The organism is Sphingobacterium sp. UBA2480, assembly GCF_002341965.1.
Lineage (GTDB): Bacteria > Bacteroidota > Bacteroidia > Sphingobacteriales > Sphingobacteriaceae > Sphingobacterium > Sphingobacterium multivorum.
This window is the reverse complement of the sequence record NZ_DDPA01000007.1, coordinates 1-57,671: the sequence shown is the minus strand read 5'-3', so window position 1 is coordinate 57,671 and position 57,671 is coordinate 1. Positions and strand designations below refer to the sequence as shown.

The following is a 57,671-nucleotide window of genomic DNA, read 5'->3' as shown; positions in this document are numbered from 1 at the left end:
TTCGCTGAGATCAGTCTTAAAACAAAAAGCTGCGTATGCAGCTTTTTGTTTTTATTTAATTATTTCTTCAATTTCGCTGATAATCCGCTGCGCGATCTGCTCAGCAGCTTCAGGCGTAGGTCCCTCCGAGTAAATCCGAATAATCGGTTCGGTATTCGATTTACGCAAATGCACCCATTCATTTTCAAAGTCTATTTTCAAGCCATCGATTGTCGAATGGTCTTCATGCTTATATTTTTCCTCCATTTTGGCCAATAGGTTGTCAATGTCCAATTCCGGAGTCAGCGTGATCTTGTTTTTTGACATAAAGTATTGCGGCAAAGAAGCACGATATTCGGAGGCTTTTTTACCAAGCTTAGCCAAATGTGTCAAGAAGATGGCCACGCCTACCAGCGCATCACGGCCATAATGAGATGCCGGGTAGATAACACCACCGTTTCCTTCTCCGCCAATGACAGCATCGACTTCTTTCATCTTTGTAACCACGTTGACTTCGCCCACAGCCGCCGCATAGTACTCGCCACCATGTGCTTTAGTCACATCACGTAGTGCGCGTGTAGAAGATAAATTGGAAACGGTATTTCCTTTTTTATGCTGCAATAAATAGTCCGCTACGGCAACTAGGGTATATTCTTCACCAAATAGCTCGCCATCCTCCATCATAAAGACCAATCGATCTACATCCGGATCTACGGCAATCCCTAAATCAGCTTTGTGTTCAATAACCGCAGCCGATAAATCCGTCAAATTCTCTTTCAATGGTTCTGGATTATGCGGGAATTGACCATTTGGCTCACAATGGATTTTATAGATTGTCTGTACACCAAGTGCATCCAATAACGCTGGAATAAATGTACCACCGGTACTGTTGACTGCATCCAAAGCAACTTTAAAATTAGCCGCTTTGATGGCTTCTTTATCCACATATTCCAGTGCCAACACAGCGTCTACATGTTTCTGTAAGTATGAATAATCTTTATGAACTTGTCCCAGTTCTTCCACTTCGGAAAAATCAAAGTCTAAGGATTCACCAAGGGCCAATACTTCTTGCCCTTCAGCATCTGAAATGAATTCACCCTTTGCATTTAATAACTTTAGTGCGTTCCATTGACCGGGGTTGTGTGAAGCAGTCAAAATAATACCACCCGCTGCTTTTTCCATCGGTACGGCAATCTCTACCGTTGGCGTTGTTGAAAGACCCAGGTCAACCACATCAACACCGATGCTTTGTAGGGTTCCAATCACCAAATTACTTACCATCTCACCAGAAACACGCGCATCTCTTCCGACAACAATTTTTTTGATACCACTCTGCTTAACAATTATTTTGCCATAAGCAGCTGTAAACTTAACGATATCTATTGGGGTAAGTGCCTCTCCAGCACGTCCGCCGATCGTACCTCGTATTCCTGATATTGATTTAATTAAAGTCATTTCTTTTGAATTGATTAACGTGTAAATTTAGCACAATGGCAATAAAATATCGAATTAAAATTATAATTAATGAATATTTAACGTATATTTGTTGCAACAAAGTTGTTTTTAAAAGAAACAACCGTTTGCAATGAAATTATTTTTACTTTTGAAAAGTGAGTTTTTAAAGTTTGGGAATTTCATTGTCATCAGCAACATTTATGATTCAACAATTAGTACACATCGATCAAGAGATTTTTCTGGCCATTAATCAAGGCTTGAGTAACCCCGTATTTGATTGGTTATTGCCGATATTACGCAATCCATACACTTGGGCACCTTTGTATTTATTTCTGATCATATTTTTCATTAAGACCTATGGAAAAACAGGTATCCTAATTGTTGCCATGACCTTGGTTACTTTCGGAATTTCCGATGGTATATCCTCTCATTTGATCAAAAAGACTGTAAAAAGGATTAGACCATGTAACGACGTGGAGTTTAAAGAAAATGTCAACATCCGAGTGCGATGCGGCTCGGGCTTCAGCTTTACATCCTCTCACGCGGCCAATCATTTTTCCCTAGCTTTTTTCTGGATTGTACTTTTCCGGAGAAGATGGAAACATGCGCTTTGGCTTTGTATTACCTGGGCAACCCTAATCTCAGTCTCTCAAATTTATGTTGGTGTCCATTACCCGTTTGATGTCCTGTGTGGTTCAGCCTTAGGTATTCTGGTTGGATTGGCAACAGGCTACTTATTTAAACGGTTTGTGCCTAGCTTTTTTAAAACTGAACACGTATAATGAATTCAATTTTATTGATTTTAATTTTATTCATACCTGCATTTGCAAGTGGAATTGCTGTATTTTTTGTACAAAAGAAAGGAACCAGCTTCCTTAAACTCATCCTTTCTTTTAGTGGAGCCTATTTATTCTCTATTACTGTGCTTCACCTCATTCCGCATGTCTATCAGTCCAACAATACTTCACCTGAAGTATTGGGTATTTATGTACTTGCTGGATTTCTTTTCCAGCTATTTCTTGAACAGTTCTCCCAAGGGATCGAACATGGCCATATCCATACCGAAAATGATCATGACCACCATAGCCATCGTTTTCCAATCGGTATTATGTTCAGCCTATGTCTTCATGCTTTCCTCGAGGGAATGCCACTTGCGGCTACACATCAGACAGAACTTGCACTAGGCATATCCATCCACCACATTCCGGCCGCATTTGCGTTGGGAAGTATTCTAATAAGCACACATTTAAAGAAAAATACCATCCTCATTACACTGGCTTTATTTGCGGCAATGACCCCTTTTGGCTTTTTATTGAGCAAAGCCATCAGTGCAGGTGAAGTAGGGAATATCCAGCAATATTTTGATAAAATCATGGCCGTCGTTATTGGTATCTTCTTACACATATCGACGACGATACTTTTTGAATCGGGCTCCATTGACCATCATAAATTCAATAAAAAGAAAATGATCGCTGTGATTGCAGGTGTTGCGATTGCACTCGGAAGTTTCTTATTTGTCGGAGAACATGATCATGGGCACGATCAACACCAACAACCGCATGATCATGAACATCATGACCATGCGCATTAATTTCTTTAGCCGCGAAGTTTATCCAACAGTGTACTTAACGTCATTGCCTCTTCTTCACTAATTCGATTGGGTAAAAGATCCTTCATCAGCATGTCCTCATCTAGATTCTTAAGAATCTCCAAGCCCTTCTCGGTGATAACCAAATCCACAGCCCTTTTATCTCCACCCGATTGACAACGTGAAACCAATTCTTTGGAAACCATGCGATCAATCATACGCGAGATGTCAGGGGTGGTACTCAACATTCTTGATTTAATCAGATTATTGGTTGCAGGCTTAGGATATTGGCCCCTCAATATGCGCAAGACATTAAACTGTTTCAAAGTGATCCCTTCTTTGGCAGCTCGCTGTTCAAGCTCATTGTTAATCCAATTGTACGTATATAGAATATTTACCGTACAACGATGCCATTCATTGCTGAATTTACTTACTTTGATTTCGTCCTCAATCTTCATTCTGGTTGATAATTAATCGTTCTGAATAGTAAAGATAGCTGTTTTTTACTAAATACATAACTATGACATTAGAATCATTCTAAATGGTAGAAATTCTGTATATTTGAAGAATTCAAAAAAACAGGCAGATGCGTAATAGAACTAGCTTAGATAAGCTAAAAAAAGGGGAAAAAGCGGTAATTATTGATTTTGATTCACACGAAATTCCAGCTAAATTTTTCGAATTAGGGTTTATACCTGGTACTGAAGTAGAAGTGAAACATATCGCACCTTTGGACGGTCCCATATGTCTAAATATTAGTGCTAATAACGCCTTAATTGCTATCCGCAAATCAGAAGCTAAAGTCATCCTTATTGATCAGAAATAATGAATAACCCGATTATTGCACTTTTGGGTAATCCAAATGTGGGTAAAACATCTCTATTTAACCGGATTACAAAATTAAATCAGAAAGTAGGAAATTATCCCGGTATTACGGTCGAAAAACGTGAGGGGCAAGTAAAAGCCAACAACAAAATTTATCGTATTATTGATTTACCGGGAACATATACCCTGTTCCCAAGTTCGCTGGACGAAGAAGTTGTTTTCAACACTTTAGTCAATAAAGAAAGTAGTTTCAGACCTAACCTTGTCGTTGTCGTCGCTGAACCTACGAACTTAAAGCGGTCTATTATTCTTTATCAGCAGGCCCGGGAGCTCGGTCTGCCGGCCATCTTTGTCATCAATATGATAGATGAAGCCAAAGAAAAAGGAATTACAATAGATGTTCAGAAGCTTGAGCAGCTATTAAATACAAAAGTCTACGAAACCAATGCACGTACGGGACAAGGTATCGATCAGCTGATCAAAAACTTTGATGCTGTTCCGCCCATGTATATCAGCAAATTCAGCCTACCCAAGGAAGCTGATGCCGCATTAGAAGAAACCAAACGTCTTTTTCCATTAGATACGGAATACCATACCTGGCAATACCTGGCCAAAGGCGAGGTATCCTTTTTATCGAAAGAAAAAAATCAGGCGATTCAACAAATCCGTGAAAAACACCAATTACGCGCCGAGAGACTGCAAAAAGACGAAGCCATTTTGCGTAGTAAATCCCTGGATAGCAGCCTTGCTGAAATCTATGCAAAGGATGAATCCTCCAATAAAAACAAAACCAATACGATTGATAGCATCCTGCTTCATCCCATCTTTGGCTATGTCATCTTCTTTGGAATCCTCTTTTTAATCTTCCAGGCAATTTATACCTGGTCTGGACCAGCCATGGATTTTATCGATGGTTTATTTGGTGATCTTGCAGCCTATATACAAACAGCATTGCCGGCAGGGCCATTGACCGACTTGCTCAGCAATGGTATTATCAAAGGTATTGGCGGAATTGTGATCTTCATTCCACAGATCGTTATTTTATACATCTTTATCTCGATCATGGAAGAAACGGGCTATATGAGCCGTATTGTTTTCCTGATGGACCGCTGGCTTCGCCCTTTCGGGCTGAATGGAAAATCAGTGATTCCATTGATTTCGGGCGTAGCCTGTGCTGTTCCTGCGGTTATGTCGGCACGTAACATCGAAAATAGCAAAGAAAGACTGGTCACTATTCTGGTAACGCCTTTTATGACCTGCTCAGCACGTCTACCTATTTATATCGTTCTGATCGGACTGGTGATACCGGACACGAAATTAGGGGGCTTTCAAATACAAGGTATTGTATTGTTTGTGATGTACCTACTTGGAATATTCGCAGCTTTGCTATCGGCGATTATCCTGACCAAAGTCATCAAATCAAAACACAAATCATTTCTAATCTTTGAACTCCCCACCTATAAGACTCCAGATTGGAAAAACGTAGCCTTAAATGTATGGGAAAAAGCATCAAGCTTTGTTTTCGGCGCAGGTAAAATCATTTTAGCCATTTCCGTTATCCTATGGGCATTGGGTAGTTTTGGTCCGAACGATAAATTTAGCCGGGCGGAGGAATATGTGACAAAAAATAACCCCAACCTGTCCGAAGCCGATTTGGACCATGAAGTTTCATCTTATCGTCTGGAACACTCTTTCCTTGGCTATCTTGGCATGGCTATTGAACCTGTTGTTGAACCATTAGGCTACGACTGGAAGATGGGCATAGGTCTTATTTCTTCGTTTGCTGCCCGTGAAGTTTTTGTAGGCACAATGGCCACAGTATATAGCCTTGGTGACGAAGTGGATATCGAAGATGAAGCATCTAAAACAACGGTATTAGGCAAAATGAAAAGCGAAATTAACAGGAATACCGGTTTACCGGCTTATAATTTAGCTTCTGGTGTATCCTTATTACTTTTCTATGCTTTTGCTATGCAATGTATGAGTACAATTGCAGCAGTAAAGAGGGAAACAGGCTCGTGGAAATGGACTTTGATACAGCTTGGTTTTATGACAGGCTTGGCGTATTTCAGTGCCTTGATTGCTTATCAACTTTTAAAATAAAAAGCTATGGATAATTTAACAGTACAATATCTCATCGTAGGAATGCTCGTTTTGGCGGCTGTATGGTATGTCGTTAAAAATGTCCGAAAATCACTAAAGGGCAAGTCGAGCTGCTCGAAAGGCTGCGGATGCGACTGCGGCGTAGAAAAAACACAAAAAGCAAATTAATTTATCTTTTTGAGTAGCATTTACAAATAAGATTTCGTTATTAGTTAGAGTGGCCAAAAATCACACTAGCTGCTAATTCATAAAGCGCCGTATTTCCAAATTACGGCGCTTTCTATTTCTGAGTCAAACAGGCCCCTCGCTATTGTTTATAAAAAAACAACGAAATACATTAAAACCACAACAGAATGTGCACAAATACCTAAGTGTTTTATTAACTTTATGCGCTTAGGGCAAATCGTTCGCTGGGAAGCTTTACGATAAACAGGTAATTCTTCTGGCGTCATTGATTTTGCTCAAACGATCCTTGGTGGGAGCAAATAGCCTCATGGGTTTTTCCGTATTTAAGGACCAGATTAAAACAGACTAGTAACCGTATTAACCATACACATGGAGAAACAGAACAATAAGGAGGAGTTAAAAAGAGGACTTCAAAACAGACATATTCAATTAATTGCCCTGGGTGGTGCAATCGGAACGGGCTTATTTCTAGGTATTGGGAAGGCTGCCACATTGGCTGGGCCAGCTGTTATCCTCGGCTATGCTTTCGCCGGAATTATTGCTTTTTTTATTATGCGCCAGTTGGGTGAGATGGTTGTTGAGGAACCTGTTTCAGGAAGTTTTAGCTACTTCGCCAATAAATACTGGGGTTCTTTTGCGGGTTATGCTTCGGGCTGGAACTATTGGGTGCTGTATATCTTAGTCAGCATGGCCGAACTCACAGCGATAGGCGTTTATGTACAATTCTGGTGGCCGGAAATACCTTTATGGGCATCAAGTTTATTTTTCTTCTTTGCAATCAACGCCCTTAATCTTGCCTCAGTCAAAATTTATGGCGAGACGGAATTTTGGTTTTCCATTATCAAGGTTGTTGCAATCATTGCCATGATTGTTTTTGGTGCATATTTATTGGTAAGCGGTACTGGAGGGGAGCAGGCAAGTCTCAGCAACCTGACTTCACATGGTGGTTTTTTCCCAAAAGGTTGGTTTAGCCAAACAGCGGATGGAAGTTTTGAAGGCCTTCTTTCCGCCATAGCATTGATCATGTTTTCTTTCGGTGGCCTGGAGTTGGTTGGTATCACTGCTGCCGAGGCCGAGCATCCCGAAAAGAACATCCCCAAAGCGACCAACCAGGTTATCTATCGAATCTTAATCTTTTACGTAGGTGCATTGATTATTCTTTTCTCTTTGACACCGTGGACAAATATCACCGCCGATACAAGTCCCTTTGTGCTGGTGTTTGACAAACTCAATGGGTTTGAATTTACGATCTTTGGAAAGACCTTCTATTTCACAAAAATTATCGCAAATGCGCTAAATCTTATTGTCCTTACCGCTGCATTATCTGTTTATAATAGCAGCGTGTACAGCAATAGCAGAATGTTATATGGATTGGCAGAGCAGGGAAATGCACCCCGTTTCCTTTCGAAACTCAACAAGAATCATGCGCCTATTAACGCGATTTTAGTTTCGGCACTGTTCGCGGCGATTTGTGTATTTATCAACTATGTAGCACCTAAAAATGCCTTGGAGATCCTGATGTCGCTGGTGGTATCTTCACTGATTATAAACTGGGTCATGATTTCCATTACACACTTGTATTTCAGAAAGAATAAACTCGATGCCCACTTACGCACCAAGTTTCCATCCTTTCTGTATCCTTTAAGTAATTATATCTGTCTGATCTTTTTGATCGCTGTACTTGGCATCATGTGGATAACAGGGATGAAACTTCCGGTAGAATTGATCCCTGCTTGGCTTATATTACTCTATGTGAGTTATGTATTGATCAAAAGAAAGAAATCTTAGTTCACAGAACCTTGATCTTGTCCATAAAAAAGCCTGATTCATTGCATGAATCAGGCTTTCTTGCTAAAATTTAATGCAGGTATTCCTCCTCGAGAATAGCAAATTCATCATTGTCGCTCCAACCATCTAAAATAAGCCCAGCTGCATTCCTGCATCGGGTAAGCGGAAAAGATCCCTTCTCAAGGATGGAAGCGTCCCATTATTCATATATTTCTTGACGGAAAGCTTGAATAAATGCTGTAAGCTCTCGGCCATATGGCCATCCCCCTTTATCCTCCGTCCAAAATCGGTATCGTTAATTTTTCCACCATGACAGGCTTCGATCCAATGTAACACCTTTTCAGCACGATCAGGATAGTTCTGATAGAGCCAATCTTTAAAGATACCACCAATCTGTCCATTGAGCCGCACGATGGTATAGGAGGCCGTAATGGCTCCCGCATCTGCTCCTGAACGGATCAAATCTGAAATCTCATCACTATTGATCCCCGGAACGATGGGAGCCATCATCAGCATGACGGGTACACCTATCCCAGTCAATCCCTCAATCAGTTTCAACCGGGCAGATGCTGTAGCAGTCCGAGGTTCCATTTTCTGACGAACCTCTTCGCGCAGCGAATTGATGGTCACGGCAACGGAAACCAGCTCGTGCGCTGCAAGCTCGCGCAAAAGATCAAAATCCCGTCGCATTAGTACATTTTTGCTGATGATGGAGACCGGATGCTGGTATTTGACCATCAATTCTAAAAGTGAGCGTGTGATACCCAGCTTCCGTTCAATCGGTTGATAACAGTCTGTATTGCCTGAAAGCATAATCAAATCGGGTTGATAGCTCGATTTTCTAAACTCCTGTTCTAGAAGCTGAGCCGCATTGTGTTTGACTAAGATCTTACGCTCGAAATCCAACCCAGCACTAAAACCCCAGTATTCATGCGAATTGCGCGCGTAACAATAAATACAACCATGCTCACAGCCCTGATAGGGATTAATGGATCTTTCAAAACGTAGATCCGGGCTATTTGATTTGGATATAATGGATTTTGGATGTGTCGGAATAAATTGTGTTTTCTCGGCACCCAAAAATTCTTCATCCAGTCCCTCCACATGTTCCTGCACGTATTGATTAGAAAAAAATTTGTTATTGGGATTGATCTGCGCCCCTCTACCCTTCAAATATTCCGATGAATTCATAGGCTAAAATTACTAATTTTATTAGTAAAAGCAAATTAAAATTTCCCATTTTCCACAAAGCGGGAAAGCGAATATCTTCTAGTTTGAAGTCCCAATAAAGCGTATTTTAAACCAAATAAAAATCCCTATACCGCATCGACAGTATAGGGATTAAAATTCTTATTTTAGATCTCAGTCCAGCTTCTATTTATTTCATTAAGAAACCACCACCGAGTAAATCATTGCCTTCATAAAAAACAGCCGATTGCCCTGGAGCAATACCTTTCACATTGTGCACAAAGTCTATACGCACTTTATCGCCTTCTTGGGAGATGGTCGACAAAGCACCGGAATCTTTATAACGTACCTTTGAAATTGCTTCCATCGGTTGATCTAGTCCTGCATATTTCACAAAGTTCACATTACGAACGTAAGCATGTGACTTTTCAAGTTCATGTTCTTCACCCAATACGACCGTATTACTTTCCGGAAGGATCTCAATCACAAACATCGGTTTCCCCAAGGCAATACCTAAGCCTTTACGTTGACCGATGGTGAAATAAGGGTAACCAATATGTTTACCGACGACAGTACCATCAGAAAGAATAAAGTTACCAGGACCAATTTGTTGATCCAACGTTGGCACCTTATGTCTCAAAAACGCACGGTAGTCGTTGTCAGGAACGAAACAGATTTCATAACTCTCAGACTTATTGGCCAATTCCTTCTGTCCCATATCCAAAGCCATCTGACGAATCTCCTTTTTCGTGAAAGATCCCAACGGAAACTGTGTCCGGGCAAGATTTTCTTGTGACACGCCCCATAAAACGTACGATTGATCTTTATTTTCATCCTTACCTTTTGATATCACATAGCGACCATTGTCGTGCATACGGATATTTGCATAGTGTCCGGTAGCGATAAACTCACAATCCAATTTGTCAGCACGTTTCATCAAAGCCTCCCACTTAATGTGGGTATTACACAACACGCATGGGTTAGGCGTGCGCCCAGCAATATATTCTTCTACAAAATTGTCAATCACAAAATCTCCAAACTCATCACGTATATCTAATATATAATGAGGGAAACCATAGTTTACGGCTAATGTACGAGCGTCATTGATACTATCAAGGCTACAACATCCGGTTTCTTTCGACGAACCACCTGCGGATGCATAATCCCATGTCTTCATCGTGATACCGATAACCTCATATCCTTGTTCGTGGAGCATGACAGAAGCAACGGAGCTATCTACCCCTCCACTCATTGCAACTAAAACTCTTCCTCTTTTACTCATCTCTAATTATTGAAATGCAAAGATACAGCTTATTCCTTTTCTTATATGTTAGTTTCTTGTAATTTTATCTCGATCAAAATCAACACGTTCGAAAAAAGTACAAAAATAATCTGCATAAAAGTTTTAGAATTCAAATTATCGGACTATATTTGCATCGCAATAGGGGAACAAACCCATAGCAAAAAAGCGGTGCCATAGCTCAGCTGGTAGAGCAAAGGACTGAAAATCCTTGTGTCCCTGGTTCGAACCCAGGTGGCACCACGCTTCAATCTGATGATCACAGATTTAAATAAAAGGTCAACTGGTGCCATAGCTCAGCTGGTAGAGCAAAGGACTGAAAATCCTTGTGTCCCTGGTTCGAACCCAGGTGGCACCACAAAAAAAGCTTGTTCATTGAACAAGCTTTTTTTGTTTTATCCCCCTACTACATTGCACCTTTTCCGCCCCATACATCCTATTGAATTTTCCATGAAAGATATAGCAGCGATATCTACTCTATCCGCTTCGCTTGATTATCATAGAAATGAATAGCATAATAAAACATAGTTAACTAAATTCAAAGGTTCTAAAATAACTGCTACTATTTTTTTTGTAACCGGATTTAACTATCTTAATGATTAAATTATAACTCTTGCGAATAAACCCTTTTTATGAAAAAAATAATAACAGTAGCTCTGCTACTATTCGTAGTATTATCTAAAATATACCCGCAAAAAATTACGCAACAAGAATACCTCGATGATCTCTCCTTTATCTATAAGAATTTGCAGAAAACACCCTCGTTTAAGACCCAAAAGGAGAATCAGAAAAAAGTTAGGTCACAATTTGAACGACTTCAAGAAGCGCAAAAGAATGATATCTACCTTATTGAAGCGTTAGTAAATTATTATAGCCTGCTGGATTGTTTAAAGGATTACCATAATGTAATTAATACTAATTCTTCCAGTTATACCTATCAAGACCTGCAGAACAAAGATACCTTGAAAAAAATCATCAACGAAACTGACGGCTATTATAGAAAATCCACCCTGAATTTAGACAGTTTAGAGCGCGAGCTAGCAAATAAAACTCCCCAAGAATATGAAGGGATCTATTTTTACCATAATCTCTTTAAGGTAGCAGTTGTCCAATCGGAAAGCAAATTGGTGGGTATTATCTTAGATACTAAAATTCCGTCCTGGTCCCGAGGAGAAGAAATGTTCTACCTTATCCCTAAAGAGGATAATAATTTTAGAATAGTGACCGGTGGCTTTATTGACAAGAAAATCCTATCTACACTTAATCGTATTCAAGAGGGAGAATTCTTAAGTTTCGGCTGGAGCAAAAAAAATAATAAACCTATTACAAATTTACAAAACCCTATCACAAGCAGATACCAGCTAAAGCAGCTTCAACCAGAGATAGATTACCTTAAAATCTCGACTTTTGGCTCTTCAACTGCAGTACTTAAAGAAGCTACGACTTTCTATAATGATTTAAAAGAAAAGAACCTGGCTCAAAATCTTATTGTCGACCTCCAGAACAATGGCGGTGGTGCAGACAAAAACTCAGATATGTTACGAAATATACTTACTAAATACAGCGGAAAAATCTATATACTAATGAACTATTATACCGCCAGCAATGCCGAAGAATTTGTGGTGAGAATAAAAGGGATGAAAAATGTAACGGTGCTTGGCCAAAAAACCAAAGGTGTACTGACCTATGGCCGAAATTACGATACAACATTGCTATGCCCTTCGAAAAAAATTAAGATTAGCTTTACAGATCTGAAGGACAATTGGCAGCAGTATCTACCATTTGAAGGAATAGGTGTAGAACCCGATATTTCCTTAACTTCAGATCGCGACTGGATCGAGCAAACATTAGCGAAGATAAAAGGCAACAGCGCTTCTTAAAAAAGAGGAAAACAAGCTGTCTACTCTCTGAGTTTCGTAATAGCTGATTCAACAATTAATACAAAAAAGATCATGGATTTTGGAAATCAACCGGAGTTGTCATTTTAAAAACCACTCAAGTCTAATTTCCAAAATCCAATCGCTGTTCTGCTACGATTCAGCAATAATCGACCGATCCAAATGCACATAACCACCGTCCACATGAATCAATTGGCCAGTTGTATGACTGGATTTGTTAGACAGTAAAAAGACGGTTGTATCGGCGATTTCCGCTGCTGTGGTCATGCGATGCTCCAATGGAATGCGGTCCGTAATTTTTTTCAATGTCTCCTCCGGATTTGATAAGGTTTGAATCCAGGTATCGTATTGGGGAGTTGCACATTCTGCCACAATAATGGCATTGACACGAATCGAGTAAGGCAACAATTCTACAGCCCACTCTCGCGTAAGTGCATTACGTCCACCATTGGATGCCGCATAAGCCGAGGTATTGCCCTGCCCTGTTTCACCAGTTTTGGACGAAATATTCACGATACTGCCCTTAGATGCTTTCAACGCATCCAAAGCGTGATGTGCCATCAGATAGTAGTGAATTAAGTTCTTATGCAGCGAAGCAACAAATCTTTCATAGTTACCCGATGCCAATCCAACACCATCATTTTGTCCGGCATTATTCACCAAACCATCGATCCGCCCGTACACTTCCAATGTCTTTTGAACGGCTCTTTCACAATCTTCGGGTTTAGATAATTCTGCTTCAATACAGAGTGCATCCACACCAAATTGCTTTATTTCTTCTTTGACTTTTTCATTATCAGCTTGTTTACGGCCAACAATGACAGGAATAGCCTGTTCTTGAGCCAACGCGTGGACTACAGCCCGCCCGATTCCTTTTGCTCCGCCGGTAACAATAACAACTTTATCTTTTAAATGAAGATCCATAATACTTTTATTGAATGGTTTGTTTCATTGATTGTGGTTAACATTCGCAACAATGAATTCGTTCTCTGGTTATTGATTAATTTATATTGACGTCATTAAGCCCATTATCCAGCTTCATGACCAATAAAAAGCTTCAGCATGCTATTTTTCCCTTTCATAGCATGCTGAAGTTTTTCCTTTTAAAGATTATACACGCGTATTGCGTTCTCTGCCCAAAATGCGTTCTTCTCTTCAGCCGTAAATTGCCCTAATTTATCCTCAACGATGGCAATACTTTCTTCGTAGGATGCCGCCAATAGACATACCGGCCAATCTGACCCGTACATAATGCGCTCCTTTCCAAAACGCGCAAAGATATGCTCCAGATATTGCTTAAAATCATCAAGTTTCCATCCTTCCCAATCGGCCTCTGTTGCAAGTCCCGAAACTTTACATACGACATTTGGAAAGGCAGATAGCGCATCGATAAACGCCGCCCACTCATCAAATGCTTTCGACTTGATCGGCGGTTTGGCAATATGATCCAATACAAATTGAAGATTTGGATTTTGCTGCACACAATCCAACGTTGCCGCATAATGTCGTGGACGGATGAGCAGATCATACGTATAACCATAATCTGCTAAGGCCTTCAGCCCGTTTAATACCGCAGGGCGAATGAGAAAATCAGGGTCAGCTTCTCCTTCAACAATATGACGAAATCCTTTGATGACCGTAGCTGATTGATAGCCATCCAACTGTTGTCGAATATCCGCTGCTTGAAGATCAATCCAGCCCACTACGCCTTTAATAAAAGGATAATCACTAGCCAGCTGAACCAAATAAGCAGTCTCTTCGTTGGATTGATCCGCCTGAACAGCAACACTCCCTCCAAATCCATTTCGTTCAAGCACAAATTGAATATCCAAAGGGGTGAAATCACGTCTGATGACTTGCATTTCTTCGGTAATCCAACTATCTCTAATTGGATCGAATTTCCAGAAATGCTGATGGGTATCTATACGCATAATGAAAAGAAAACCTAATGAGCAATTAATTTTTTGAATACGCTACCACAGTCTGACGGGACTCTCCAAGACCATCTGCTCCTAACTCGATCACATCGCCAGGCTTCAAATAAATCGGTGGATTAAATCCTAAGCCAACACCTGCCGGAGTACCTGTTGATATCACGTCTCCTGGCAACAAAGTCATAAATTTAGACACATAGGATACCACATGCGCCACCGAAAAGATTAAATCCTTGGTATTACCGTCTTGGTAGGTTTTTCCGTTTACCTTCAACCATAGACGCACATTGTTGATATCTTTGATTTCTTCTTTTGTCGCCATGAAAGGTCCCATCGGTGCAAACGTATCACATCCTTTTCCTTTATCCCAAGTACCGCCACGTTCCAGCTGATACTCACGTTCGGAAACATCGTTGTGCAATACATAACCGACCACATAATCTAAGGCTTCATGCTCTTCTACATAAGAAGCTTTTTTACCGATCACAATACAGAATTCCACCTCCCAATCTGTTTTTACAGAATCTTTCGGAATCATCACATTATCGTATGGACCTACCAACGAAGTGGTCGATTTCATAAAGATGATCGGTTCAGCAGGAATTGGTGCATTTGTTTCCTTGGCATGGTCTAAATAGTTCAATCCAATACAAACAATTTTGGATGGGCGGGCAAAAGGTGCTCCGATACGTTCGCCTTGAGGAACTTCAATCAACTTACCTTCATTTGCCTTCACAAATTCTTCTAAACGGGCTACACCATTCTCGGCAAAGAATTGTTCATTGTAATCACCACCAAATGCGCTTACATCGTAATTTACACCATCGATCTGAACACCGATTTTCTCCTTGCCTTGAGCTCCAAAACGTATTAATTTCATTTTTATAGTATTGAGATAATAGATATTTTATTTTTAGCTTTTTAATTATTCAATTTAATAAAACCACCGTCAATAGGGTAGTCATTTCCAGTAATAAATCCAGCATCGTCACTACACAAGAAAAGTGCTAATTTGGCAATTTCTTCCGGTTGCGCCATGCGGCCTATTGGTTGGCTTGCTGATAGTTTTTCAAACATTTCTTCCTCTTTTCCAGGATAGTTTTTTGCGATAAATCCATCCACAAATGGGGTATGTACACGTGCAGGCGAAATGCTATTGCAACGAATACCGTAGGCCATGTAATCCCGTGCTACAGACATTGACATCGCGTAAATAGCCCCCTTGCTCATCGAATACGCAAAACGATCCGTGATACCAACCCATGCAGCTATGGATGCTAAATTAAGGATTGCTCCCGAACCCTGCGCCTTCATCATCGGCACAATAGCATGCAATGCATTATAAGCTCCCTTAACATTCACATTAAAAACACGCTCAAAATCTTCTGATTGACAATTTTCCAAATTACCAACATGAGCGATACCAGCATTATTTACTAAAATATCAATTTTTCCGATATTTTGTGCTATAGCAGTAATTTCTTGTTGATCAGTTACATTACAACGATTAAATGCAGCCTGACCACCCAAAGCCAAGATCTCATCAACTACAGCCTTACCGCCATCTTCATTCAAATCCAGAATATGAACTTTTGCTCCTTCTGCAGCAAATTGCAGACTGATCGCACGGCCTATCCCACTACCACCACCGGTAATTACAGCTACTTTTTGTTCTAATTTTCCCATTGTTATTTAATTGTTAATGTCAATACCAAATCTGCTTCATCTGTCGATGTTGGCAAATCCAAGCGTAGACTATTGTTCTTATAACTAAACTTAATCTCTTTCTTTCCGATAAATGTGCTTACTTTTTTCACCTGATAAGGAAGGTTATTAATCAACAATTCCTTTTTATCCGTTTTAAACACATGTAGATACACTTGGTTTCCTTTTTTTGTCAACGCATAATCGTCTGTTGGTGACACCGCCCCACCCGCTGTTCCATAGATTGTTTCACCATACACCGATAGCCATTTTCCAAGTTCTTTCAAGCGCTCCTGTTGATAGTCCTGAATCTCACCGTTTGGCATCGGGCCAACATTGAGCAATAAATTGGAACCATGACTAGCTGCCTTGACCAGGTATTTCAGCACTTCCTGAAAGGATTTTCGTGTCCGATCTTTCAGCTCAAATCCCCAAGATCCTGCAATTGTTCCACATACTTCCTTCGGTAGTTTCCCAACATCATGCGCTTTCGTGCCGAACCCAGTAGTATTCTCTCCAGGTAAATCACGTTCGAACATCTGAAAATCTTCCCCTTCAAATGGCGCCAGATGGTGGTTGTTACCCACCAAGCACTGTGGCTGTAACTTATGAATCAATTCATAGATTTCTTTGAAATGCCAATCTTCATTGGGCTTGTCCCAATGACCATCAAACCAGATCCCATCGATCTCACCGTAGTTGCTCAACAGCTCCGTTAATTGGCTTTTCATAAACTGGACATAATGATTCCAATCCCCTTTCGTTGAATCGCGCCCCGCAATGCCACCACCCGTTTTACCAACAGGCAGATAATCATCCCGGTGCCAGTCTAAAAGCGAATAGTAGAACATCACTTTTATCCCTTCGGCACGGCAAGCTTCCACCAACTCTTTCACAATATCGCGTTTGAAGGGAGATTTCTTCACCACATTATAGTCCGAAACCTGGCTGTTCCACATCGAAAATCCATCATGATGTCTGGTCGTAAAGGTGATATACTTTGCCCCTGCCTGTTTAAATAACTTCGCCCATTCTTTCGCATTAAAGGAAATTGGATTGAAAAATTTAGGCAGCAATGCATATTCATCCAAACTGATATTCTGGTTGTTCATGACCCACTCACCATCCCCCAGCACACTATATACCCCCCAATGGATAAAAACACCAAACCGAGATTGTTCAAACCACTCCCTATTTTTCAGATTTTCGGGACTCGGTTGATAATATTGCTGGCTATAGCTCGCGGATACTGATCCCATCAGCAAGGCTAAACCACAGATTACATGTTTAAGTTTCATATGTAAATGATTAGTTGTCATGGATTTTCAATAAACTCATTATACCCAACTACAAAGAAACACCTCTACGCCATGGTATGAAATCGTCTTGCCCCAACAACACCGCCTTCGGTTTCACTTCACCAGAAGCAACCTCTATTACATAATCCAAAATACGGTGTGCGGCTTCCTCAATAGTCTCTGTACCTTCGATAATGGTACCACAGTTCAAATCCAGGATATCGGGCATTTTCTCAAAAGTCTTGGTATTTGTTGATAGTTTCACAACAGGTGCAATCGGGTTACCTGTAGGGGTACCCAGCCCCGTAGTAAACAAGACAATATTAGCACCTGCTGCCACTTCTGCAGTTGTACTTTCCACATCATTACCAGGCGTACATAATAAGTTTAACCCCGGACCGTTGGCCAATTCAGGATAATCAATCACTGCTGCAACAGGTGATGTTCCTCCTTTTTTGGCAGCCCCAGCAGACTTAATTGCGTCAGTAATTAAACCATCACGAATATTGCCCGGAGAAGGATTCATATAGAATCCCGAACCATCAGCTTCAGCTTTTGCGTTGTAAGTACGCATCAGCGACATAAAACGCTCCGCCGTGGGCTCATCGATACAACGATCACTCAATTCCTGTTCCACGCCGCATAATTCAGGAAACTCCGCCAGAATCACCGATCCGCCTAAAGTCACCAAAATATCTGATACAAATCCGAGCGCCGGATTGGCCGAGATGCCCGAAAATCCGTCTGAACCACCACATTCCAGACCTATACACAATTTGTCCAATGAGGCTGGTTTGCGCTCATTTTTATCCGCTTGCATCATCCCTGCAAAAGTTGCTTTAATCGCCTTTTGCATAAGCTCTTTTTCAGTTCCTTCTTTCTGTTGTTCGAAAATATACAGTGGGCGATCAAAACCTGGACTTCGCTTTTCAATTTCAGCTTTCAGAATGGAAGCCTGCGCATGCTGACATCCTAAACTCAATACCGTTGCCCCCGCCACATTCGGATGGGTGATATAACCAGCCAAAAGGCCACATAAGGCATCCGAATCCATGCGGGTTCCGCCGCAGCCCATTTCATGGTTTAAAAACTTGATTCCATCGACATTTTTGAACAGGCGTTCCTGCTCACTGGAAGTCGAATTAGCAAGTAGATCCTGACTAAGAATCGCATTTACATCAGCACCAGACTTATATAAGCTAATGAGATCTTCTACCTCAGACACGTAATTATTGGCTTTTACTTTATAGCCCAACTTTTCTTCAAAAGCAGCCTTCAGGGTCAATACATTTCTATTTTCGCAAAAAACCAATGGAATAACCAACCAGTAATTGGCCGTTCCAACAGTCCCATTTGAACGGTGGAATCCATTGAACGTTTTATCTTTAAATGCAGAAACATCAGGTTTTGTCCAGGCTGTCTTGCGATTGCCCATTTTAAAATCTTCCGACGCATGGCGCAAGTTTTCAGTGGTAATGAGTTCCCCTTCAGCTAGGGGAGTATTCAATTTTCCTACCAGAACACCATACATCAATATCTCCGTATCTTGTTCCATTGGCTGGATGGTGAATTTATGTTTGGCAGCAACAGCTTGCTTTAATGTAAATTCCTTACCTTCAAAAACAATCGTTGTTCCCGCAGCCAAGTCCTGTAATGCAACAAGGACATTATCCATTGGATGGATCTGTAAATAGCGCTGTATAGCCATAATTATACTAATTCAAATATTTTTGTCATCATTACCCATTTCTCTCCCGGCTTTGCCCCCGGAATGGCCGCCTGGTATTTCCACATCAGCTGTTCCCATTCCTGTACTTTTTCATTGGCAGCATCCATAGCCGATTTTTTCTCAAATGAAAAGTCTTCACCCACCTCCATGTTCATAAACAATCTATTTTCAAAACGATAGATCTCCATCTGCAGAATACCTGCATCCAGAATCGAACGTTTTATTTCCGGCCAAACCTCACGGTGGTAATCCTCATATTCCTTGATCAATTGTGGATCGTCCACAAGATCTAAAGCCATGACATATCTTTTCATTACTAACTAATTAATGTGATTTAAGATTTTCGGTTTCCGCAATACTGACATTTCTATTTTGGAAAGCAAACAATAAGACAACAATAAAACAAACCAATGGCACAAAATAGCCATACTGGAAATGTCCTGTTTTATCCGAGATAAAGCCCAAAATTGGAGGTAACAAAGCACCACCAACAATAGACATTACGATCAAACTGGAAGCAGATTTGGTATCGGCACCGATACCTTGTACACCAAACGCGAATATCGTCGGAAACATAATAGACATAAAGAATGCAATACCGATCAATGCATACAAGGTCTGAATACCTGATCCGAAGATGACAAATAGGGATAGAACGATCGCTATAGCGGAATAGATGATCAGAAGCTGGGATGCTGATACAAAACGCATAAAAAATGTACCGATAAACCGGCCCAACATAAAAGCCAATCCCGCAAACCCAGCATAATCGGCCCCATCCTTACCCGATATGCCCGCAGCTTCTGTTGCATACAATACCAGGAAGCTTAAAATACAGACTTGCGCTCCCACATAGAAAAATTGAGCCACCACGGCCCAACGCACATTTTTATGACGCAACGCGTGGAAAAAACCAGCTCTACCTTCTTCCTCGGCATCTTTGATATCAGGTAATTTGGTAAAGAAAAACAAGGCAGCGATCAATAAAATCAATATTCCCAATACTACATAAGGCAATTTCACAGCAGCTGTTTCCGACTGAATATACGCCATCTTTGCCTGCTCAGCCATTTGCGCCAGTTCTTCCTGTGATTTGGGTTCATGGGATAAAATAAATTTTCCACCAAAAATCGGAGCAACAAAGGCTGCTAGTCCATTAAAGGACTGCGCAAAATTAAGCCGTTGCGCCGAAGAAGCTGGATCTCCCAAAATCGCTACATACGGATTTGCAGCGGTTTCCAGAATGGTAAGACCACAGGCTACAACGAACAATGCCCCCAAAAAGAAAACATAACTTATCGTATTGGCCGCAGGTACAAAAAGAAAACAGCCAATGGCAAAAAAGATCAATCCAATCAAAATACCCGCTTTATAGCCATATTTTTTCATGATAATTCCAGCAGGAATCGCCATCACAAAATAAGCGATAAATACAGCCGAATCGACTAAGGAAGCCTGGAAATGGGATAAACTAAACGCATTCCTCAAATGCGGAATTAAGATCGGATCAAGGTTGTGAATAAATCCCCAGAAAAAGAACAAGGATGTCACCAAAATCAAGGCAAATGCGTAACTCTTTTTATTCGTCATATTTTTCAAATGGTTATAAGTAGTTATTTAATGTAAAATAAGCTTAAAAATGCTAGACAATATTCAAGTATATTATCAAATTATTAAGCTATATTACCATAGCTAAACTGAATTATGTAACTTTACTGCATATATTTCATAATTATGAAAGCACAGCTGCTTCATTTAAACAGCAATCTTGAGCATTCGTTCAACGCGCGTAGAGACAATACACCTCAGTACCATAATCTTTGGCATTACCACGAAGAACTGGAATTAATTTATTTCGCCAAAGGCTCAGGCACCCAATTTATTGGCGATAGTGTCCGGCGCTTTGAATCGGGCGATATCACCCTTGTGGGTTCAAACCTACCTCATTATTGGTTATTTGACGAAATTTATCTTCAAGAGGAAGAAGCAGAAAGCGCAGATATTCGTGTGCTTCATTTTAAAGAGAACTTTTGGGGAAATGATTTTATTAATTTACCTGAAAATAAATCCATCAAAGACCTTATTCGCGTCTCCAAAAGAGGCATTTCATTATTGGAGTGCAGCCGACTAAAAACTGCGCAATTAATTGACGCTATCTTGGCAGCAACAGGTACCCCACGTATTATTCATTTATTAGAAATATTACAGTATATTTCGGCCGAAGAACAACATGATCTGTTAACGAGCCCCACTTTTACCATCCAGCTGCAAGATCAGGATGCCAACCGTATGCAGATTGCCATGCAATATATCGGTGAAAATTATCGCGACCAGATACGCCTGCAAGAACTTGCCTCTCTCACGGGAATGACCCCAAATTCCTTCTGCCGTTATTTCAAATCACAGATAGGAAAAACGCTCTTTCAATTTCTGATCGAAATGCGCGTGAAAACCGCTTGCAATTTATTAATAGAAAACAAACAGACGGTGAAGCAGATCTGCTTTGAATCAGGTTTTCAAAACTTTTCAAGCTTCCATAAATACTTCAAAAATGTAACCGGCACCACGCCGCTCAGCTTTCAGCGATCAAAAACTTAAGACGATTTTACCCAATAAGCTTGAATCTTCCATCAATCGATGGGCTTCCGCAGCCTCGGCAAAAGGAAGCACCTGGTATAAGGTCGGTTTGAAATCGCCAGCGCTAAGTTTCGGCCATACCTGAGACCAGATATCATCCCGTAGCACTTGCTTAAATTCACGGTCTCTCGCCCGTAATGTACTTCCCGTTAAAACAATCCGTTTCTGCATTAATTTGAGCAAGTTTAACTCGACTATTGCGCTTTCCATCGCATTAATATAAACCAAACGTCCATCGGGGTTCAAAAGGTTGATATTTTTCTCAAAATATGAACCACCAATACTGTCTAAAATAACATCAACCCCCAAAGGCTTCAGCGCCTCCAGAAAATCCTCCGTTTTATAATTTATTGTTTTGGTTGCTCCCAATGATTTACAAAAGCTAGCCTTTTCAGATGAGCTGACTGTCGTATATACTGCTGCACCAAACAAGGCCGCTAACTGAATTGCCGTACTGCCAATCCCACCAGCACCACCGTGTACCAAAAAATGATCGCCGGTCTGCAAATTCCCTCTTCGAAAGACATTGTCCCATACTGTAAATACGGTCTCAGGCAGCGAGGCTGCTTCCGCAAAATCTAAATGATCGGGAATAGGCAAACAATGTCCCTGATAGACCTTAGCATAGTTTGCATAACCTCCACCCGCTACGAGTGCACATACACGATCACCAATGTTCCAGTCAGCGACCCCGGTTCCCTTTGCGACAATAACCCCTGCTATTTCTAATCCAGGTATCCGCGCATCCACCCCGGCAGGTGCCGGATAGTTCCCTTTACGCTGAAAAACATCTGGTCTATTTACACCTGCAGCCTTTACTTCTACTAAAACTTCCAGTTCACCGATCTGCGGCATCTCCACATCGCGGACTTCCAAAACTTCGGGTCCGCCCGGTTCAGTAATAATGACAGCTTTCATCATGATTTTTTGGGATATTTCTGTAATCTTATATTGAGCGAAAGCATAAAATAACGAGCCAAACGATTGTTTCGAACGTCTAAAATATCATTTCCCACCACGGCACGTGAAATTCCAGTATTCTGATTCATTAGATCGAATCCCTGAAATCTCAACATACCCAAGTTATTCCTTCCAAAAGTATATTCCATATAGGCGTTGATTATCGTTGGATTAATATTGTTCCATGAGCTCGAATAACCCGCATTAAATTTTTGAGAAAGTTCAAGTCCCATGGTAAAATGTTTGCCCAAATAAGCTTTAGATCCCAAACCAACGATTCCAGAATGCGCCGTGATATTATCTTGTACAGGCCAGTCAAATGTGGCCCTGTTCAACGAATAGTTGCCATTTAATTCCGCTTCAAAAATATCACTCCAGGTATAGCGGAATTGAAGGGCTTGTGTAAACAAAAAGTGTCCACCAAAGCTCTTTTTATCATTGACGTACGAAATATTGTTGTAATAATCTGCATTGCCATTTAAGCTCATCTGCAAATTATCCGACAATAAAGAAGCTGTAAACAAATAATAGCTCTTAATATCATAGTAGCCTTCTGTATTGCGATAAGTCGTTTTCTGTATCGTTGAATTAGGTTCAATTGTCCGGTTGGCTACAATCTTATCATTTACTAAGTTAAAAGCAAGACTGGCTTCCAGATATTGTCCCCTCCGCGTGATGGATTTGCGATACTTTGAAACAATACTATGTGCAAATTCAGATTTCAAATCCTTATTTCCGACCACGATATTCTGTGTGTTGGTATTGTCCACCACCGGCTGTATCTGATAGAAACTAGGCTGGTTATTACGTCCATAATAGTCCATAGAAAGATCCTCTTCTTTGGTAAACTTCCATTTCAATCCAGCAGAGGGCACGAGATTAACATTTGAATAGGAGGTTTTTATCAGTTTATCTGTTGAACTTCCCGTTAATTCGGACGGCTGAACTGCAAAACCGAAGTTTACCTTTACTTTTTCGCTTAAGTCTTGGCGGTAAATCATGCCGACTTTATTGCTTGCGAAAGAATAGTCGTACTTCAAACTAAGTGAATCCACCAGTATGGGCCCGTTGTTAAAATTATTGTTATTGTCAAAAGTAGAGCGACGGGCATCAATTTTGGTATAATCGAAATCGTAATTGATCTCCAAGGTACCACCTAAATCAACGGGCTCCACCAACGACAAGCGACTTTGGATATTTTTATTCTCATTGCTGGAACGGACCATTTGATTCAGGTAAGTTTCCGTTATTTTTGGCACGTTCAAGCTGCTGTCGATCGCTCTATTAAAATCGCGCACTTCCTCATCTTTATCCAAGGAATTAAAATCCGTATGCAAAGTATAAAGTACTTTCCGCCCCGGTTTAGTAAAACTTCGCACGTAAAAAAGATCTAAAGCCGCAGCAGGGCTTTCTGTACTATTGGCCGCGCCGTAGTTCCCCGTACTACTTAACCGATTATTTTGGATCCTTCTATCTTTTAACGTATTGCTGGTCGAATTGGTCCAAGATAGTTTGGGCGATATTTTAAGCTGATCTTTGGGCGACAGCTTCATATCAAAATCCCAGTCCATTTTATGGATACGATCGATTGATTTTATTTTGTAATCTTCAAAATTACTAATCAGATTATTCGCGGCTTTGCCATACCCATATATCGATTGTAATAAGGAATTTCCCTGGATATAATTATTACGTTGCGTAAAGCTATATTTTCCGCTTGCTGTTACCGTTTTAGAAAGCGGACTAGAGAAACTACCACCTACAGAGCCGATTTTATTGACGCCGTCTGTCGGGTCCGCAAAATCCGCTAGCTCGCCCATTTCCCGCTCCCGTTCCCCGCCATTGGGCGAACCGAAAGAAAAAAGGTTGGTATTGGTATTATTGACCGAGGCGATAACAGAGTACTCTTTACCGTCATTGAAACGATTCAGTCCAGCACTCCCCAAGTAACGATCTACCGAACCACCGCCAAGCGTAGCTTGACCAAAAGTAATTTTCTTCTTATCATCTTTGAGCACAATATTCAGAACTTTTTCGGATTCAGCACTTTTAATTCCTTTTGCCGTCGCCTCGTCACCATAAAAATCAATAACTTGAACGCTTTTCACAAAATCTGCAGGAAGATTGCGTGTGGCGGTGAGCACATCGCCACCAAAGAATTTTTTACCATCCACCTTAACAGAGGATATGGGCTTACCGAAGGCGTAGACAGAACCATCCCGCGAGACCTGAATATTGGGTAATGCCTTAAGAGCCTCTTCTAAGAGTGCCCGACGATCAAATTGAAAAGCATCCAGATTAAATTGAACAGTATCCTGCTTATAGACAATGGGTTTATATTTTAGTACAACAACTTCTTTTAAAAGGGATACATGGGGAAACATGGTCAATTTTCCAACATCCAATTTAGCTGTCGTGCTATTGTACAAGGGATAACTACGTTCCAATATACTAAGGCCCAGCTGGCTACAGCTAATACGAATATCATTACCCAGTACACGATTAAAATGAAAATAACCTGTTGCGGAAGTTGATGAGAACAAGGTATCGCGGGAACTCGTCAGGTGAACACTTACACCATTTAGGGGCCTTCCAGCTGTATCGACAACAATGCCATAAACCTCTTTTTTTGACACCTGCCCTAAAGTGGTTTTGGGTAAAAAAAACAAGTTCGTTATAGCTAAAAAAAGTACTAACCGGATAATATTCCCGTCCTTTAGTTCCATCAAATAGACTTTGCAATAATACAATTCAATATAAGAATTCTTAAGCTATTAACGTAAAAAGTTGTGATTTTGTATATAAAAAAAACGAGCTGTTTTCTCAACAGCTCGTTTCTTACACTATTTTTTACAATTTATTATTCACCCGCAAAGGTAACCTTAACGAGGTGCTTATCAATTTCCCAACGGCCAGTACCATCTTCACCGATTACATCGAATAATTCAAGAATACGTCTTGCAACAAACTCCTCCTCCACTTGCTCTTCCAAGAACCATTGAACAAAGTTAAAAGTTACGTAGTCTTTTTCCTTCGCACATCTATCCGCAATATTATTGAATTGTTCAGTAACAAACATCTCTTGTTCCAATGTTTGCTCAAATACACCACGGAATGATTCAAAATCTTGAGGAATACCTGTAACTTCCGGAGAAATTGCACGACCACCGCGGTTGTTAATATAATTGAAAAGCTTCAACATGTGCTCGCGTTCTTCGTTGGATTGTTTCGCAAAAAACTCGGAAGCATTTTCCAAACCCTGATCATCACACCATGAAGACATTGCCAAATATAATGCTGAAGAATGAGCTTCAACTTTAATCTGTGCATTCAATATATTTTCGATCTCTTCTTTCAAAGAAGATTTTAATTTCAATAAATCTTTCATATTTACCTTAAGTTTAATTTCTAAAACATGAACAAGTGAAACACATGATCACCTGACTACATCACAAAGATACAGCAGATATTCAAAATGTGTATCAAGAATATGTAATACAAATTCAGTCTAAATTAGACAAACAAACCACAACTTGTTTAGAATCAATACAATTACAAATACGTGATATTGATACTTTCAATAAGCCATCAAATAAAACAATAAGTGGCAGAAAGGACTTAAAATCAGGAATGCCAACGAAAAAACAAAAGGTAGTCCATTGAGACTTATTTAAATTAAAATTAAATAAGGTCACCACAAAACAAAAAGCGGTGTACATCATAGACGTACACCGCTTTTTAAATTCGTTTATATATACTACCTAAGCGAAAACCGCAAATGGCGAAACCTGCAAACAAGTTCTGACAACGCTATTCAATTCCATCATAAATTTAGCGCCATCTAATAATTCGCGCAACTGGAGCACATCCGCTACAGTTAAGATGAAACATCTTTCTGTACGAAAAGGCATAATGATTTCAAAATCAGATGAGCGAGTTGTATCATGAAGCATATGCTCAACATCAATCCCATCGATACGTTTCTTAAATTTCAAAAAATCCGATACCGAGAAAGACGTTGTTTCATTATTATATTCCAACCAGAAACAATTTTTGCGGCTACATTGATAAACTGTACCTGCTATAGTTGAAAACACTTCCTCAACATGTGCTAACGGACAAACCAATTTTGACATTTCTATTTCCCTTATCATTTAAATCGATCAAAAATAAATATTATTTATAATCAATCCAAGTAAAACAGAAGATTATTTTGATTTAATATAAATAAGCCTTTCAACCGCTCATGGTAATAAAGCCTCCATGATTTCCTGCAGCAAATTATGAAAACCAACTGACGCTTTTTTCTGACTATAACAACAAAAAAAGGAGGCCAGTTACTACTGACCTCCTGTATGTATTCCTATGTTTTGATCGTTATTAATCGTATTCTTCTTCCTCTTCTTCCTCTAGCGCAAGTACTTCATTACGCCCATTGATCACTGTATTTTTCGTTTTTGTTTTATGTTTGTTAATCTGTCTACGCAAGGATTCTACAGCAATATCTGTCGCCTCCTCAAAGCTTTTCGCTTGCCCTTTCGCAAAAAGCTGGCTTCCCGGGATATTTAATTTAATTTCTGAAATTTTATTTGCCTCATCATCGACATTTTCCAATCGCAGGTAGCATTCGCCACCAATAATGGAATCCAAAAACTGCTCCAATTTTCCTGTTTTCTTTTTGATAAACTCGATTAGCTTTTGATCAGCAGTAAATCGAATGGATTGCACAGTAATGTTCATTTTTCCTCCTTTTTTTAAGCTTTTGGATGAGCTTGTTTATAAATAGACTTCAGTCGTTCTGCTGAGTTATGCGTGTACACTTGCGTTGCCGCAAGCCCCGCGTGCCCCAGCAGCTCCTTAATTGCATTTAAATCCGCCCCATTATCCAATAGGGCTGTTGCGAAAGTATGTCTCAAAATATGAGGACTTCTCTTACCTTGAGTCGAAATCAGCGTCAATTGCCGATGTACAATAGCATAGATCAGCTTGGCATATGCTGGCTTTCCTTCTTTCGTAACGATTAGTAAGCTGTTATTAGTATCAACAAATTGCGTCGCCTTTTGTTGCAAATAGTTTTTCAATTCTTTCAATAAAAGATTATTGATCGGAACCAAGCGTTCTTTGTTCCTTTTACCTAATATAAGAATATTTTTATTAAAAAAATCTATATCCTGCTCCTTAATTTTCAACAATTCTGCCAACCGAATCCCAGTACCGAACAACAATTCCATCACCATATAATCGCGGCAGGATTCAAACCCATCCTGCTCCTGCCCCATCTGATCCAACAAACGGACCAGCTTTTCCTTTTCAACAACAACCGGTAATTTTTTAGCAGTTTTTAACGCTTTAATAAGCGTCATGGGATTTTTCGCAATACACTCTTCTCTTTGCAAAAATTTAAAATAAGTTCGCATTGAAGACATACTCCGGTTGACTGAACTTGCATTTTTTCCGGACTCTACCATTTGCGCAAAATAATGACGCAAATCACGGTATACGATATCCTGCACAGTCAGCCCCTCACGATTCAAAAAAGACTGGAACATCTCCAGCTCATGCTTATAGGCAATAACCGTATGTTCTGAATACCTTTTTTCAATCTGCAAAAACCGAATAAACTCCTTTTCCAACATATTTTCCCTCGCTATATAGCTTAAATTACAAACTTAAAAGCACAAAAAAAAGGGAAAAGCTAGACTTTTCCCTTTATATTTTAAAATTCTCAGCGAATCAATTAGTTAGCTACATCTTGATTCAAAGATTGTTTGTAAATCGCTTTTTTCACTTGAATGCGACGAGTTACAGATCTCTTTTCGTAAGCTTGACGTGAACGCAATTCTCTTAAAACTCCAGTTTTTTCGAATTTCTTTTTGAAACGTTTCAATGCTCTATCTAAAGATTCTCCTTCTTTTACATTTACGATAATCATGCGTTATATATACCTCCTTTCGCCGCTTTTAAATTTAAAGTGGGACAAAGGTAAGCTATTTCTTTTTAAAAAGGAAAACAAAATTATTTTTTTATAACAATCCGTATTCTTCCAACAAAACTTTTAAGGGTTTCTCCCTAGTACACAATGCTGTATGCCAACCCAATTGTTTTGCTGTCGCCAGATGTTGCGGACTATCATCAATAAATAAAGTCTCCGCCGGATCCAATTGTTGTTCTTGCATGACCAATTCAAATATTTCCGCATCTGGTTTGCGCATCCCCACTAAATGGGAATAATAGGTCTTTTCAAAAAAACCTTCATTGTCGGCAACACCATATTTTTGATGAATATCATTCATACAATAGGCATAATGAATTGCATTATTGTTACTTAACAAAAATGTTCGGTATCGATCTTTCAACTGAACTAGAATCTCATGGTTACCTTGTGGTACACCAAGCAGCAAACTGTTCCAGGCCGTATCAATCTGTTCGTCCGTCAGGGCTGGATTTTGGGTTAATGCTCTTATCCCCTCACGGAATTGCGTAGAATCAATTTTTCCTTTATCAAAATTATCAAAAAGTGCACTTTGACCATGATGTCCAAATACGGCATCCACATTTTCTATACCTAACTGAGTAAAAGCATCTTTCAATTTTACAAAGTCGATCATAAAGATCACATTCCCATAATCAAGAACAATATTTTTAATTTTTTCCATTGAATTATTTTGAAATATCGATACAAATATCGATAATTGCATCGTCAAAACGGCACAACAGCTGTTTAAATTGACAAAACGACCTGCTCCTATAGCTCAGTCGGTTAGAGTAGAAGACTCATAATCTTTTGGTCCCTGGTTCGAGCCCAGGTGGGAGCACAAAAAATCCTCATCATGCGATGAGGATTTTTTTATAACTACCCTTTTTATATTTCCTTTCGATTATCGTCCGATTCAATATCGATCAATTTATTGTAAGGGTCTATGCCGACCTGTTCAGGTTTTTGATCAACAACTAGCGTCATCGTATTGTTGATTCGATCGATTTTATGCTTTTTTAGATAAAGCTCCTGACGTTTATTACCGTCTTTGCTTTTCTTATCCGAGAAAACGCCGACTTCAATATAGTCTGCCAATGGCAATGATTTCAGGGTCACACGATCTGATTTCTTAAAGGACAGTGGCTGTCCACCTTCGTCATTGTAACTCTTTTTCCCATTGCCATCTACGCGGTATTTAGAAACTTCAAATTGGATATCAACCTGATATTTACCATTCTTAAGTTTCTTAGAACTTACTTTTTCTATTTTGTTGTTATATAGGGTGATCGTTTCAAACATATCTTTAATCAGGTAACGTAAGGAATCTGGAGTCGCCTGTCTAAAACTATCCACAAACTCCGACGACGTTGTATACGGTGGGTTTTGAAACGCTGTACGTTGTAAATAGGATTGAGCTGTCCGGTTAAAAAGATCCTCGCCCAGATAATCGCTCAAGGCATACAGTACCAAGGATCCCTTTTGGTAATGAATATACATTTGATTTTCATTATACATCAACGGCTTTTCACCGAGTTTTTCGGCACTTCGCCCTTGTAAATAGCCATCGAGCGCATCTTTGAGAAACTTACGCATCTGCCCTTTCCCATATCTTCTTTCCAAAACCTTTAGCGATGAATATTCCGACATACTTTCGGACATCAATGTCGCTCCCTGCACATTGGCTCCTACCACTTGATGTGCCCACCACTGATGTGCAATTTCATGGGCTGTTACCGCGTAGGGATAATCGACTGCATCTTCCTTTTTCTCATTGACATCAGCAATAAAGCCGATCGCTTCGGAAAAAGGAATAGTATTGGCAAAGGACTGTGCGAAAGTTCCTGCTGTGCGCGGAAATTCAATAATACGTAATTGTCGATGCGGGTAAGTACTATATTCTTTCGTATAGTAAGCCAAAGAAGCTTTACTGGAAGCCATCATGCGATCCAGGTTATAGGTATGCCCCTTATGGTAATAGATCTCTAAATTAACCCCATTCCACTTATCTTTTTTGACTTCATATTCGGCAGAATTAAAAGCAAAAAAGTTCAGGATTTCTGAATCCATCTTATACTGATAGTACTTACGACCATCTTTTTCCCATTCTTTTGTGAGATAGCCTGGAGCAATAGCCAACTGATTTTTGGCTGTGCTAACCGTAGCTTCAAAACGGATCCAATCGGCATCATTAGATATATAGTTATTCTGAAGGGCCCTTTTGTCAGTCTGTGGAGCCATTCTATCCCGGTGTGGCAGTCCGTATTTCTTTCGAATATCATTATCTACCAGCTCGCCACGGTCAAGATAGCCTATATTCGGAAAAAGCATATTGTTGATAAAAGTGCCATTGCCCTTCACAGGAGACTTTTCATTTATCCAGGTGTTGGCCGGACTAGCCGTGCTAAATTTCAATACAATAGAATCGCCCGGAGCCATAGGCTTTTCGAGTTTATAAATATTGAAATTATATTTATCGTCCGCCGATATCAATTTATTCGGCACACTTAAAGAAAAGGTATAATCGTAATCATTATAATTGACGAAAATGGAATCTATAGGCGTATTCGTCTTGTTTTTTAGCACATAGGCCGCATTCGCTTTAAAACTACGCTTATCGGGAAAAATATCTAAATTAAACTTGACATCCACGACACGGGGCTGCGGCCTGTATTGGTACTTTTTATATTTCTTCTCCCATTCCAAAGCCTGTTTTTCATGATCTAAACTGGTATAATAGGGATTTTTAACATGATTTTCGTAATAGATTGCAGCACCGATGCCGATAAAGCCCACAAAGGCAAAAATGAGTATCGCCGTGGTTACCGGCCCCAAGTTCGCCTTAAAAATACGCCAACGCTCGCCAATTCCTGAAAAACTACCTCTCCGCCACAACAACAGGGCTATAACAGCAAAGAACACTGCAAAAAGTAGCCAATAAACCCGATAGGTTAAAAACGGTAGAACGTAACCAAATCCATCCATATCCGAGTAATCGAGATCCGGTCCCTGATTAAATTGATAGATCTCTTGTTCTACACCCACCATAGATAAAAAAGGTAATCCAATAAAAAGTGTCAACAACACAAAAAATCCAGCCAGGTAATTCTTGAAAAGCGTATGGACAAAAAGCGAAATGAAGAGCCACACCAAGTTTGACAGCATACCGTATACCATCAGGTGCATCACATATTGTCCGATTTCAAAATTATAATAACGATAGTATATTTGGAAGCCCATGCAGGTCACAATCACAACGGCCAGCAAGGTTAATTGCATCAAAAGAATTGCGAGAACCTTCGATCCCATAAAAGCCCAGTTGGGTACCGCTGTGGTATCCAGTAGTCCTCCCATCCGAGTAATACTTCCACGATGCACAAGAAGTCCCGTAAAAAGAAAAGTGAGGATCAGCAGGAAAAATTTAAATGTAGTCCCCGGGATCATCAGCATTTTCCAGGTCACGGGATAGGTCGACGTTCCGAATATCGAACCAATGGTACTTGCCATTAAGATAATGAACAATACCCCTACCAAAGTCAATATTAAAAACACCGGATTTTTGACAATATATTGGTAGTCATACCGTGCCATCATCCACATTGTTCTTAAATAATGAAATGTCGAAAAATCATAATTTACTTTAGGTAGATTGATTTTGAAGACACTATCAAAGTTATTTTTGGTTAAACGGGCTCCTTTTTTCGACGATTTAAAGGAAATCGAATGTTGTGAAAAAGAAAACAACACATAAAACCCGCCAATGAATAGGGCTGCGACCGCAAGCCATATTAACCGGTTATAAATAACAGCTCCAGTAAATGGCAGGTTGTTTACATTCTTCTCTTCAGGAGACCAGTATTGTGTATAATACGAGATGGCACTATCCCCAAAAGGATCGATCAATGCCCCTACGAAACGGTTGTCCATGTTGTTTGCCAGATTCTGAACCAGCACCTGAAGAATAATAAGAATCAGCACCGCAACAAAACCAACGTATACGTTTCGTGTCAATGTTACCAGCACAAAGATAATTGCACTAAAAATAATGAGATTAGGGATAACCTGCACAAGATAGGTTTGTAAATAAGCCCCAACCTGAATTGGCCCCAAAAGGGATTGATTGATGCCTGGTACAAATTGTGCAACGATAATCCCCAGGGTTGAAGCAAATACAATAACCAATACAACAGCCACCGATCCAAAGAATTTACCGAGTAGATAATCCGTTTTTGAGAAAGGGTAACTGAAAAGTATCGTATGCACCTGATATTGAAAATCCCGGTAGACGCAGGCTCCAACGATGGACGGTATCAAAAAATAGATAATAGTCGACATACCGTTGACCATGCCGTTAATTGCCCAAGGAGAATTCATCATGGTATTGGACGAAGTCGTTGCCGTTATACCGTCAAAAATACCGAGTGAAGACAGCATAATGAACAACGAAAGCGCAAAGAAGAGTGCAATATAGATGTAGACGGCCGAACTCTTAAACCAACGCGCAAACTCAAAATTAAAAATGGCTCTAAACATGGCGTTGATCATTTTTTAGCGCCACAAAATAGACATCCTCCAATTGGCCTTGAGCGTTCACAAATGATTCATCAGGACGCTCATCGCTGTACACCCGAATATTGAGCGTGTTGTCCTGATTGTAATTGGTTGAAATAACGTTATATTTTTGTGTATACTCATCCAATTGATCCCGACTGATGATACGTACCCAGATTTTACCTTCCAATTGGTCGATGGATTCTTTAGGAGTGCCCCTCAAAAGAATCTTTCCCCCATTCAGAATGGCCAACTCATGGCAGAGTTCACGCACATCATCCACGATATGCGTGGAAAAAATAACAGTATGATCGGTACCTATCTCGCGTAGCACATTTAAAAAACGATGTCTTTCCGCTGGGTCAAGCCCTGCGGTCGGTTCATCAACAATGATTAACTTAGGATCATTCAGCAACAATTGCGCTATACCAAAACGTTGCTTCATACCGCCCGAATAACCACTTACACTTTTATTGCGCACGTCCCAAAGATTGGTTACCTCAAGAACACGATTGATAATGGCATCCCGATCCGCTTTAGATTTAATTCCTTTCAATTTTGCAAAATATTGCAGCAGGTCTGATGCCGACAGATTGGGATAAACACCAAATTCCTGTGGTAAATAACCCAAAACTTTCCGTAAATCGAGCTGATTTTTGAGTACCTCAATATCACCAAAAGTAATACGCCCACTGTCGGGTTTCTGAAGTGTCGCAATCGTCCGCATTAAAGAAGATTTGCCTGCACCATTTGGCCCCAGTAGACCAAACATCCCAGGCTTGATTTCTAAGTTTACGCCATCTAAAGCTTTTACCCCATTAGAATAGGTCTTACTAAGGGTCTCTATTGATAAATTCATAATTTATTTTAACTGTTAATAATATGTTAGTATACCGAAACAATGATATGTTACATCAATATAGTAAAAGTTAAAAATAAACGAAAATAAAATACCTCCAATAGACTGGACTGTAAACAAAGCAACAGCATTTTACGGGTTAGCTATCCATCGGAAAAGATGAATCTGCAGCTGGATCAAAAAATCACTATAGGATCAAAAAGAATGAAGAAGTCTACTGGAAACTCCGCAATAATGGCTGGGTACTGCAACGAAAAGACCCACCAAAGCTACGGCTGACCTGAAAATCAACGTATTCAACCTGCATCCCCAGTGCTGAGAGTTTGTCCCCTAAGTAGGCAAAAATAGGATCTGTCACATAGACCTCCGGATTAATGGGCAGACCATTCGTCGCCAGCAAACTCGCCTCTTCCAAATTCACCAGGATTTTGTCCCAAGCCTTCAATTTTTGGGGTATCCCATGGATAAAGGCTTCTTCACAAACAATCATCAACCCCTCCCGGATCATACCAAGTGCACAGTCCAAATGGAGTATATTGGGATGAAGTTTTACTTCTTCAACCTGGTAGCCATAAGGATGCAATAATTTAGAAAGCCATTTGATGCCAAGACTATTCGAAGCAAGTCCAGAATTGCCAACAAAAACATGCTTTCCATAGACCAAAATATCCCCGCCCTCGATAAAGGGACCGTGCCATAGCGCAAGATCATCCTGCTCTGCTATTGCTGGTCTTGGCGCTGCTACATAAAGGCAGTCCTGTTGATAAACTTCACGTTCCAACAGATCCCGGATTGGCCATATTTCATTACGTCGCTGCATAAAACGGATGGATCCTTCAATCACAGCATGTCCAATTGTAAAAAATGGATCGCGAACAAAGAAATTGGAATAACCATGCTCTCCCCCTGCCCATTTCTCCAATGCTGTTAAATGACGGGGCCGCAACACTTCCACCCCATATTTTTCCAACACCAAAGCAAAATTGTGGCGTTCTTGTTCCCATAACCGCTGCAACTCCGGATATACTTCTCCAAAATCCTTTCCTGCATGGGTATCATCCTCCTCCAGGGCGGTCGAAGACAAAAATCGAAGATCATCCATTTTCATCATTTTGGGAAAGCCAAATTCGGAAACCGTCAAAATAACTTTCTTTAATGGCGCAAACTCATTTTCTACAAAGATCATAACACTGATTTTAGTACAATTTGCTTTTTTTTAATAGAAAAAGCAACTATTTGAAAGAGGAAACTAAATTCCCAAAACCCAGCGTACATTGAACAAATCAGTTACCTCAATAAATTTATGTGCTGTATCACCAGATTTATTTTTGATCCTTTGGGATGTAAGTTTTCCGATTAATTCCTCGCGATCAGCATTGTCCTGACAGGGAACAAATACAGCTACATAGTTTCCCACTTTCCGACCTTCATTGTGTACGAGATCGGAGCCATAGATGACAATGCGTTCGGAAATAAGAGCGGCACTCACCACAGGAGTTTCAACATAGCCTTGAAGGGGTTCTTCGAACATCTCGAAATGTAAAGTGCCCCCGAAACAAGTCTGGTAAAAGGTAAGTGCTGCCCTACAGTTTCCTGAGAATGTAATGAATATTCCGCTTTGCAAGCGTTCCATCTGCTCAACTAGCATAATTTAAATTGATTAAGCGTCCGGTATTTCAGGTTCCACAAGCTTTTTCATTTTTTCCAAAGATTCTTGCCACCCAAGATAACACATCTCCGCGGGAATAATCTCGGGAATTCCCGTCTGTTCAATCTGAAGTTCAGTGCCACAGATCACTTTACGCAAAGAAACAGTCGTAGTCATTTCACCTGGTAAATCAGGGTCATCAAAGCGGTCCACGTACTTGATAAAACCATTTGGTTCAATCTCTAGATACTCACCACCGAAGGAATGACTATGACCTGTACTAAAATTGGTGAAAGTCATTTTGAAACTTCCCCCGACTTTAAATTCCATGTGTTGTACGGTACATAGAAAACCGTAAGGAGGAAGCCAGCTGGCATGTGCTATCGGGTCTGCAAAAGCACGGAACACTTTTTCAGGGCTCGCCTGAATAATTCGATGTAAAGAAACATGATTCGTTTTCATAGCTATATCGTTTATAAATAAATTACTACTGCTGGTTTTTTGTTTTACTTTTTCTATTAGGCATTATTTTAGGACAATCCAATCTAATAAGGCCTTAAACAACTGAGGTCTGATGATACGTTCCTGTATTGCTCATATCTTTGCTGCTCAAGCGGGCTATTCTACCCTGATAGACGTAAGAAACAGCGAGTACCGCCAATATCACAATAGGCATGGCCATAAATGCAGCATTTTTGTCAACACAGGCATGACTGATAAAAGCAAATATTAAGTTAAATGTCAATCCAGCATAAGCCCATTCTTTTAATTTACCTGGAACCTGTGGTACAGCAATTGCAATAACGCCCAACACCTTACAGATGATTAATGCATAGGCAAAATAGTCGGGGTATCCCAACGGTTTTGTGCCCGCATTGATATATTGAGGAGCAAATAATAGTGTTCCAAGTGGCATTAGTCCTTCCCAGAGAACTATAAATACCGTTGCTATCCAAAAAGCAATTTTGTTCTTTTTCATTGTATAAGTCGTTTGTGTAAGTGTATAATTTCAGTTCTGATTCACCTTGAAGTCAGGAAATATTAATTCGCAGATTCTACGTAGTTTACGAAGTTATTCAGAATAGCCTCCCAACCCGATTTTTGCAGTTCAGGATCATTTTCCTGTTCCGCTTCAAATACTGTAGTTACGTTAGTTTGCCCTTCCGTTTCCGAGAAAAACGTGTTTACAGTTCTTCCATCAGCCATGGTATAAGCAATTTCCCGATATAGATTTACCGTATGGTAGGTTCCTTCGAAGTCAAACCCAAAGCTTCCGTCTTTCGCCTCCATTCTATTTTTAAAAGTTCCATCTACACGAAGGTCATTTTCACTACTTGGGCAGTGCCAGCTCGGATCTGCCGTATTCCATTGCATGATATCCACAGGATTGTTCCAAAGTTTCCATACTTTTTCTACAGGAGCGTTAATCGCGGCTTCAACTGTAATTTTTGTCTGTCTTTCCATTGTTTTTCTATTGTTTATATTGATATAACAAAGATGCAAAGGATCACAACATTGCGGCTGTTGCAAAGACGACAACTTTAGGGGTAGATTACGACAAAAACTATTTGTACCTTTATATCATAAACCAAAAATGATATGCAAATCTCTGTTTTTGTTCCCGAATACGGTACTATCGAAGGTATTACCCCTGCGTTCAGAACCTTTCATACGGCCAATGAATTTCTAACGGCCTTTGGAAAACAGCCTATTTTTGAAGTCGAATATGTAGGTTTAACGACTTACGTCCCGGCCAATAGCGGGGAGTATACCATCAAGACAAACCGACTACTACAGGACGTTCAGAAAACAGATCTGCTTATTATACCGCCTATTTTTGGCAACATAGAAAAAGGAATACGTGATAATGCCGAAGCGATCCCTTATTTCACAAAACTGTACCACAAAGGGGCTAGTCTTGCCAGTCTATGTGTGGGTGCTTTCTTGCTCGCTGAGACCGGTCTTTTAGATGGGAAAAAATGTTCGACACACTGGGCACATATCGAAGAGTTCAAGGAAAAATACCCCCACATTGAAATTGAAGATGGTGCCGTGATCACTGAACATGAAAATATCTACAGCAGTGGTGGCGCGAGCAGTTTATGGAATCTGATCCTCTATTTAGTGGAAAAGTATGCCGATAGGGAAACAGCCGTACTCATAGCCAAATATTTCGCACTGGATATCAGCCGGGATAATCAATCGCAATTCGCCATATTCAGAGGCCAACGTAATCATGCTGATCTGGATATCCAACAAGCTCAAGACTATATCGAGAAGAAGTACGAGGAGAAAATTACAGTCGAAGAACTGGCCAATCATGTCAATATTGGGCGGCGAACATTTGAACGGAGATTCAAAGAAGCAACCAATAACACGCCTGTTGAATACCTGCAACGCGTACGCATCGAAGCTGCAAAAAAGTTCTTCGAAGCATCACGAAAAAACGTCTCTGAGGTCATGTATGATGTAGGTTATACAGATACAAAAGCCTTTCGAGATATTTTCCGAAAAATTACTGGCCTTACACCAATAGATTATCGAAACAAATTTGCCAAGGTGACCGCCGATGTTGCCATCGAGCAATAAGCTTTGATCAACAATAAAGCCACTCAGGGGAGTGGCTTTATCATTGATCGGATTTCTTACTTTTATTTTAACATCATTTCCCGGATATACTTCACCGGTGAATTGCCAAAGCTCAGGAATTTTTCATTGAACGCCTTCAAATTAAACTGTTTTCCTTCTTTTTGCTTCACAGCTTCCCTAAGATCATAAATTTCTTTATATCCCGTAAAGTAAGATGTCAACTGCACGCTGCTCACCGACACACGTTTCCATTTTCCGGCTGCTTCAGCCTGCTGTTGAAACGCTTCATCAACCAACAAATGCATGGCGTCTTTTTCACTCATATTTTTCACATGGACGCTATAATCGAGTATCGCATTGCAAACAGTACGCAGATGCCATTTGTACCACATTAACCACATTTCTGGAGCATTGTCTCCGTAACCATTTTCGAGCATCATTTGTTCGGTATAGACAGCCCAGCCCTCAATCATTGCACCATTTCCTAAAATACTCTTTATGAGACTCGGCGATTGGTTGGCATACACCAATTGGGTATAATGGCCTGGAATAGCCTCGTGGATATTGAGTATCTGTAAAATGTAATGGTTATACTCCCGAAGGTAACTTTCCGTTGCCTCTTTCGTCCAACCGGTCAGACTGCCCACATTGTAATAGGTATTTCCGCCTTTATCGTATGGACCAGGTGCACTGATTGAAGCTCCTGCAACACCAGCCATATAAGCAGGCTCTTTACGCACCACGAGCGGCTTGCTATCATCGATGTACAATAAATCCTTTTGTTTGACAAATGCAACCAGCTTCGGTATCTGTGCTTCGATAGCTGATTGAAACTCTTCTGCTTTGACATGTTTGACAGACAGGGTGTCGATCATTTTTCGAATGACAAGCAAACTATCGGATGGCAAGGACGATTTTCCAAAATATTTAGGCCACAGCTCTTTGCTAATTTTATACATCTCTCTGTGTAAATAGCTTTTTCTTGCTAGAGCAGCCTGATAAATCTGTTCTGCCGTTGAACCCGATTGGATATCGAAATCAAATTTCTTGTCATAAAGTTCTTTTCCTAGTCTAAAACTTCGTGGAGAAGGGTTAGGTGTCACTTTTAAAAATTGAACATATCCGTTAATCGCCGCAATAGCTTGTTGTGAAGCCTTCTGGATGGCATCCTTTTCTGATGTCGGCAGATCGGATTTTTTAAGGGAATCCCGTAAATCGTTTTCGAACACAGATAAACCACCCAAATTCTGTTGAATGGCCAAATCGGTCAAGACCGTGGCCGGATTTTTAAGCTGTCCTTTCGCCGCCTCATAGTAGGCCGGAATCTTCGTCAACCGATGATATATCGCTTTAAGTCTGGTCGATAAAGGCGCATAATTCTCGGCAAGCATAAAAGCGATCGTCCCACCAACATTGTACGAAGAAGGATTCCACTCATACGCGCGCTCTTTTTCAATCGCCCAAATATTGGATTCAAGATAGTTTTGAATCAGATGATAATCTGTTTGCTGAGAAAGATTCAACGTACTCAGATCAAAATTTTTAAGGCTGTCCAAATGTCTTTTCGAAAACTCCAGTCGTAGTTTTTGCGCATCAGCATCAGGTATGGTCAACAAGGAATCATACTGATGGAATCCGACCTGGGTAGCCCATTCCGGATTTTCCTTCCAAAGCTGTAGAATAAAGCGGTCCTCATACGATTTAAACTTTTCATTCGCAGCAGTATCAACAGTAGATTGTCGGTCCTGAGTTCCCGATCCACAGGAAGCCATTAGGCCCAATCCAAAGATAGCAAGGGTATATGTTATAAGTTTCATTGGAGTATTTTGCCTAAAATTAACATTATTGTTGATGAATTTCAGCATTTTACTCCAATAATTTACAACTATAACCAGGTATGAAATTTCCGAATAAACCAATTTTTCACCCACTGCGTCATTAAACAATAGCAGATCAAAATGCCGATAAGCCATGGAAAATAAGTTAGAGGCAGTGCCTCCATTTTTAAAGCAGCAGCAAATGGTGTAAACGGCAAAACAACACCGATAATCATCATCAAACTCGTCAACGCCACAACCGGTGCTGCAGCCCAGCTTTGAATAAAGGGTATTTTCTTGGTTCTTATCATATGGATAATCAATGTTTGTGAAAGCAATCCCTCCACAAACCAACCAGTCTGAAAGAGTGTTTGATCCGATACGGTATTGGCCTTGAACACGAAAAACAATACTGCAAAAGTGGCAAAATCAAACAGTGAACTTATGGGACCAATAAATAACATAAACTTAGAGACACTGCCAGCGTCCCATTTCTTTGGCTCGACAATAAATTCCTCATCCATACTGTCCCAGGGAATAGCTACCTGCGATATATCATAGAGTAGATTCTGAATAAGCAGATGCACGGGCAGCATTGGAAGAAATGGAAGAAAAGCGCTAGCACCAAGCATACTGAACATATTGCCGAAATTACTGCTCGCCGTCATCTTGATATATTTAATGATATTGCCAAAAGTTCGACGCCCGTAAATAACCCCTTTTCGCAGCACCATAAGGTCCTTTTCCAACAGAATGATATCTGCGCTTTCCTTGGTGATATCGACAGCCGTATCCACGCTGATACCGACATCAGCCTCCTTAAGTGCCGCTGCGTCATTGATGCCATCGCCCATAAACCCAACCGTATGCCCCTTTTCCCTTAATGCCTTCACAACACGAACTTTTTGGAGCGGACTTAATTTCGCAAATACCGACACCCGATCAACACATTGATTTAGCTCGCTGTCCGTGATGCTATCTAATTCATTTCCATTGACGATCCGATCCACCGGAATGCCGACATCCAGACAGATTTTGCGTGTAATAATCTCATTGTCTCCAGTCAGTACTTTAATCGCAATCCCCAATTTCTGCAAGGCTTCAATCGCAGGCTGTGACGATGGTTTGGCCGGATCCAAAAAGCCAATAAATCCGGTCAACGTCATTTTCGCTTCATCTGCAACAGCATAGGTCAACGGGTGACTACCTTCAAATTCTCGGATAGCAACCAATAAAACACGTAGCCCTTCCTCATTCATCTTTTTTGATGTTTTCAATACAATTTTACGCATCGTATCGTCCATCGGTACTGTACGGTCATTTTCGACATGCAGGCTACGGTCATCTCCCGGATCAAAAGCATGTGTACATAACTCAAGCATTTCCTCTACGGCCCCTTTACAGATCAATAGGTGTTTGCCATTATGCTGTTTGAGGACCACAGACATCCGTCGCCGCTGAAAATCAAATGGAATCTCGTCAATTTTCAAATATTGATCCTCCACTTTCAGGTAATCGTGCAATTCGACATGTTCCAGCACAGCCTTATCCATCAGATTCTTCAGGCCAGTCTGATGAAAACTATTGAGATAGGCCCATTTGAGTACCTCGTCATCTTCGACACCGTAGACGTTCAGATGTTTTTCCATGACGATCTTGTCCAATGTCAATGTTCCTGTTTTATCCGTGCACAGAATATCCATGGCACCTATATTTTGGATGGAATTTAGCCGCTTGACGATGACTTTACGTTTGCTCATATTGACAGCACCCTTTGCCAGGTTAGCGGTGACAATCATGGGCAGCATTTCGGGTGTTAAACCTACAGCAACAGCAATGGCAAACAGTAGCGCTTCCGTCCAGTTCCCTTTCATCAACCCATTTATCAAGAAGATCAGCGGAACCATGACCAGCATAAAACGGATCAATAAAAAACTCACCTTATTTATCCCCTTATCAAAACTTGTTTCGGGACGTTCACCCGTAATCGATTTGCTGATACTTCCAAAATAGGTGTAGCTTCCTGTCGTTACAATCAGGGCTGTCGCCGATCCACTAACGACATTGGTCCCCATAAAACAAATATTACAAAGTTCAATAGGTGATTTATTCCCTGCATCCCGGATCGGCAAATAATTCTTCTCTACAGGAAGCGCCTCTCCGGTCAGCATACTTTCACTCACAAAAAGATCCTTACTCTGAATAATACGGCAATCTGCAGGAATCATATCCCCTGCGGAAAGGTATACAACATCTCCCGGCACCAGCTCAACAATAGGAATCTCTCTTTTGCCTTTAAATTTCCGCAATACTGTTGCCGTAGTTTTCACCATACTTTTTAATTTTTCTGCGGCGGCATTACTTCGATACTCCTGTACAAAACGAAGCAGTGCACTGACCAAAATCATAATGGACACCACAACAACTGTTTTATAATCCCGTTCGCCAACCTCCGGAAGCCCAACATCGATAATAAAGGAAACAGTGGCAATCAATAACAGAATATATATAAAGGGGTTAGCAAAAGATTTCAATAGCTGCACATACCACTTTGGGGCCTTTTGATGTTTCACCTCATTTAAACCAAATTTCTGTTGACGCTCCGCAGCCATTTCATATGTAATCCCTTCTCTGCTCGTTTCTAACATCGCGCAGGCAAGTTTTTCATCCTGACTGGCCACCCCCTGCAATTTGGTCACAGTCCCTACATTCATTCCATTGGAACTGATCATATTGTGCAATGGATTCCTTGTTGTTTTATTGTTCATTTTAATCATAACCCTATAGCCCGTTTCATGTTAATTTCCGTAAACCCAATTCGTATTACCGATCCAATTCTTATTACAAATCCGACTTGTATTACAAATCCGACTCGGTACCAATAATTTCCCAGCTTATTTTTGTTACTCTTTCTTCAATCGTCAATCGGCTAGCCATCCGTTCGATAAGACTGTCTTGCTGACCGATGGCTCTAACAATAGCCCTAATGACAACAGTGTTAGTAGCCAGGGTATCGTCACTCGAAAGGGAAGACAACAATAGCTTTTCGTTACTGCTGAGCATCTGCATCAATAAAACACGAATATGATTTTCGATGTCTATCCCACAGCCTATGGTCAGTAGATATTCGGTCTGGGATGCTGCCGATTTATTAAAAGTCAAGAAGGCCATTTTTTGTCCGATTGGACGAAAGATCAGGTGTGTAAAAATAATAGCCAGCGCAACGACATATGCTTGGGCATACAAACCTAGACCGGAGAGCGCGCCTACTGCCGCCGAACACCAAATCGTCGCTGCCGTGTTCAGGCCATGCACATTCAAACCGTCCTTCATAATCACACCAGCACCAAGAAAACCAATTCCACTGACCACATAAGAAGCGATCCGTCCGGTAGCATCACCGCCAATTTCTATGGAAAGTAACACAAAAGCTGCTGCTCCCAACGAAACTAAGGTATTCGTCCGAAGTCCCGCATTTTTCTGGCGCCATTGGCGCTCTACGCCCACGGCAGCGCCCAAAAGCAATGCAGCAAATAATCGTATGGTAAATTCAAAAACACTCATCTCTTTATCCTCCTTTGCCTGCAAAGGTCCACATTCCTCCCCCCATGATTCGTTAGAGATCTTTTAGAAAATTATTAGAATTTTATTAGAGAAATACTTAAATTAAAAAACTATAATACAGGTACTTACAATTTAAATATAAAATTTATAGATCAAGCTGTCCAATTTCTTTAACTTCAAGCATTGTTGTGGTGTAAATCAGTTACACTAAAAACAATAAAAAAATGGAACAACGAATTAATTTTTTCGCAAAAGGGCAAAACGCCATGAAATCGATGTTTGGAATAGGTGCATATCTGAGCAAGTGCTCCATAGAACAAGAGCTTTTGCATCTTATTTATTTCCGTGTATCACAAATCAATGGCTGTGCTTATTGTCTGGATATGCATTCAAAAGATCTACTGGCCACCGGAGATCAACCACAACGATTGTTCTTATTGGATGCCTGGCGGGAAGCCCCGCTGTATAGCGAACGTGAACGTGCTGCACTGGAATGGGCCGAAGCCGTGACGAAAATTACACATGGTGATGTATCGGACGAGGTTTATGCTAAAGCAACTGCAATATTTTCGGAAGAAGAACTTATTGACCTGACCTTGGCCATTACAGCAATCAATTCCTACAATAGGATCAATATTTCCTTCCGCACACAAGCAGGAAGCTACAAAGTTGGGCAGCACAAAGTACAGCCAACCTCATAAATACGAAACGTATATTTACACGATAAATTAAACCATAAAAATGAAAGATTTCATCTTATTATTTCGTCAGGGGGCCAATGAGCAAAGTCAACTGACAGAAGAAGAAGCAAAAGCTGTGAACAAAAGGTGGTTCGACTGGATCCATGACATCGATACGCAAGGTAAACTGAAGGATCATGGCTCCCGTCTTGAGCCTGCCGGAAAGGTATTAAAGCCTGGCGGTATCGTTACGGATGGACCTTTTGTGGAAATTCGGGAGAGACTCGGCGGTTTTATTGTCGTCGCAGCAGAGGATCTTGACGAAGCCACAACATTGGCCCATGGCTGTCCTATTCTCGAATTTAACGGAAGTGTAGAGATACGTGCACTGCTCAACTAATCATAATATACAGGATCGGCTGTACACCGACATAGCCGATCCTATTTTAAACTTATGGATCCAGATTTTCTAAAACAGCTTTTCCAGCAAGAATTTACCAAAATAGTCGCTGTCATCAGTAAGAGTTTTGGCCTCCAGTACATCGAAATAGCGGAAGATATCGTCAGCGAAACGTTCTTAGTTGCCACAGAATCCTGGCAGACCAAAGGCGTTCCTGCAAATCCTACAGCTTGGCTGTACACGGTTGCAAAACAAAAGACCTTGGCCCAGTTTAGAAGAAATAAAATATTTACTGATAAAATCATCCCGGCAGTACGGCAGCGGGAGCCAGAAGCGGAGAGCTTTGACGAGTTTAGTTTCTCGCAGGAAAATATTAAAGACAGCCAATTAAAAATGCTGTTTGCCATCTGCACGCCAGCAATTGCCAGTGAGGCACAAATTGGTCTTGCCCTTAGAATCCTCTGTGGTTTTGGGATAGAAGAAATTGCCGAAGCATTTCTTTCCAACAAAGAAACCATCAATAAGCGCCTATTCAGAGCAAAGGAAAAACTACGTTCAGAAAAAATCGAACTTGAGCTGCCTTCCGAAGCAGAAATTATGAAACGCCTCGATAATGTACTCCATATTATTTACCTCTTATTTAATGAAGGGTATTATTCTAAAACCCAAAATCAAATTTTACGAAAGGAGCTCTGTATTGAAGCGTTACGCCTTGCGCTCATGCTTTCATCTTATGAAAAAATCAATACACCCAAGACCAATGCGCTCATTGCGCTGATTTGTTTCCATTCTTCCCGCTTCGAGGCAAGGCTGACCAATGAAGGTGATTTCATTTTGTATGAGCAACAGGATGAGGAACGCTGGAATCAAGAACTCATCCATCAGGGGCTTTATTTTCTGAAGAATGCCGCATCGGGCGACGAACTCACATCTTATCATCTGGAGGCGAAAATTGCGCAATGCCATTGTATAAAGGAAGACAGTCCAGAAAAATGGACCGAAATCCTGCAGTGGTATGACCGTTTATTAGTCGTCAATTATTCCCCCGCAGCTGCATTAAATAGAATATTTGCCCTATATAAAGTAAAAGGCGCTAAAGCTGCATTGGCCGAAGTAAAAACCTTACAACTAGAAGACAACCACTTTTATTTTGTCCTCCTCGGGGAACTTTATCAGGATCTAGATAAAAACAAAGCCATCGCAAACTTCAATAAAGCAAAAAACCTCGCCAAAATAACATTGGAAAAAGAGGTTATTCAACAGAAGATTGATGCTATAAAGTCTGCAATGACCTAATTTGTTTGCTAGGCATCGATTACTTTTACTCTTTTCCAATAAGAAACAAAAAGCTGATACAGCTCCGAGGGCTCCAAATCAATCGTTGAGGACGAATACATAATACACAATTCTTGCGTGGATTCTTGATAAGCCATTTTCCATAACAGCGACGAAAGCCGCTCTTTATATTTAGAAGGATGACCCAGTGTTACAACAACCAGGGTATCACCACCTACTTTTTGTAAGTCAATGCTTTTAACATCCTGCCAGTCGCCTCGGCCAAAAGCTTTTGATACTGGTGTTGTCTTTCCAAGAAAATAGCGATCGTTCAAAACAATTTGCGCCGTTTTATCCCGAAGACTCAGTAGGCTGGAAAACAATAAAATTAAGAGTACCAGCAGTGCTCCGGCAGAGAAAACTGTCGGCTTTGCCTTAAATACTCCATCAAATAAACCGATACTGAACAATAAAACGACCAAAAGCAACAAACATAGAGCTCCCGAAATTGACAACAGCTGAATTGTTTTCCGTTTATTTCTGTATAAGCTTGTTTCCTCCATCGGCTTAATTCCCCCAGTTAACGTTCAAGTTATGTTTTTCGGCATAAGCTTTTCCTAAAGCATATACGTTGTCAAACACACTGTTAATGGAAGGCATATCGTTTTTTTCGATCTTCTGGAGTAAAGCCTGCTTTTCTTCAGCCGAACCTTTACCGTCACATAACTTTGCATAAGCGGTATATTCGTTTTTATAAACAGGCAACACTTTTTCAAATAATGCAATAGACTGCTCTTTCAACGCTTTGGCATAGGCATCGGAAACATTCAGTTCTTTAATATCCTTTAAAGCCTTTTCGACCACCTGAATTTTGATTCCAACAGATTTTTGAGCTTCGTCGCCTACTTTCTTACTGGAGGGCATATCCGCAAATTCTACGGTCTCCTGCTCGAGCTGTTTGCCGTAGCGTTCAGGGGCAAAATCTGCTACAAGATTTGTGTTTAAAACAACTTTTCCGAAAAAAGTCTCTGGACTTGGGGATTGACAGGCTGTAAAAAATAAGCTCGCCGACATAAAAATAACAACTAGTAAGTGCTTCATATAAAAATTCTGTTTGTGACCAAAGTAATTAATTATCATGAAATAGGCAAACATGTTGTCCCATCATATCGCTGTATAAAATTGTCATCGACCAGTCTGTTTAGGTGAAAAAAGCACGATAGCCGAGCGATTCATATTGCACAAAATGTTAATTTTTAATATATTAGCAATTACAACATAAGCGATTAAAAACAGTCATTATGGGCTATGATATTAGTTACCACCCCATCTCAGAACAGCAGATAGAAACTTGGTATTTTGACTTGCTCAAAAATCCTGAAAAGATTGAGGAAGTTTCTGCAGTTCACCAACTAGAAGACTTCTATAAAACCAAGTACCAAGACACCTTAAATGCGGGTCGGGAAACCGATAAAAATGATTATTTTGACAAAACCCATGGATTTTTCATTGCTGTTGTCCAGGGTTTTTTCGAAAAATACTTCTATGTGCGCGGTGGAGCCCTATCCTTCTCCAAAAATGACCATTTATCCAGCTATTACAAACAGTGGAATGAATTTGTACAACATGAATTTCTGACCAATAATATCGAAAATAGGCTTGTAGAAAACTATTGTTCGGGTGTCTTTATCCCAGCAGAAAAAGTTGCGCAATTGTTGGTAGACTACCATAATAATCCAACGATCAAGGCTGAACTAGATACGCTATTTTCTGATAACCGTATTGCTGTTTTCCTCAATGCTCTGCAATATGCCAAAGATCGTAACCTTGGTCTTTTGGAAGCAACAGAAGTTGTCGAACCACAACCTTTTGATCTGAATGAATCAAAAAGTTACTCCAACCTCTTTAACTGCGACAAAGAAGGCCCACTTTTATATCAGACAACGGCATTAAAACAGATCCAGGAAATAGAACATCGTCATGGAATTCCTGAAAATGAGATCTTACCAAATGTCAAAACAGAAACAATCCATGCCAACCCTAAACATTTTGACACAACAGATAGTTCTAGTTCGCAAAGCAGTAAAAAAAAGAGCTTTTGGAGCCGGTTATTCGGCAAAGATTAAACACTGATAATTGCTAGACATTCGGCCCTATAACGATATACTGTTGAAGAAATCTTGAATTCCAACCTATTAAACACTTCAATAATATTGGTTTCAAGCAACTATACACATAGACTGCAAAAAAAAGACTGCTTTGCATCTGAATTAAACAAATGATTTGACGATATTCGTCTTAGCATTATAACTGCTCATCCCATTATGATCTTCATTTTTCTTCTTATTATTCTTACGCTTTTCGGAATTTTATATCTGCTTCGTTCTGTTGTCAAAAAACAACAGCGGAAAATAACAATTGTTGAGTATGCGATCATCATCGGTTACCTGATTTCGTTAATGATAACCGGAGTAGGGCTATTATTCCACTCAAGTCAATATAATCAAGCCGTAGATCCTGTAGATGGTGATTGCTATATTCCCTTCGGTGGAAAACACATTTTATCGCTTGTGTTTTATTTCCTAACATTTAATATTTCAGCAATAGCGATTTGGCTCAAAGGACGAAAAATCCCCCCTATTCCTCTTGTTCTAATGCTGATTATGTTAATGATAGGCAGTATGATCAGTGTGTTTGTACTCGTTCAGGTCAGTCACCACGATACGTCCACATTGGACATGTATGTTGGCAACGAGGGAACCTTATACTTTATTTTCACACCATTATGCTGCTTGATCATGGGTATAGGATTAATCCGTAAAATCATCGTTGAAGAACAGGGTTACGCCTCGACGAGAAGCTATGCCAACGCCACGCTCAACAAGATCAATAACCTACTTTCGGCAAAGCTAAATTACCCCACATGGGCGCTTATTTTACTTGTTCCGGTCTTTCTCTTACTAACAATTATCCTCATCCTTTTGGGGCAGGATCGGGATTCAATGGTGAAAGTTTTCACAGAAACAACCACTTGGGCTTTTTCACAAAAAATGCACCCTCCCATCTTGGATCATCAGGGACATTACCTCTGTACAGTTGCCGCTAAAGGAGATCCCGCCCTTGTAAAACCATTGCGATTAGGCAAAAGACATGGTAACACCATTATCGTCAATAGACAACTCCAAATTGCCAATGCATTCGAAGAAATATTAAGCGATCTATCGCCAGTATTACACCGCTATGTTAGATATTGCTATGATAAATATGGGTTTAATATCTCGATCAAAATAAATTCTGTTAGGGCATCAAATATGACCTATGTCCTGATGAAACCCCTTGAATATTTTTTTCTTTTTTCCCTGTATATGTGCTACGTGGAACCCGAAAAAAAAATTGCCAAGCAATACAGCTGATCTTTTCTGAAAACAGCGATGCCCTTTTTCGGCAGAGAAACCAAGTTTGGACTAACTTGGGACTTATGATCTGCTAACTTATTACCTTTTAAACATTATGGATCAAACAGCTCAATTTATTGTCCTGACAGGAGGACCTGGTGTCGGTAAAACAACGCTATTAAAGGAATTACAACAACTGGGATTTAGTGTTGTACCGGAGGATGCCCGGCGGATTATCCGAGAACAAATGGAAATGAATGGCGACGGCCTCCCCTGGAAGAATAAGCGTCATTATGCCGAGCTCATGCTAGCGGCGTCTTGCAGCGGTTATTCGGAACAGTTGCGTAAAGATCAAACCCGCTATGTGTTTTTTGACCGCGGGATTCCAGATACATTAGCATATATTGCCATGGAAGGTCTTGCAATCGGGGAAGATTGCCTGCGAGAAGCAAGATTGAAGCGTTATCATAAAAAGGTATTCATCTTACCACCTTGGGCAGAGATCTATGCGAATGACAACGAGCGGAAACAAACTTGGCAGGAGGCCGAAAATACCTTCAAGATAATGAAAGAGACCTATACAAAACTGGGTTATGAAACCATTGAGGTTCCAAAAACAACCGTATTTGATCGCGCGCAGTTCATCCTGAAAGTCCTGGATCAGCAAAACTATTGATTCCGCATTTCTTTCTCAATACGGCGGTCGGGAATAATCCACATAATAGCAACCGTTCCGTATAGCACTAAACTGATATACGGATTGATAAAAGACAGACCTATTCCCAGAAAATACAGTGCGGTAGAAATATTTTCTTTTGTTTTCGATTTGACCGCTTTTTTCAATGCAGAATCTTCGCCCTCAATCTGGATCACAAAATACTCCACGATATGGTAGGCAATAGAACACATGATCAACACAACACCGTAAGCAATAATCGGATCTCGACCAAAATGGGATTCACCTATCCAATTAGTGGTAACCGGCATTAAGGATAGCCAAAACAATAAATGGAGATTGCTCCAAAGTACTTTGCCGTTTACTTTGCGAACGATTTGAAAGAGGTGATGGTGGTTGTTCCAATAGAGTCCCACATACATAAAACTTACGATATAAGAGATGATTTTGGGCAATAAAGGCTTGAGGCTTGCAAAAGTAACCCCTTCAGGTACTTTTAATTCAAGTACCATAATCGTTATAATGATGGCTAGAACGCCATCACTGAATGCTTCTATTCGACCCTTAGTCATTTTTAAATAGTGGGGTTAATAACTGATATTGTAAACCCAATCGGAATACATTTAATCGTGCGGCACCGGGATCAGCGCCAAGCATCCCGCTGTTGTAATCCTTCAGTCCCCATGAATATCCAGCAAACACCGTATAACGGTCATAATTTACATTAAACTGTAATCGAGGGCGTAGATCCAAATCTATAATCTTGCCGCGGTCACGATCAAAACTTGTTTTATTACCCTGCTTATCTTCAATGCTACCATTTTCTTTAATGCTTAACGTTTTGGCAATATCCATACCCAGCTGTATATCCATTGTCATCGGTTCAAAAAAGACACGATAGCCAACAAAAGGATTAAAATTGATAAATTGTTGATTGAGACGGGTTTGACCACGGCTTCCATTCATAAACTCGTTGCCTTCCAAATCAATCTTTGTCTGCAATCGTTCATAAGCGCCTTCCAAACCTAATATCAGGTTGTTGGCAAAAACATACCTGTAGTTTAAAGCACCACCGATATTGATTCCATATTTTTTTCCATAAGGATTATTGGTATAATAGTCCTGCTGCGTAGATCCATTCAACATACTCTTCGCTTCGGCTCCCGATCCCGTAAAGTTGGACACACCGGAAGTAATACCCACTCGTAGTTCGTGCGATTGCGAGAAAGCCATAAAATGGGTTATACCAGCAAAAAGTCCGACAAGTAAAAATCTCTTCATCATAACCGAAATATTAAATTAAAATCCTTAAAAAAATGAGCGTGTTCGATTGTTAAAAGTAAGAAAATTTATGTGATTCAACTTACTCCAATCCTTATTTTTTCTGAAACGGTAATGTTTATCCATCAGCGGAAATCCATCCGCTTGATCGGCTATAAAAAAAACATCATAAGACAGAATGACTATATTTATTGAACTACATCAATGAAAATGAATCAATTCAGGCTTATTTTTGTTGTATTACAAACAAAAGAATTATCCGTATGAAATATATATTGGAAAACCCTGTCATCGGTCATATTGCCGAGCAGAAATATAAGACCAGCATCCACTGGAGGAATGGTGAATTTATTACGGATGAACCTGAAAAACTTGGCGGAAGAGATCTTGGGCCTGACCCTTACACCCTTCTGATTTCATCGCTTGTATCTTGTACATTAGCTACGCTACGCATGTACATCGATAAAAAAGGACTTGATATTCCAGAAATTTCTGTCAGTTCAAATATGTATCTCAAGATTGAAAAAGGACAGGTGGTTACGTATTTTGATCGCGAGATCGCTTTTGGACAAATCTTAGCGGAGGATACCCGAGAACGACTTCAACAAATTGCCGAAGAATGTCCCATTTCAAAAATTTTAAAGGGTAATGCCATTGTTAATACAGTAATTCGTACAAATCCTTAAGAAGGAAGCATCACGATAGCGAATGATAAACAAAAGTTGCGCTTCAACTCATCAACATTAGCGTGTAACGAATTTGTGTATCATTATACTAATCATACACTTAAAAATAGCATTCATCATGAAAACCATAAACTTTCTCCTATTGGGTAAAAATGAAGAAATTCTCCTCACGCTCAAGAGAATCATTGAAAGCACACCCAGCTGGAATGCAACGATACAACAGGATTTGGGTACTTGTAAGAAACATCTGATAGACAATCCTGTAGATGTTTTATTATTGAGTTCGGGACTCTCTCCTCAGGAAGAGCATGAAATAACAGATCACCTTTCGCGGCTCACCTATCCGGTTGGCCTGATCAAACATTATGGCGGTGGAAGTGGACTTCTAAAAAATGAAGTCTACAGTCTTTTTCCAGACTTACGTTCCGTTTAATAATGGCTAGACCACAAGCAACAGCTTCTTAAAGAAACAACTAAAATCCGCTAAAATCCTTTCTTTATTGAACTAGATCAATAGAAATCAATGGCTAATAGGCTAATTTTGGATACTAAATAATAAGATCATGAACAAACAGAACTTTATAAAAAAAGGCCTTTTGGGTTCCGGAATATTTGCATCAACAGTATCTTCAGCTGATATCTTGAAGAATGATATTGACGAGATAGAACCGCTTGAAACGCTGGATGCCGAAGATGTAAATTATAATTCAGACAAATTGGAAAACCATAGCGTCCTCCATAAAGCAGCTACACGCGGTCATGCAAATCATGGCTGGTTAGAAAGCAATCATACGTTTAGCTTCGCCAATTATCACGACCCCGAACGTATGCACTTTGGTGTATTGCGGGTACTAAATGATGATATGGTGGCTGAAGGAAGAGGTTTTGGCAAACACCCGCACGATAATATGGAAATCATCAGTATTCCTTTGGAAGGTGATTTGCAACACGAAGACAGCATGGGTAACAAAGCCATTATCCGGAAAGGAGATATTCAGGTCATGAGTGCCGGAACGGGCATCATACACAGTGAATATAATAAAAACACCGATCAGGTAGTGAAGTTTCTTCAGATTTGGGTGTACCCTAATCAACGGAATGTAAGCCCGCGCTACGATCAAATTACATTAGATATCGCACAAAGACAGAATAAATTCCAACAAATTCTTTCGCCCAATCCAGAAGACGAGGGGGTATGGATCCATCAGGATGCCTGGTTTTCTATGGGGCATTTTGACAAGGACGTCCAGACAAAATACCAGATCAAAAAGGCCGGAAACGGTGTATATGTTTTTGTAATAAAAGGCAGTGTTACCGTCGAAGGACAAGAATTGGAGAGCAGGGATGGTTTTGGAATCTGGGATGTCGCTGAAATTAACCTGAAAGTCACCTCAGCAGATACTGAAATCCTACTGATGGACCTCAGTATGATATTGGACTAATTTTATACACTTAGACGTCAATTAACAAAAAGAGGAGCCTATGAGGCTCCCCTTTTTGTTAAGGCTATTTATTATTTTTAGAAAGTAACGGAATTCAGCTTTTTATCAACCAAAATACCATCTATCGCTTTCAGATTGAAGTTGACATTGCGTTTTGCTTTCAATTTAATCTTAAATAAAACTTCAGACCCATTCAAGGTCTCCTTATTGCCAAGATTAACAAAAGTAGCATACAGCGCTTTACTTCCATTGGTGTGAAGACGATCGTTACTATAATTGTTCATCTCTTTCAGCTGTACAGGTTCAATACCGACATATTCAAAATCGCCCTGATTGTACGGAAGAGCGAAACTAAGCGCATTGACAGCTTTAAGATTCTCCCCGCTAATACTGATCTCTACGGTGTCTCCCGACTTCAAGCTTGTTTTTGAGGGAACCAATTTTAGTTTACCAGCTACTTTTTCTTCCTTTGCTGGTTTTGCACCACCTTCGATAACAACAGCGACATTGGAAATATCATAAGCGTCAATCAAATTATTCTTATTGACATCACCATTGCTGACATAACCTTCAAAATCTCCATCACCCAATCGCAATCCCGTATAGTTAATATAAGATGTCAAATCATTATGATCGATCAATCGGTCATTATTAATATCGCCTGGTAGGTAGCTTGACGATCCTGGCACTTTAAACACATATAATTCTCTTCCTGAACCAAAACCTCCAACAGCTTCAGAAACTGAAATTTTGATAAATCGGGCGACCGGATGGGTTCCAAAATCAAAACGTTTCATTTCGCCATCACGTTTCCAATCAAAACTACCAGCTTCCGTCCAGGTATCCTTATCGTTGCTATAGAATACTTTTCCTTTTAAAAGGATGCCGTTTCCGCCATCGGTTCTTGGAAGATACTCAAACTTATCCAATTGATTAACAGATTTTAGATCTAAGGTCATATCAAACGGAACAGCTGCCTGTCCCCATTTTGTATGCCACAAATCCCCCTCATCATAATTGAACAATTTATTGATACCATTTCCGCCTTGGTTATCCACAGAAGTCTCTGCTTTGATTCCTTCGATGGCAAATTCCAATGGATTTGCCTTTGTTTTTGCGGCAAATGTACTCCAATCTGAAACACCCGATTTATTGACCGCTCTAATTTTAAACTGGTAATCAGTTTCCGCGGCCAATCCTTCGAATAGCAACTGACTGTCTTTGATGGTCGAATAGATCAGATTATTGAATTCAATTTCATAATAATCAGCATTTGCAACCTTTTCCCAGGTTGGGGTTAAGGTATATGCTTGTGTATGTTGATCTGTGATAACAGCTTTGGGCGAAGTCAAAGCACCGGTCTGAGCCAGATAGTTGTCAACAGGAGCATATTCGAAACCCTCCAATTGTACTTCTATTGCAGTCGATGAGACATCCTGTTTCGCTAGTCGTACCAGCAACATCGGATTTTTCACCAAAGGTACTTTTTCAAATTCAGATCCCTTGGTTGCAAACTGATTCAGGTTTGGCTGAGCATCGTAGAAATATACGTTTTCAGAAGTATTGAACGCATCTAAGCTGTTCACTTCTTTAAGTTTATTATTTTTTCCATTGACCTTTACGGTCAATTTCTTAGGTGCTTTGGTAACGTTGAAACGAATTTCGGTAGACTTCATTTTTTCAAATCCGTCAAATTCGCCCTGTGTTGGAGCAATCGTAAAAACAACTTTATTATTGTTTAACTGCGAAGTTAGGGATGTAGTTACTCCCTTACCATACCGATAAGCCTCGGTTTTTCCATCATCATCATATTCCAGGAAATTGGAATTCCCATAAGGATACACCTCATAAATACGTTGATCCTTTTTGATTTCCAGCACATTATTATTCGGGTTGGTTACCGGAATAATAGCTCCATTTTTCACAAAAACAGGCAGCTTCCAAATAGGCACATTAAAGTTATTGATGATACGGCCACCCTGGTATTTTTCACCCGTAAAATAATCAATCCATTCACCATCCGGCAGGTAGATACCATTGCGTATATCATTTCCCTTCTCATCCACACGTGTTTCCTGATAAATCGGTGCCACCAGGAAATTTGGACCATAGAGGTACTGGTATTGCGTTGCCTTTCCAAGTGTATAAGCATTTGCTTGCTCTAAAAACATCGCGCGAATGATGGGCAGACCATCTACCGCTTGTTTTGCCACACTATAGCTGTAGGGAACCAATTGAGATTTCAATTTCAGATACAGACGATTGATCGAAGTAGCTGGCTCGCCCAAAGCATGAGGGTATTTCTCGTTCGAGCCCCAGCCATCCATATTGAGTTCCATGGGTGTCCAAGTCTTCCATTGAAAATCACGGATATTGACCTTGAAGTTTTTACCACCAAAGATCCCGTCCATGTCAGAGGTAATGTTGGGCTGGCCCGAAAGTCCCGAGCCTATATATGTTGGTATGTGGAATCGAATATACTCCCATACACCTCCAGTTTGGTCACCCGACCAGATACCCGCATAGCGCTGCGTACCTGCCCAACCATCCAATGAAATAATAAATGGACGAGCGTCGTTGCCATAGTAAGGCATGGTATGCCCTACATCAGCTACCCCGTTGAGACCAAAGGAGTATCCTGGGCCCACCCAGGCCACATCCGTCTTTAGGACTCTCACACCTGCATCCCGTACCTCTTTTACTATATCACGTTGCAGTAATGCACTGATGCTGTCTTTGGGATGGAGATCAGACTGTGTCCATAAACCGATTTCCACACCATTCTTACGTGCATAATCGCCGAACTCTTTCAGGTTTTGGATATTTCCATCTAAAGATGCCGTTTGACCATATCCAGCACCGTAACCATCATTGGGAAGAATCCAACCCAAAGGCATGTCATGGGCTTTATAACGGTCTATGACTGCGCGAGCCGAAAATTGATAATTGTTTTTCTCGCCATTCAGCGATTCTTTGATTCCGCCATTGTCCTTTTGGCTTTCTTTATAGCGTTTGCCATCTTCAAAAAGAATTCCCTTTTCATCTTCTTTCCAAAAATCGCGGTTATAAGCATTAAGATGTCCTTCGTACAAACCAAATTTTGGTAGAAGAATTGGGTTACCCGTCAATTGGTAGAAATCGTTGAGCAAAGGCACAATACCGTCACCAACCATAAAAAAGACATCCAGATAATCCGTATCGTGGGCCAATTTGACTGTGCCAGCGGTTTTGGCTCCAAAGGCGTAACTTCCCTTCTTAAAAGTATGCCACATAAAACCATACCCTTTGGTTGACCAGTAATAAGGGGTTGGAGAGGCAACACCGCCATCGGTCCAGCTGTTCTGATTTTCGATAGCAATTACTTTTCCCTTATGTGAAAAACGTCCATTTTGAACGCCACCACCAAAAAAGTACTCATCCGCATTTTCCTTTAATTCAAGGCTTACTTGTTTGTCCTCAAAAACGACCGGCTTTAAGCTTTCAACTACAATCTTATTGGTTTTACGATTAAGGATACTAAACTGTGAAGTCTGTTTATCCATTGAAAAAAGAATATCGTTGGTGGAGATGCTGACCTTATTACCCTCATCCTTTACTTCGAGCTCAGCGACAGTTTTCCGAGGTTGCTCTACCAATATTTTTGCGTCGGGTTTAGCTTCAGGGTCACGAATAATTCCACCATGAACATCCTGAAACATTCTAAAAATATGATTACCGTAGAAATCTAAAGTCAGACGTTGGCCATTATCGTATACAATCTCAACTGTAGTCGGATTAATTTTTTGAATCGCGATAATACGATTAGCTTGATCGCGACCTATTGTATTGTAATAATTGATCGTACTTACTTTAGCATCGACTCGAGTGGGTTGAAAAATAAAAGGAGAAGCCAATCCCATCAGTAAACTGACTTGTGCTTTTGTACTCCAAAAAGATATCTTCATGCGTATGATTTATAATGCATTAAATTAACTTAACAATAATACAATAGTAAATTGAACTAAAAAAGAGAATCGGGAATGCAAACGATTGTCCAATAATAATGTTGCAGGCTAACCGATCTATTGTAGGTTGTTCACCAAATATCGAATGTTTACTTCCATGTGGCTTATGAGATGAGCGTTATTATGAATGACACATAAAACTGGAGGGACTGTTACAGGGGCGCTGCAGGAAAGTAAATTCAAGCAACGTACTGCGATCACCAAAAAATATTGAAGAAATGCGATAGCATGTGCAGAGAAGTACGGAAGATATGCAAT

General features: G+C 40.3%; 54 protein-coding genes and 3 tRNA genes. 21 read left to right on the top strand and 36 right to left on the bottom strand.

The features are described 5' to 3' along the window. Positions 1 to 51 precede the first annotated feature (51 nt). A complete protein-coding gene (gene glmM / locus B3600_RS13545; RefSeq protein WP_286753265.1) occupies positions 52 to 1,434 on the bottom strand; it encodes a phosphoglucosamine mutase in 1,383 nt (460 codons plus the stop codon). 200 nt (positions 1,435 to 1,634) lie between these two features. On the opposite strand from glmM, the gene B3600_RS13540 reads away from it, so the two are divergent. Then, positions 1,635 to 2,216: a phosphatase PAP2 family protein gene (locus B3600_RS13540; protein WP_120336230.1), complete on the top strand. Its 582-nt coding sequence runs from the start codon at positions 1,635 to 1,637 to the stop codon at positions 2,214 to 2,216. Next, the gene (locus B3600_RS13535) at positions 2,216 to 3,025 is read left to right on the top strand and encodes a ZIP family metal transporter (protein ID WP_070563719.1); all 810 of its coding nucleotides are present in this window, start codon (positions 2,216 to 2,218) and stop codon (positions 3,023 to 3,025) included. Before B3600_RS13540 ends, B3600_RS13535 begins: the two co-directional genes overlap by 1 nt. Before the next feature lie 5 nt (positions 3,026 to 3,030). Here the strand turns inward: B3600_RS13535 and B3600_RS13530 are convergent, their stop codons facing one another. Continuing rightward, positions 3,031 to 3,480: a MarR family winged helix-turn-helix transcriptional regulator gene (locus B3600_RS13530; protein WP_286753264.1), complete on the bottom strand. Its 450-nt coding sequence runs from the start codon at positions 3,478 to 3,480 to the stop codon at positions 3,031 to 3,033. Between the two features lie 128 nt (positions 3,481 to 3,608). Between B3600_RS13530 and B3600_RS13525 the strand changes: the two genes are divergently transcribed. From B3600_RS13525 to B3600_RS13510, 4 genes are all read left to right on the top strand, one after another. Next, positions 3,609 to 3,848 carry a FeoA family protein gene (locus B3600_RS13525; RefSeq protein WP_046672175.1) on the top strand — a complete coding sequence of 80 codons (240 nt, stop codon included), beginning with the start codon at positions 3,609 to 3,611 and terminating at the stop codon, positions 3,846 to 3,848. Further along, the gene (gene feoB, locus B3600_RS13520) at positions 3,848 to 5,950 is read left to right on the top strand and encodes a ferrous iron transport protein B (RefSeq protein ID WP_286753263.1); all 2,103 of its coding nucleotides are present in this window, start codon (positions 3,848 to 3,850) and stop codon (positions 5,948 to 5,950) included. Before B3600_RS13525 ends, feoB begins: the two co-directional genes overlap by 1 nt. 6 nt (positions 5,951 to 5,956) lie before the next feature. Continuing rightward, complete coding sequence (locus tag B3600_RS13515) at positions 5,957 to 6,118, top strand: FeoB-associated Cys-rich membrane protein (RefSeq protein WP_083295845.1); 162 nt, start codon at positions 5,957 to 5,959, stop codon at positions 6,116 to 6,118. A 387-nt stretch (positions 6,119 to 6,505) separates the two neighbouring features. Next, a complete protein-coding gene (locus B3600_RS13510; protein WP_046672150.1) occupies positions 6,506 to 7,924 on the top strand; it encodes an amino acid permease in 1,419 nt (472 codons plus the stop codon). Between the two features lie 126 nt (positions 7,925 to 8,050). Here the strand turns inward: B3600_RS13510 and B3600_RS13505 are convergent, their stop codons facing one another. Continuing rightward, complete coding sequence (locus tag B3600_RS13505; protein ID WP_286753262.1) at positions 8,051 to 9,115, bottom strand: PA0069 family radical SAM protein; 1,065 nt, start codon at positions 9,113 to 9,115, stop codon at positions 8,051 to 8,053. A gap of 187 nt (positions 9,116 to 9,302) precedes the next feature. Then, positions 9,303 to 10,394, bottom strand: a complete 1,092-nt coding sequence (gene mnmA / locus B3600_RS13500; protein ID WP_046672147.1) for a tRNA 2-thiouridine(34) synthase MnmA — start codon at positions 10,392 to 10,394, stop codon at positions 9,303 to 9,305. A gap of 188 nt (positions 10,395 to 10,582) precedes the next feature. Here mnmA and B3600_RS13495 point away from each other — a divergent pair. The 3 genes from B3600_RS13495 to B3600_RS13485 all read left to right on the top strand — a co-directional run bounded on the left by B3600_RS13495 (position 10,583) and on the right by B3600_RS13485 (position 12,292). Beyond that, a tRNA-Phe gene (locus B3600_RS13495) sits at positions 10,583 to 10,655 on the top strand. 42 nt (positions 10,656 to 10,697) lie between these two features. Beyond that, positions 10,698 to 10,770 (top strand) — tRNA-Phe (locus tag B3600_RS13490). A 274-nt stretch (positions 10,771 to 11,044) separates the two neighbouring features. Continuing rightward, positions 11,045 to 12,292 carry a S41 family peptidase gene (locus B3600_RS13485; RefSeq protein ID WP_286753261.1) on the top strand — a complete coding sequence of 416 codons (1,248 nt, stop codon included), beginning with the start codon at positions 11,045 to 11,047 and terminating at the stop codon, positions 12,290 to 12,292. 150 nt (positions 12,293 to 12,442) lie between these two features. Here B3600_RS13485 and B3600_RS13480 read toward each other — a convergent pair whose 3' ends face one another. The 8 genes from B3600_RS13480 to fucP form a co-directional block, all read right to left on the bottom strand. Further along, positions 12,443 to 13,234 (bottom strand): SDR family oxidoreductase, encoded by a 792-nt coding sequence (locus B3600_RS13480; RefSeq protein ID WP_286753260.1) that lies wholly within the window; start codon positions 13,232 to 13,234, stop codon positions 12,443 to 12,445. 179 nt (positions 13,235 to 13,413) lie between these two features. After that, the gene (locus B3600_RS13475) at positions 13,414 to 14,241 is read right to left on the bottom strand and encodes an amidohydrolase family protein (RefSeq protein ID WP_070563734.1); all 828 of its coding nucleotides are present in this window, start codon (positions 14,239 to 14,241) and stop codon (positions 13,414 to 13,416) included. 25 nt (positions 14,242 to 14,266) lie between these two features. After that, a complete protein-coding gene (locus tag B3600_RS13470; protein ID WP_070563737.1) occupies positions 14,267 to 15,124 on the bottom strand; it encodes a fumarylacetoacetate hydrolase family protein in 858 nt (285 codons plus the stop codon). Positions 15,125 to 15,165: 41 nt separating this feature from the next. Continuing rightward, entirely contained in the window at positions 15,166 to 15,930 is a 765-nt protein-coding gene (locus B3600_RS13465) for an SDR family NAD(P)-dependent oxidoreductase (protein WP_046672143.1), read from the bottom strand. Between the two features lie 2 nt (positions 15,931 to 15,932). Then, complete coding sequence (locus B3600_RS13460) at positions 15,933 to 17,246, bottom strand: alpha-L-fucosidase (RefSeq protein WP_286753259.1); 1,314 nt, start codon at positions 17,244 to 17,246, stop codon at positions 15,933 to 15,935. 49 nt (positions 17,247 to 17,295) lie between these two features. Then, a complete protein-coding gene (locus tag B3600_RS13455) occupies positions 17,296 to 18,954 on the bottom strand; it encodes a UxaA family hydrolase (protein WP_286753258.1) in 1,659 nt (552 codons plus the stop codon). A gap of 2 nt (positions 18,955 to 18,956) precedes the next feature. Beyond that, complete coding sequence (locus B3600_RS13450; RefSeq protein WP_046672141.1) at positions 18,957 to 19,289, bottom strand: L-rhamnose mutarotase; 333 nt, start codon at positions 19,287 to 19,289, stop codon at positions 18,957 to 18,959. Between the two features lie 10 nt (positions 19,290 to 19,299). Beyond that, positions 19,300 to 20,565, bottom strand: coding sequence for an L-fucose:H+ symporter permease (gene fucP, locus B3600_RS13445; protein WP_070563743.1), 1,266 nt, complete (start codon positions 20,563 to 20,565; stop codon positions 19,300 to 19,302). A 144-nt stretch (positions 20,566 to 20,709) separates the two neighbouring features. On the opposite strand from fucP, the gene B3600_RS13440 reads away from it, so the two are divergent. Next, entirely contained in the window at positions 20,710 to 21,573 is an 864-nt protein-coding gene (locus tag B3600_RS13440; RefSeq protein ID WP_070563746.1) for an AraC family transcriptional regulator, read from the top strand. Here the strand turns inward: B3600_RS13440 and B3600_RS13435 are convergent. From B3600_RS13435 to B3600_RS13400, 8 genes are all read right to left on the bottom strand, one after another. Continuing rightward, complete coding sequence (locus tag B3600_RS13435; RefSeq protein WP_312522780.1) at positions 21,562 to 22,533, bottom strand: NAD(P)H-quinone oxidoreductase; 972 nt, start codon at positions 22,531 to 22,533, stop codon at positions 21,562 to 21,564. The two genes, B3600_RS13440 and B3600_RS13435, sit on opposite strands and share 12 nt — an antisense overlap. Then, positions 22,530 to 25,298, bottom strand: a complete 2,769-nt coding sequence (locus tag B3600_RS13430; RefSeq protein WP_286753257.1) for a TonB-dependent receptor — start codon at positions 25,296 to 25,298, stop codon at positions 22,530 to 22,532. Before B3600_RS13430 ends, B3600_RS13435 begins: the two co-directional genes overlap by 4 nt. A 134-nt stretch (positions 25,299 to 25,432) precedes the next feature. Further along, positions 25,433 to 25,960: a ferritin gene (locus tag B3600_RS13425; RefSeq protein ID WP_070563752.1), complete on the bottom strand. Its 528-nt coding sequence runs from the start codon at positions 25,958 to 25,960 to the stop codon at positions 25,433 to 25,435. A gap of 373 nt (positions 25,961 to 26,333) precedes the next feature. Continuing rightward, positions 26,334 to 26,708 (bottom strand): DUF6686 family protein, encoded by a 375-nt coding sequence (locus B3600_RS13420; protein WP_046672136.1) that lies wholly within the window; start codon positions 26,706 to 26,708, stop codon positions 26,334 to 26,336. A 244-nt stretch (positions 26,709 to 26,952) separates the two neighbouring features. Next, positions 26,953 to 27,312 carry a ribosome hibernation-promoting factor, HPF/YfiA family gene (gene hpf / locus B3600_RS13415; protein ID WP_286753256.1) on the bottom strand — a complete coding sequence of 120 codons (360 nt, stop codon included), beginning with the start codon at positions 27,310 to 27,312 and terminating at the stop codon, positions 26,953 to 26,955. A 14-nt stretch (positions 27,313 to 27,326) separates the two neighbouring features. Then, positions 27,327 to 28,208, bottom strand: a complete 882-nt coding sequence (locus tag B3600_RS13410) for a tyrosine-type recombinase/integrase (protein ID WP_286753255.1) — start codon at positions 28,206 to 28,208, stop codon at positions 27,327 to 27,329. A 101-nt stretch (positions 28,209 to 28,309) separates the two neighbouring features. Continuing rightward, complete coding sequence (gene rpsU / locus B3600_RS13405; RefSeq protein ID WP_046672133.1) at positions 28,310 to 28,504, bottom strand: 30S ribosomal protein S21; 195 nt, start codon at positions 28,502 to 28,504, stop codon at positions 28,310 to 28,312. Positions 28,505 to 28,595: 91 nt separating this feature from the next. Then, positions 28,596 to 29,228, bottom strand: coding sequence for an HAD family hydrolase (locus B3600_RS13400; protein ID WP_172462466.1), 633 nt, complete (start codon positions 29,226 to 29,228; stop codon positions 28,596 to 28,598). An 85-nt stretch (positions 29,229 to 29,313) separates the two neighbouring features. Here B3600_RS13400 and B3600_RS13395 point away from each other — a divergent pair. Continuing rightward, positions 29,314 to 29,387 (top strand) — tRNA-Ile (locus tag B3600_RS13395). A gap of 47 nt (positions 29,388 to 29,434) precedes the next feature. On the opposite strand, the gene B3600_RS13390 is transcribed toward B3600_RS13395, so the two are convergent. The 7 genes from B3600_RS13390 to B3600_RS13360 form a co-directional block, all read right to left on the bottom strand. Beyond that, positions 29,435 to 33,079 carry a M1 family aminopeptidase gene (locus B3600_RS13390; RefSeq protein ID WP_286753254.1) on the bottom strand — a complete coding sequence of 1,215 codons (3,645 nt, stop codon included), beginning with the start codon at positions 33,077 to 33,079 and terminating at the stop codon, positions 29,435 to 29,437. After that, positions 33,072 to 33,956, bottom strand: coding sequence for an ABC transporter ATP-binding protein (locus tag B3600_RS13385; RefSeq protein ID WP_286753253.1), 885 nt, complete (start codon positions 33,954 to 33,956; stop codon positions 33,072 to 33,074). Before B3600_RS13385 ends, B3600_RS13390 begins: the two co-directional genes overlap by 8 nt. Before the next feature lie 214 nt (positions 33,957 to 34,170). After that, complete coding sequence (locus B3600_RS13380; protein WP_286753252.1) at positions 34,171 to 35,142, bottom strand: dimethylarginine dimethylaminohydrolase family protein; 972 nt, start codon at positions 35,140 to 35,142, stop codon at positions 34,171 to 34,173. 63 nt (positions 35,143 to 35,205) lie between these two features. Next, entirely contained in the window at positions 35,206 to 35,604 is a 399-nt protein-coding gene (locus B3600_RS13375; protein WP_112375658.1) for a glyoxalase, read from the bottom strand. A 12-nt stretch (positions 35,605 to 35,616) separates the two neighbouring features. Continuing rightward, positions 35,617 to 36,066 carry an SRPBCC family protein gene (locus B3600_RS13370; RefSeq protein ID WP_286753251.1) on the bottom strand — a complete coding sequence of 150 codons (450 nt, stop codon included), beginning with the start codon at positions 36,064 to 36,066 and terminating at the stop codon, positions 35,617 to 35,619. Positions 36,067 to 36,160: 94 nt separating this feature from the next. After that, positions 36,161 to 36,583, bottom strand: coding sequence for a DoxX family protein (locus B3600_RS13365; protein WP_286753250.1), 423 nt, complete (start codon positions 36,581 to 36,583; stop codon positions 36,161 to 36,163). Positions 36,584 to 36,645: 62 nt separating this feature from the next. After that, positions 36,646 to 37,068 (bottom strand): SRPBCC domain-containing protein, encoded by a 423-nt coding sequence (locus B3600_RS13360; protein WP_112375656.1) that lies wholly within the window; start codon positions 37,066 to 37,068, stop codon positions 36,646 to 36,648. A gap of 135 nt (positions 37,069 to 37,203) precedes the next feature. Between B3600_RS13360 and B3600_RS13355 the strand changes: the two genes are divergently transcribed. Beyond that, complete coding sequence (locus tag B3600_RS13355; protein ID WP_046672125.1) at positions 37,204 to 38,193, top strand: GlxA family transcriptional regulator; 990 nt, start codon at positions 37,204 to 37,206, stop codon at positions 38,191 to 38,193. Between the two features lie 62 nt (positions 38,194 to 38,255). On the opposite strand, the gene B3600_RS13350 is transcribed toward B3600_RS13355, so the two are convergent. The 3 genes from B3600_RS13350 to B3600_RS13340 all read right to left on the bottom strand — a co-directional run bounded on the left by B3600_RS13350 (position 38,256) and on the right by B3600_RS13340 (position 43,574). Then, entirely contained in the window at positions 38,256 to 40,010 is a 1,755-nt protein-coding gene (locus B3600_RS13350; RefSeq protein WP_286753249.1) for a DUF885 domain-containing protein, read from the bottom strand. A gap of 68 nt (positions 40,011 to 40,078) precedes the next feature. Next, positions 40,079 to 42,778, bottom strand: a complete 2,700-nt coding sequence (mgtA, locus tag B3600_RS13345) for a magnesium-translocating P-type ATPase (protein ID WP_286753248.1) — start codon at positions 42,776 to 42,778, stop codon at positions 40,079 to 40,081. A gap of 91 nt (positions 42,779 to 42,869) precedes the next feature. Then, the gene (locus B3600_RS13340; RefSeq protein ID WP_286753247.1) at positions 42,870 to 43,574 is read right to left on the bottom strand and encodes an MgtC/SapB family protein; all 705 of its coding nucleotides are present in this window, start codon (positions 43,572 to 43,574) and stop codon (positions 42,870 to 42,872) included. A 224-nt stretch (positions 43,575 to 43,798) separates the two neighbouring features. Here B3600_RS13340 and B3600_RS13335 point away from each other — a divergent pair, with 224 nt between their 5' ends. The 3 genes from B3600_RS13335 to B3600_RS13325 are packed head-to-tail and all read left to right on the top strand — an operon-like array spanning position 43,799 to position 45,950. Continuing rightward, positions 43,799 to 44,275 carry a carboxymuconolactone decarboxylase family protein gene (locus tag B3600_RS13335; RefSeq protein ID WP_046672123.1) on the top strand — a complete coding sequence of 159 codons (477 nt, stop codon included), beginning with the start codon at positions 43,799 to 43,801 and terminating at the stop codon, positions 44,273 to 44,275. 40 nt (positions 44,276 to 44,315) lie between these two features. After that, positions 44,316 to 44,654: a YciI family protein gene (locus B3600_RS13330; protein WP_046672122.1), complete on the top strand. Its 339-nt coding sequence runs from the start codon at positions 44,316 to 44,318 to the stop codon at positions 44,652 to 44,654. 54 nt (positions 44,655 to 44,708) lie between these two features. Further along, positions 44,709 to 45,950 (top strand): RNA polymerase sigma factor, encoded by a 1,242-nt coding sequence (locus tag B3600_RS13325; protein ID WP_286753246.1) that lies wholly within the window; start codon positions 44,709 to 44,711, stop codon positions 45,948 to 45,950. Positions 45,951 to 45,958: 8 nt separating this feature from the next. On the opposite strand, the gene B3600_RS13320 is transcribed toward B3600_RS13325, so the two are convergent. Together B3600_RS13320 and B3600_RS13315 are read right to left on the bottom strand one after the other, a co-directional pair. Then, entirely contained in the window at positions 45,959 to 46,492 is a 534-nt protein-coding gene (locus B3600_RS13320) for an STM3941 family protein (RefSeq protein ID WP_286753245.1), read from the bottom strand. Between the two features lie 4 nt (positions 46,493 to 46,496). Then, the gene (locus B3600_RS13315; RefSeq protein WP_286753244.1) at positions 46,497 to 47,030 is read right to left on the bottom strand and encodes a hypothetical protein; all 534 of its coding nucleotides are present in this window, start codon (positions 47,028 to 47,030) and stop codon (positions 46,497 to 46,499) included. Positions 47,031 to 47,230: 200 nt separating this feature from the next. Here B3600_RS13315 and B3600_RS13310 point away from each other — a divergent pair, with 200 nt between their 5' ends. The 3 genes from B3600_RS13310 (at position 47,231) to B3600_RS13300 (ending at position 50,000) form a co-directional block, all read left to right on the top strand. Further along, positions 47,231 to 48,055 (top strand): hypothetical protein, encoded by an 825-nt coding sequence (locus B3600_RS13310; protein WP_286753243.1) that lies wholly within the window; start codon positions 47,231 to 47,233, stop codon positions 48,053 to 48,055. A 198-nt stretch (positions 48,056 to 48,253) separates the two neighbouring features. Continuing rightward, positions 48,254 to 49,342 (top strand): DUF6688 domain-containing protein, encoded by a 1,089-nt coding sequence (locus B3600_RS13305; protein ID WP_286753242.1) that lies wholly within the window; start codon positions 48,254 to 48,256, stop codon positions 49,340 to 49,342. A gap of 97 nt (positions 49,343 to 49,439) precedes the next feature. Then, a complete protein-coding gene (locus tag B3600_RS13300; protein WP_112375647.1) occupies positions 49,440 to 50,000 on the top strand; it encodes an AAA family ATPase in 561 nt (186 codons plus the stop codon). Here the strand turns inward: B3600_RS13300 and B3600_RS13295 are convergent. Both B3600_RS13295 and B3600_RS13290 read right to left on the bottom strand, forming a co-directional pair. Continuing rightward, positions 49,994 to 50,572 (bottom strand): TMEM175 family protein, encoded by a 579-nt coding sequence (locus tag B3600_RS13295; RefSeq protein ID WP_046672115.1) that lies wholly within the window; start codon positions 50,570 to 50,572, stop codon positions 49,994 to 49,996. The two genes, B3600_RS13300 and B3600_RS13295, sit on opposite strands and share 7 nt — an antisense overlap. Further along, a complete protein-coding gene (locus tag B3600_RS13290) occupies positions 50,565 to 51,284 on the bottom strand; it encodes an outer membrane beta-barrel protein (RefSeq protein WP_286753241.1) in 720 nt (239 codons plus the stop codon). The genes B3600_RS13295 and B3600_RS13290 overlap by 8 nt, the downstream gene beginning before the upstream one ends. 260 nt (positions 51,285 to 51,544) lie before the next feature. Between B3600_RS13290 and B3600_RS13285 the strand changes: the two genes are divergently transcribed. From B3600_RS13285 to B3600_RS13275, 3 genes are all read left to right on the top strand, one after another. Further along, positions 51,545 to 51,967, top strand: a complete 423-nt coding sequence (locus tag B3600_RS13285) for an OsmC family protein (protein WP_286753240.1) — start codon at positions 51,545 to 51,547, stop codon at positions 51,965 to 51,967. Positions 51,968 to 52,085: 118 nt separating this feature from the next. Continuing rightward, positions 52,086 to 52,400, top strand: coding sequence for a hypothetical protein (locus B3600_RS13280; protein WP_286753239.1), 315 nt, complete (start codon positions 52,086 to 52,088; stop codon positions 52,398 to 52,400). Between the two features lie 130 nt (positions 52,401 to 52,530). Then, entirely contained in the window at positions 52,531 to 53,409 is an 879-nt protein-coding gene (locus B3600_RS13275; RefSeq protein ID WP_046672112.1) for a pirin family protein, read from the top strand. A 77-nt stretch (positions 53,410 to 53,486) separates the two neighbouring features. Here the strand turns inward: B3600_RS13275 and B3600_RS13270 are convergent, their stop codons facing one another. Together B3600_RS13270 and B3600_RS13265 are read right to left on the bottom strand one after the other, a co-directional pair. Next, a complete protein-coding gene (locus tag B3600_RS13270) occupies positions 53,487 to 57,353 on the bottom strand; it encodes a TIM-barrel domain-containing protein (RefSeq protein WP_286753238.1) in 3,867 nt (1,288 codons plus the stop codon). Positions 57,354 to 57,470: 117 nt separating this feature from the next. Beyond that, positions 57,471 to 57,671 (bottom strand): hypothetical protein (locus B3600_RS13265; RefSeq protein WP_286753237.1); only part of this gene is annotated, 201 nt, incomplete at its 5' end.

Bases quoted from the DNA above. Each gene is read 5' to 3' on its own strand.
- B3600_RS13385 (WP_286753253.1), bottom strand. From the start codon at position 33,956: ATGAATTTATCAATAGAGACCCTTAGTAAGACCTATTCTAATGGGGTA.
- B3600_RS13325 (WP_286753246.1), top strand. From the start codon at position 44,709: ATGGATCCAGATTTTCTAAAACAGCTTTTCCAGCAAGAATTTACCAAA.
- B3600_RS13290 (WP_286753241.1), bottom strand. From the start codon at position 51,284: ATGATGAAGAGATTTTTACTTGTCGGACTTTTTGCTGGTATAACCCAT.
- rpsU (WP_046672133.1), bottom strand. From the start codon at position 28,504: ATGATTATCGTAAATGTAAAAGAAGGAGAATCTTTAGATAGAGCATTG.
- B3600_RS13390 (WP_286753254.1), bottom strand. From the start codon at position 33,079: ATGTTTAGAGCCATTTTTAATTTTGAGTTTGCGCGTTGGTTTAAGAGT.
- B3600_RS13300 (WP_112375647.1), top strand. From the start codon at position 49,440: ATGGATCAAACAGCTCAATTTATTGTCCTGACAGGAGGACCTGGTGTC.
- B3600_RS13310 (WP_286753243.1), top strand. From the start codon at position 47,231: ATGGGCTATGATATTAGTTACCACCCCATCTCAGAACAGCAGATAGAA.
- B3600_RS13340 (WP_286753247.1), bottom strand. From the start codon at position 43,574: ATGAGTGTTTTTGAATTTACCATACGATTATTTGCTGCATTGCTTTTG.
- B3600_RS13380 (WP_286753252.1), bottom strand. From the start codon at position 35,142: ATGATCTTTGTAGAAAATGAGTTTGCGCCATTAAAGAAAGTTATTTTG.
- B3600_RS13320 (WP_286753245.1), bottom strand. From the start codon at position 46,492: ATGGAGGAAACAAGCTTATACAGAAATAAACGGAAAACAATTCAGCTG.
- B3600_RS13375 (WP_112375658.1), bottom strand. From the start codon at position 35,604: ATGCTAGTTGAGCAGATGGAACGCTTGCAAAGCGGAATATTCATTACA.
- B3600_RS13485 (WP_286753261.1), top strand. From the start codon at position 11,045: ATGAAAAAAATAATAACAGTAGCTCTGCTACTATTCGTAGTATTATCT.
- B3600_RS13335 (WP_046672123.1), top strand. From the start codon at position 43,799: ATGGAACAACGAATTAATTTTTTCGCAAAAGGGCAAAACGCCATGAAA.
- B3600_RS13505 (WP_286753262.1), bottom strand. From the start codon at position 9,115: ATGAATTCATCGGAATATTTGAAGGGTAGAGGGGCGCAGATCAATCCC.
- feoB (WP_286753263.1), top strand. From the start codon at position 3,848: ATGAATAACCCGATTATTGCACTTTTGGGTAATCCAAATGTGGGTAAA.
- B3600_RS13350 (WP_286753249.1), bottom strand. From the start codon at position 40,010: ATGAAACTTATAACATATACCCTTGCTATCTTTGGATTGGGCCTAATG.
- B3600_RS13515 (WP_083295845.1), top strand. From the start codon at position 5,957: ATGGATAATTTAACAGTACAATATCTCATCGTAGGAATGCTCGTTTTG.
- B3600_RS13525 (WP_046672175.1), top strand. From the start codon at position 3,609: ATGCGTAATAGAACTAGCTTAGATAAGCTAAAAAAAGGGGAAAAAGCG.
- B3600_RS13435 (WP_312522780.1), bottom strand. From the start codon at position 22,533: ATGATGAAAGCTGTCATTATTACTGAACCGGGCGGACCCGAAGTTTTG.
- B3600_RS13410 (WP_286753255.1), bottom strand. From the start codon at position 28,208: ATGTTGGAAAAGGAGTTTATTCGGTTTTTGCAGATTGAAAAAAGGTAT.
- B3600_RS13280 (WP_286753239.1), top strand. From the start codon at position 52,086: ATGAAAACCATAAACTTTCTCCTATTGGGTAAAAATGAAGAAATTCTC.
- B3600_RS13470 (WP_070563737.1), bottom strand. From the start codon at position 15,124: ATGAAATTAATACGTTTTGGAGCTCAAGGCAAGGAGAAAATCGGTGTT.
- B3600_RS13275 (WP_046672112.1), top strand. From the start codon at position 52,531: ATGAACAAACAGAACTTTATAAAAAAAGGCCTTTTGGGTTCCGGAATA.
- B3600_RS13460 (WP_286753259.1), bottom strand. From the start codon at position 17,246: ATGAAACTTAAACATGTAATCTGTGGTTTAGCCTTGCTGATGGGATCA.
- B3600_RS13540 (WP_120336230.1), top strand. From the start codon at position 1,635: ATGATTCAACAATTAGTACACATCGATCAAGAGATTTTTCTGGCCATT.
- B3600_RS13360 (WP_112375656.1), bottom strand. From the start codon at position 37,068: ATGGAAAGACAGACAAAAATTACAGTTGAAGCCGCGATTAACGCTCCT.
- mgtA (WP_286753248.1), bottom strand. From the start codon at position 42,778: ATGAACAATAAAACAACAAGGAATCCATTGCACAATATGATCAGTTCC.
- hpf (WP_286753256.1), bottom strand. From the start codon at position 27,312: ATGAACATTACTGTGCAATCCATTCGATTTACTGCTGATCAAAAGCTA.
- B3600_RS13440 (WP_070563746.1), top strand. From the start codon at position 20,710: ATGAAAGCACAGCTGCTTCATTTAAACAGCAATCTTGAGCATTCGTTC.
- B3600_RS13450 (WP_046672141.1), bottom strand. From the start codon at position 19,289: ATGAAAAGATATGTCATGGCTTTAGATCTTGTGGACGATCCACAATTG.
- B3600_RS13420 (WP_046672136.1), bottom strand. From the start codon at position 26,708: ATGTCAAAATTGGTTTGTCCGTTAGCACATGTTGAGGAAGTGTTTTCA.
- B3600_RS13455 (WP_286753258.1), bottom strand. From the start codon at position 18,954: ATGGCTATACAGCGCTATTTACAGATCCATCCAATGGATAATGTCCTT.
- B3600_RS13510 (WP_046672150.1), top strand. From the start codon at position 6,506: ATGGAGAAACAGAACAATAAGGAGGAGTTAAAAAGAGGACTTCAAAAC.
- B3600_RS13480 (WP_286753260.1), bottom strand. From the start codon at position 13,234: ATGGATCTTCATTTAAAAGATAAAGTTGTTATTGTTACCGGCGGAGCA.
- B3600_RS13330 (WP_046672122.1), top strand. From the start codon at position 44,316: ATGAAAGATTTCATCTTATTATTTCGTCAGGGGGCCAATGAGCAAAGT.
- B3600_RS13430 (WP_286753257.1), bottom strand. From the start codon at position 25,298: ATGGAACTAAAGGACGGGAATATTATCCGGTTAGTACTTTTTTTAGCT.
- mnmA (WP_046672147.1), bottom strand. From the start codon at position 10,394: ATGAGTAAAAGAGGAAGAGTTTTAGTTGCAATGAGTGGAGGGGTAGAT.
- B3600_RS13305 (WP_286753242.1), top strand. From the start codon at position 48,254: ATGATCTTCATTTTTCTTCTTATTATTCTTACGCTTTTCGGAATTTTA.
- B3600_RS13285 (WP_286753240.1), top strand. From the start codon at position 51,545: ATGAAATATATATTGGAAAACCCTGTCATCGGTCATATTGCCGAGCAG.
- B3600_RS13270 (WP_286753238.1), bottom strand. From the start codon at position 57,353: ATGAAGATATCTTTTTGGAGTACAAAAGCACAAGTCAGTTTACTGATG.
- B3600_RS13365 (WP_286753250.1), bottom strand. From the start codon at position 36,583: ATGAAAAAGAACAAAATTGCTTTTTGGATAGCAACGGTATTTATAGTT.
- B3600_RS13535 (WP_070563719.1), top strand. From the start codon at position 2,216: ATGAATTCAATTTTATTGATTTTAATTTTATTCATACCTGCATTTGCA.
- B3600_RS13370 (WP_286753251.1), bottom strand. From the start codon at position 36,066: ATGAAAACGAATCATGTTTCTTTACATCGAATTATTCAGGCGAGCCCT.
- B3600_RS13295 (WP_046672115.1), bottom strand. From the start codon at position 50,572: ATGACTAAGGGTCGAATAGAAGCATTCAGTGATGGCGTTCTAGCCATC.
- B3600_RS13530 (WP_286753264.1), bottom strand. From the start codon at position 3,480: ATGAAGATTGAGGACGAAATCAAAGTAAGTAAATTCAGCAATGAATGG.
- B3600_RS13315 (WP_286753244.1), bottom strand. From the start codon at position 47,030: ATGAAGCACTTACTAGTTGTTATTTTTATGTCGGCGAGCTTATTTTTT.
- B3600_RS13355 (WP_046672125.1), top strand. From the start codon at position 37,204: ATGCAAATCTCTGTTTTTGTTCCCGAATACGGTACTATCGAAGGTATT.
- B3600_RS13400 (WP_172462466.1), bottom strand. From the start codon at position 29,228: ATGGAAAAAATTAAAAATATTGTTCTTGATTATGGGAATGTGATCTTT.
- B3600_RS13465 (WP_046672143.1), bottom strand. From the start codon at position 15,930: ATGGGAAAATTAGAACAAAAAGTAGCTGTAATTACCGGTGGTGGTAGT.
- fucP (WP_070563743.1), bottom strand. From the start codon at position 20,565: ATGACGAATAAAAAGAGTTACGCATTTGCCTTGATTTTGGTGACATCC.
- B3600_RS13425 (WP_070563752.1), bottom strand. From the start codon at position 25,960: ATGAAAGATTTATTGAAATTAAAATCTTCTTTGAAAGAAGAGATCGAA.
- B3600_RS13475 (WP_070563734.1), bottom strand. From the start codon at position 14,241: ATGCGTATAGATACCCATCAGCATTTCTGGAAATTCGATCCAATTAGA.
- glmM (WP_286753265.1), bottom strand. From the start codon at position 1,434: ATGACTTTAATTAAATCAATATCAGGAATACGAGGTACGATCGGCGGA.